Genomic DNA, 54,357 nt, shown 5'->3' with positions numbered 1-54,357 from the left:
GAGGGGTTATTTACATGGAAATGCACAAATATTACAGAGCGTCATTTCTGCGCTGTTCTTTTCTAATCATTCTTAAGCAGGATAACAGGATCATCTGGCCGTCTGTTGTCACCGGGAAAAAATTAAATACATTTGATAAACATAAAATTTTAACTAAGACCCATCCACCGCCATCTCCTTCTATCCAAATACCGAACGAAAATAAAATCGCAGGTGCAGAAGCAGCAATGATTAAATTTTGCCAGTCATTCTGATTATTCTCATAGCGGACGATTGGCGTTAAAAATCGATCGAGTTTCACTGTCGGTCGCCGTCGAAACACCCATGCGAACAATAAATGGATCATTTCGTGTATCGCTACGACAATGAAAATCAGAAGAATATAGCTGATAAGATGCAGAACTGTCTCAGCTGTCATGACGCGCTAACGTTCGCCGCTTCTGTAAGAAGACACCAAACAATGTGAATAAAACGATAAATACCAAATAGAGAACAAGCGCTTGAAGTGTCAATGCGAAGTGTGTATTCAATTCTTCTTTTGTCATTACCGTTGTAATTTTTAATCCTGTCATCGTCGTCACGACACTCGTTTCATTGATTTGAAACAATTCATATATATAATCGACTAAAAAAATAATTGCCCACAAAACAGTACCAACACCAATTAATTTCGTGATTTTCATTTTGCCACCTCGTATTCTTTCTTTAAGATGAGATATAAAACACCAAGTAAGATCGCTAATGTCGGATACAATGCCCCATCGATACTGACGAGTACAGACAGTAAGACAATCAAAATGATCGTCAACACGGATGCAATCGTCTCATTGATATTACTTTGAGATTTCGGAAATAAAAATCCTGCAATTGTAGCCGCGAAAAAGATATTGATTCCATACATATATGGATTCAGACTGTTTGTCTCAATGATACCGACATATAGTGCAGGTGCCATCAAGATGATGGCGACAGCAAGGAGTGACATGAGTTCCATCAAGGGATGGATCCGGTACAGTCCGTACAACTTTCTAACTGCTAATGTTGCGTCTGCATATGTAATCGTCACTACTCCAAGTATCGGCAATAAGAACAACCAGAGTTGAAAAGTCCCCCCCCACCCGACTTGGTACCATGCTCCGATTGACATCACACCAAGTAATGCCCAAAAGTACAGAAAGTTTTTACTTCGGATGATTGCAGGCATAGTAGTCGCTAAACCAATATTGAAAGCAGGCAATCCTAACTTGAAGTAATTCTGCCGGACATACAAATGGTTTCGAGCAAAGAAAACTGCATGAAGAGTATAGGCAATCGTGCCAACGACAAGACTCGTCATCAACATAACTAGCGTGATCGTTAAAATCGAATACGGTAACGTACTAACCCATACATCAACCTGAAATCGTGTTTTTAATAAATGAAGTGTCACGAGACCCACTAATACTAGATCAAGAATGAAACTGAAAATAGTACGCTTCATACCTGATAAACGATGCAATACTGCTGCATGGAGACAATCCAATAACCAAAAGCTACTGATGAATACAGTATGGAGTGTTAGTAAAACAAGCAGTGCCGTTCCCAAGCGCATAGGAATTAGTTTCAGTGCTGGTGCAACAATGATCATCAGTAATTCGAAAAAGACTAGGGCAACAGAGAGTTTAAATAATCGCTGGCTGATATTGACTTCTCTTTCTGAGAATGGAAGTGTCTTCGCAAAAAATAAAGAGTTCCGATTCAATGAGACGGTTCCATTAATTAAAACGAACATAAAGGTACCTAAAATAAAGACGACATTAAAATAACTGCTGAGCGTCATCTTCCCTGCCAGCAATCGTGTTGTCTCATCTGCTTCCACTGCATTATTCGATAGGGTGGAGAGCTGAACCATGTTTAGATAAAAGTATCCAAGATAGAGACCCATTAGAAGAATACCTAACACGTACCGATTCATCCGACTTTTAAAAAAAGGACGATTGAAAAGTCCATGAAACGTATCATTAAAGAAGAATTTCAGTAGACATAAAATGTTTGCTGACGATGTCGAGCTTTTCACGTAAGACCTCCTCTTGTTTAATAACATCCGTCAATTCCTCTGGAGTTCCTTCAAAATTGACAAGTGAACCTTGTCTCATAAGTCGTATATCTTCGGGAAAACGATCAATCGTATTTCGTTCATGAGAGACGATAATCACTTTTTTCGTCGTGCTGACTGTTGCAAACAGTTCCTGAACGAGCAAAGACGTATCAAAATCAAGTCCGCCGAAAATTTCATCAGCAATTATATAGTCAGTATTGGCAGCAATGGCTGCGACAATTTGAATTTTTTTCTTCATACCAAAGGAATACGACTCAATGGTTTTATTTTGACCGTCCGCCAAATCGAGTAAGTCCATTAAAAGAGGAGCTTTATCCTCTTCACTTGTCTCATATCGACTTAAAACGAACTGTACATATTCCTTACCAGTCATGTAGCCTGGTAAATAAAAGTCAGAAGGAAGATAGAAAAATTTAGATTTGTATGCCTGACTACCAGGTGGAATACCATCAATTCGAATGCCGCCACCGTCAGCTTCTAGCAAATTCGTCAACATATTCAATAGTGTCGTCTTTCCACTGCCATTTGTTCCAACTATGACAGAGACACCCGTTGAAGAAAATGATGCTGATAACGCATCGATAACGCGATTCTTTTTAAATGATTTTGTCAAATCATCGATTTCAATCATGTTTCTACCTCCTGAAAGAAGCGGGAGCTCTACGAGCCCCCGCCAGTTAAGTACGTTACGAGGCTTTACAGCCAATTCCCATTTGCCAGAACTTTGGCCAGTTTAATTTCACGTTTCCATTAAAGCTGTAACCTCGACTTGTGCAATAGAACGCATATGCAAATACTCCTACTAAAATGACAAGAGCGAAAACCATCCAGAACCATTTGTTTTCGATCATGTTGAAGAACTTTTCTTCCAAAGATAATTGATACGACACGAACATAGCAGACATCCGAACTCCTCCTTTCTCTGTCAAGATAGAAAGTCATTCACTCTGATGAAACATGGCATTAGTTCTTGAAAGAGAAAATTAAAACTTTCTTCCACTTGATCGTAACAAATATTCCAAAATCAGGAACCCGCCCTATAGACTCAAATCAATCATGTTGTATTCATGACTTTCTTATCAAGGGATTTCTCAATACTAGTACTTTATTGACTTGTTTTATTGATATCTGATAAAAACCGCCCAAAAAATTTAAGGATTTTTCACAGTTGATGGAATAAATATAATAAAAGATTTTTCTAATGATCACTTACTGTACAACTTATTTATTTCCAGACAATTTGAGCGCAAAAAAAGGATCGACCATAATGTCGAACCTTTTTTCTGGCGATTAAGACGAAACAACCTCTCCGCCTGTCAAATTGATATGTCCTTCACCCCATGCACACATCGCGTCAAGAATCGGCTTCAGCGACCAGCCGTACTCGGATAACGAGTAGACGACTTTTGGTGGGACTTGTTCAAAGACCGTCCGGATGATGACACCGTCTTCTTCTAACTCCCGTAATTGTTGCGTCAGCATCTTTTGCGTGATCGTCGGCATCAGCTTACGAAGCTCATTCGTCCGGCGCTCGCCTTTGATTAAATGACACATGATGACGACCTTCCACTTTCCACCGATGACTTCTAGTGTTGCTTCGACCGGGATATTGTATGGCATGTGCGATCCATCCTTTCGAGATTCCGTTGAGAACATAGGCACTTTTTAGTGCCTATCGTACTTGAAAGTGCGTACTTCCCAAGCGGATTGGCTGGCTATATGATAGCAATTGTCAACGGAAAGTACAATCTCCTTTTAGACCTTGCATCCAAAAGAACGAGTAGGGTACTTTTTAGTGCCTATCGCACTTTAAAGTACGTACTTTCCGAAAGGAACAACCCCCGTTATGCTGGGGTCATGTCAAGCGGATCATGTTTAGTCGGGCCCACCGGACACGATCCCTACTGAAATCATTTTAGGAGGAATCCCCATGAATCAATTAAATCAACAGGTACAGGAGGAACAGGCTCCAAGAAACGGCGGACTTGCCCTACTTGCCTTAGCAATCAGCGCCTTTGGGATCGGTACGACGGAATTCGTTCCTGTCGGACTGCTCGCAGCAATCGCTGGTGACTTGAATATCGGTATCACACTCGCTGGTCTCATCATCTCTGGTTACGCAATCGGTGTCGCCGTCGGAGCACCGATTTTGACGGCACTAACGAACCGGATGAACCGGAAAACGTTACTGATGGCGTTGATGGTCGTCTTCATCGCCGGTAACCTGATCTCCGCCATCTCACCGACGTTTGAATTGTTGATCGTCGCCCGTTTCATCACGGCGTTCTCGCACGGTGTCTTCTTCTCGATTGGTGCGACGATTGCTGTCCAGCTCGTACCGGAGCATAAAAAAGCAAGTGCCATCGCCTTGATGTTTACCGGTCTGACGGTCGCGACCGTCACGGGTGTCCCGCTTGGTACATTCATTGGTCAATCGTTCGGCTGGCGCGCGACGTTCTTTGCGGTTGCTGCACTCGGAATCATCGCGATCATCGCAAGCTTCTTCTTGATTCCAAAAGACTTGAAACAATCACCACCTGCGAAGTTCTCCGACATGTTCAAACTGTTGACGAACGGACGCTTGATGCTCGGCTTCTTAATCACTGCTCTTGGTTACGGTGGGACGTTCGTTGCCTTTACGTATTTAACGCCGATCATGCAGGACGTCACGAAAATTAGTCCAAGCTTACTCAGTATCATTCTGCTCGTCTACGGGATTGCGGTTGCGATCGGGAACACGGTCGGCGGAAAACTTGCAAACGGTAACCCGATTAAAGCATTGTTTTATATGTTCATCATCCATGCCATTGTCATGATTGCGCTCTCGTTCATGATTCCGTTCAAGGTCGCTGGCATCATCGGTATCATCTTAATGGGGCTTCTTGCCTTCATGAACGTCCCTGGACTCCAGCTCTATATCGTCCAATTGGCTGAAAAATATGTCCCAGCAGCAGTCGATGTCGCCTCTGCCTTAAATATCGCAGCCTTCAACATCGGCATCGCACTCGGCGCAACGATCGGTGGTCTTGTCACCGATACGATCGGACTTGTCCACACGCCATGGGTCGGCGCTATCATGGTCATTCTTGCCGTCATCTTGACTGGTGTCTCACGTCGTCTCGAACAGCAGTAAAAGAAGATTTTCATGTTTAACGATCGCATGAGTGTACGATAAGATCTGCTACAATCATCGATACGCTCGCTCTGTATGTTGAACTGCATTCTCTACCACTCACGTAATCCGCCAAAGGCACTGTTCGCATGAGCAGTGCCTTTGGCGGATTTTGTTCACAATTTCAAAAAAGAGCACACTTACCCCTTTACTTTCGAGTTCTTATGAACTTATAATAAATTCAAGAAAACAAATTACTTTAAAGGAGGAAGCGCTGTTGACACTACTCATTGCTTTTCTAGCCATCGTTTTCATCATGCTCGCCCTTGACCTTGGAGTCTTTCATCGCAAGGCACATGAAGTTTCGCTTCGGGAGGCGTGGACGTGGACGTTCGTTTGGATCGCGATCGCTGTCGCCTTCGGAGGCTGGCTCTATATTGATCAAGGTAGCGCCGCTGCTGTCGAATATACGAGTGTGTACTTCATCGAGAAGGCTCTCGCGATTGATAACGTCTTCGTCTTCTCACTCGTCTTCGCGTACTTCGCAATTCCATTGAAGTACCAGCACAAAGTCTTGTTCTGGGGTATTCTCGGTGCAATCTTCTTCCGCGTCATCTTCATCGTCGCTGGTGTCTCGCTACTTGAGAACTTCGCTTGGGTGTACTACATCTTCGGAGCGTTCCTCGTCTACACAGGCTGGATGATGTACAAGAACATCGGTCAAGAGACGTCGCTCGAAGACAACAAAACGATTCGTTGGTTAGAGAAACGTTTACCGATCACACAAGACATCTCGTCTGGTAAGTTCGCAAAACGAATTGATGGGAAGTTGTTCTTCACGCCTCTCTTGATCACCCTACTCTTCATCGAAGTATCAGATATCGTCTTCGCCGTCGACTCAGTCGCTGCAAGCTTCGCGTACTCACGTGATCCGTTCATCATCTTCTATGCGAACATCATGGCAATCCTTGGACTTCGTAGTCTCTACTTCGTCCTCGCGAACTTGATTGATCGTTTCTACTACTTGAAACACGGTTTAAGCTTCATGCTCGTCTTCATCGGAGCGAAGATGATTTTCAGTGACGTCTACAAAATGCCAATCTGGATGTCGCTCGGTACGATCGTCCTCGTCATCCTGATCAGTGTCTTCTACAGCTTCTATAAGACGAAGCCGGGAAAATAATCTATCGTACAGCAACAGGGAGTGGATCCGTTGATCCACTCCCTGTTTATGTTAGCCGACCTGTTCAATCCGACCTTGATTGATGCGGTAGACGGAGTCGCAAAGCGCATCGATGTCTTGTTGATTATGACTCGTCAAGATGATCGTCTTCCCTTCTTTTTTGAAGGACAATAATAGTTCTCGCAGACGCAGGACACTATCGTGATCGAGCCCATTGAATGCCTCATCCAAAATCAAGATGTCCTGCTTTTCCATAATGGCTTGGGCAATCGCGAGCTTTTGTTTCATCCCGAGCGAATACTGTTTGACCTTCTGCCGATTACCGGGCTGTAAGCCGACGGTCCGCATCGCCTGTTCAATCTCGGCATCGGTGACCACTTTCCGGATTGCTGCGAGTTGTTTTAAGTTCTCAAATCCTGATTTATGGGCGATATAGCCCGGTCGATCGATGATGACACCGACGTTTTCCGGAAAGCGTCGCGTCTGACCGAGCTGTTCATTTCGAACTGTGATCGTTCCCGCGTCCGGATGAATGAAGCCGCAAATCATCTTGAACAAGACCGATTTCCCTGAACCGTTTGGTCCAGTGATGCCGACGATATCTCCTTTTTGAATCGTCAAATCGATATCTTCGAACAAGGGGTTGCCTTGATACCCTTTCGTGACCTGCTCTAGTTTAATCATTTCCACGAAACGTCCTCCTTATATACGAATGCTTTTTTGAAACAGAAAGTATAACCAGACAAGTGAAAGCCCAAGATAGATCAGCAAGACGAACAATAGATGTGTCAGACTGAACGACTGAAGCTGAGCGAATCCGTTCAGTCCGGACGGAAAGATTCCGTATTGATTGAAGTTTGGCAACAAGAAGACGGATAAGACACCAAACAACCCGAGCATCGCGTAACCGTCCGGAAATTGCCACAGTAAGATGAAGCTCAAAAGCGAATAAAGCATCAGTTGAAGCATCGAGATACCGATCAGTTGTAGAAGCAATTGCATCGACGAAATCGATAAGAGACTAGTCGAAAGTGACAACGATAACCCTTGCAATATTCCGATACCTGTTGTTCCGATGATTAGAAACGCGAGGGCAAGTAGATAGAAACGTCCTTCCCTTACGAAGACGTGAAACGCCCATTTCTCGAGCCGTTGGTAACGCATCCACGTGTATGGTCCGATTGCCGTCATTTGATTTTGCAGACGCAATTGACTTAAATAAGCAAGTCCGAAAAAAAGAATCAGATACGACATGAGTTGAAGAAACGAACTGTCCATTGCATTGACACCGTAAAATGCGACGACGAAGAGATCACCGATCGTTTGTAGCTCAGTCGACGCTCGGTTACTACTGAGGAAGATATACAGACTGGCAATCATCGCATAGGTGAGATACGGTACGAACTCCTTTCGTGAAGTCAGTAGCTGACGAAGCGGTCGCATCCATTGGACCGATAGATAGATCAGCGCAATCGCAATACTGAGGACGATGAGTGCCATCCAAGGATGCATTCTATTGGATACAGCCCCGACAGAGAAATACGCGGCGGCTGAAAAGAACTCTCCTACTCCAAACGATGATTTAAAACTGAAGATACACCAAATCACTACCACTGTCGCCTGTAGCAACAAGCCCTTATGCTTTTCATGCAATAGAAACGCAAGACACATGAACCCATGTAACATAATGCTCGCAAGCAACCAAAGAATCGGTTGTAAAAAAATCACTGACAGTGGTGAGCGAAAAGTCGCGCTGAGATGATGACTTATGTTGCCACTAGTCGAGATTTGACTGTATGTACTCCATTGCAACGTAAACGATTGATCGCTGGCACTAAGAAGACTCAGTAGCAAGACGCATCCGAACAAGGGTAGGACGGCACGTAAATACCATTTTGTCGAGTAGTATAGCCAGTTCCGAAATGAGCCGACCCGAATCAAAATCGACGGTTCATATTGCTGTTCAATCATTCGAAACGAGAGGAACAAGAGTAACGGCATCAGGAAAAAGAGTAACAGGTACATATCATTTTGAATCGCAAACGTGATGTCCCACGCGTTGACGTTTCTGCCGAACTCCTGCGCCTTCGTCAATACTTCTTGCCGTCTATACCATGCGACGTAACTGATCACGAGGATGAATAAACTCTTCAGTACAATCAAAATATTCCGTGTCTTCATCATGACTGAAAGATCCACTCCGGTTTCGGTCGAATCATCGTCAGGTAGAGCGTGAAGTTAACAACGATTAAAACAGTAAACGGTACGAACACTGTCCAAAGCGGCTGCTCCGTGATGTTAAACGGAAAGACCGTACTGATAGGTGAGAATTGTGGAGCTTGCATCATACCAGCGACGAAGTTAAAGATATGGTAGGCGAAGAACGGTAATGAAATTGCGAGATAGACTTGTTCGAGCGATAAGATCAACAGGTAAGCAAGTGTCGCGTACACTGCTCCGTTGAGTCCAATCCAAGCGGCGTAAAGAACGGCATAGAGTAACGGGTGAATGTCCACCAAGAATGAAAATGCATTCGTTACGTCATGCGTCTTTTCGCTTAGCGGCGCGTAATTGACTAGACCGAAAAACGGTTCGACATAACGAATGAGGACGAACGTGACGATTGTCATTAAAAAGAACACAAATCCTGTCAGCATCACATTGACGAAACCGACCGCAAATAGATAATCCTTTAGACTGGCACGCGTTCGAACGTATGTCAGATAGTTATCCTTGTATTCAGCGATGAAGATCGGCAAGAAAATCAAGACTGCAAGTATCGGAAACAGCATCGGGATCGTTCCTGATAGCGTCTCTTCGAATACTTCTGTCGGTAGGAAGAACTGGTAACTCTTATAAATGAAACTGAACTGAAGAGTTGGTAAACCGAGGATGATCAAAAGATAGAGTACACATTGCTTCACCGTGAATGCTTGTGACCAAATCAGCTTAATTTGTTGCGACATATGACCCCTCCTATTTTCGTAATGCCCAAAACCAATAACCCAGTACATTAAAGAATACGACTGAGACGATACTTAATAGATGCAATCGTCCTGCATGATAAAGCTTGATGACGCTCCAAATGATTGATGTCACGAGATAAATCGTCAAGCCGACTAGCGCAAGCACAGCACCGAATTTCGTAACATCGAAACTTTCCGTCGTTGTCAGGTGCTGTTCGTCAATCAGATACATGCCATGCGAAGTGAACAGCTCCGGTAACCAAATCGATCGGTGAACCGTGAAGTCACGCGAGGACGAAACGTCTTGTCCGGAAATCGATATTAGTAACAGATGCTCTTCTAAAATGCGTTCGTAAGATTCAATCGAACGTTCATTGCCATAAAAGGCATCCGCATAGGCGAGCGACTGATGCTGGCTCAACATCATCGTGCCGATAAAAAACACTATCGTTGCAGCGGCGATGCTGATTCCGATGCGGAGCAACCACGAAGCGAACGTCCGCTCTTTTCGATAGACCCACGTCAAGAGCTGATCGACATGCTCCTTACTACCGTAACGATACATGGCAAGCTTCGTCGCTTCTTCTTCCGAATAACCTTGAATCATCAAGTCTCGCACCGATTGTTCAAGATGACTTCGCGTCTCTTCCATGACGTCGATGATTTCCGGATCCGTCACATCCGCATCTTGATACAAGTCATGGACAAAATGATCGAGTTTATTCAAGCGCGCCGTCTCCCTCTTCAAGAAACTTCGGGAGTAGCTGCTTTAGAAAACGCCATTCAAGTCGTTTTTTCGCAAGAAGGATTTTTCCTTCAGTCGTCAGCGCATAATATTTACGTCGTCCGCCGCCCGCTGCTTCGTCACTCCAATAGGATATGACGAATCCTTTTTTCTCAAGGCGTTTGAGTGACAAATAGAGTGTCGCCTCTTTCAGTTCGAACTGCTCGTCTGACGTTTGCCGGATCGTCTTCGCGATTTCATACCCGTATCGGTCTTGTTCGTTCAGCAACGACAAGATGATCGTGTCGACGTGCCCCTTTAATAATTCTTTATCGATTTCCATCTCGTACAACCCCTTCCTTATTCTGGATGTCTCAGTTCCTTAACGATAAACTGAATTACTCTGTAATGCAAAGTACTTTTTAAAACTTATGGGAATGAATCAACAAAAAAGCACACTCCTTTTCAAGAGCGTGCTCGGTCGGTTCAGTTCAATAAGTCGCTTACTTTCTTCGAATCTTCGATAAAAGGCTTCGTGAACGCCTTCAGTGCTTTCTCATTATCGTACGTCGTAAAGTCTTTTCCATACCAATCGCGCAGCTGTTGTTTCTTAAAGTGATACGAAGCATCCTCGATCGTCATGTTGACACGGTCGACATTCGGAATCAATGTGAACAGTGCTGTTGCATTGTAGATTGCCGTACGATTGCTTTTTTGTTCGACCTGTCCTTCTTCGTATCCAGCATAACGTAACGTTAGTTGATACGGCTTTTCTTTCGTCGCAAGTTCCATTTTCTTTAACTGATCGCCATGTGGTAACTGTTGAACGATGTCTCGTACGCTACTGTTATCTCCTAGATATGTACCTTGTTGCTTAAATAAATCGGTTTGTGTCGCTGCTGTTCCACAACCACCGAGTATTAGCATGCCGCTCGCTAAAATGATTGCACCAACTGTCTTTTTCATTTTTATTTCCCCCAATACGTTGACTCGTTCTCATCCTAATAAACGAATCAAGCAAAGAAAAGTTTCAAAATAAAGGAAATCAACGCTTTGATAAACTCGATGCCCTTTGTTTTAAGTAGAGTAGGCTGTACCCAGTACCTCCACCTGTAGCAATCAAAAGCTTTATAATTTTAAAACGAGTGAACCCTTCAATGACGTACCCTTTTATCTTTTGAGTCAAAGTTGCTTCGGGAATCCAATCGATCGTATATCCGATGCTAAAGGATAAAAGCAAACTGAGGAATAAATAAGTGATGACAAAACTAAGAATAAATCTTTTGATGATCATGTTATTCCCTCTTTTTTTAAATGTAATAAAATAACTTATTTTTATATAATAAGTAAATATATTAAGAAATATCTAAAACAACAACCTATTTACCTATATTTTGTTAATTACTATGTTACTCTATTACTATTCGAAAAGTTCGAAAATCTATCTGTACCTATTTATGGAGGTCTTAGATGCTACAACTGTCTAACTTACTCATTCTGCTTCTTTTATTCGTTTTACTGACAACCGGACTCGTTTTTTCTTTATTTTGGATCATCAAAAAAATCAAATCTTAATCACGACAACCCGGTCTCTCAAAGGAGAGAAGCCGGGTTGTTGTTCGTTTCATAGAGTTGTTGGATACGATGCACGATGTCGTTCGCCGTTCCCGGTACAGGTGGCATCCAAAGCCCAGTCACTGGACCGTAGACGACGGGATTGATTGCCACTTCGTAACCCCCATACGGATGTTCTTCCGCAGTTGGCAAATAACCGATGTAACCGTTCGTATAGCCCCCGAAAAAAGCGAGTTCCGTTTGACGGATTTGCTTTATCTGTAGCGCTGTCTCACAGAACGGCTCCATCGGAATGCCTGAGAACGACCCTTCGTTTAGTTCAAACAATTGAACTTCGAGCGGGATGGTGAGTGTTGCTCCCGATCGTTCCTGAACGTATGCCAACCAGCGTGCTGCACTGACGCCCCATGTCTGTTCAGCGTAATCCGCCATGTCTCGTAATACGTTCATAGCCGGTACTTCTGTTAAGCGCATCGGATGAATGCATGACTGAATCCGGTGGTGCGTTAACGGTTGAAACGACACAGCTGGAATCGTCGTCAAGACATGACCACTTAAAGTAAACGCCATTTTTTGAAGACTCTCTATGTCACCACGATATTTCGCATTGATGTTCCCCGTCGCGCCTTGAACAATCACGACCGGGCAGCCGAGTGCCTGTTCGAGTATCGTTCGAGTGACTCCCGGATAATCACCGGATAAGACGACACTGTCTGATTTCAAGACGTTCGGATGCGCCGTACAAAAGACAAAAGCTCCGACGAGACCCGCATCACCGGTCCGACGAATTAACAATGTTCCAATTCGGTCATCCGCCACCCCAGACGGATCCGTTCCCATCACCGCTTGTCCATTTATTTTCTCCCGTCGGTTGACGCCGAGTTTTCCGGTCGTCACACCCCAACCAATCTCGACCAACTGCATCACTTCGCTTGCTTTGACCGCAGATACAATCGCTTGTTGCGTCAAAATCGTTTTATAGGCGACGGTCAACGGTTCGTTTCCTGCTGTCGCTGGTCCCGAATGCGTATGCGTGTAAACGACTGTGATCTGTTCCTTCGACACGTCTAGCTGACCCGCGATTCCTTCACGGATGACATCCGTATCGGCGACGAGCATGCCGATGTTATCGATGCTGACGAAGACCGATGTCGTCTGCTCGCTTTCAAAGATACTCGCTGTGACATATAGCGGATCGTGTATGCTTGCAATACCGACTTCTCGGTGATAACCGATGAAGGCAGTACCGAGCGGCGGATTGATTACTTCCCGATGCATTCCAAAACGACTCATGTCTGACGTCCCCCCTTTGAACAACATACCATTTATTCCATATAATAACATTAACTGCAGTAGAGGAGGACATGAAGATGTCGATTCGTTGGAAGGAAGAGATGCTTCAGTTCGAGACATTCCGTGAAGCCGAAGTCTGGGCGGAGTCGATCACGAATGAGATCCATGGTCGTTCAATCACCGGTTATTGCCCCCCTGACTTTAAAGTCGCATCAATTCTTGCTTTTTATCTAGCGGAAAACTTAGATTATCGTGTACGTTCGGCAACGGTCCACCTCGATCAAGAGATCTATTATCAAGTCTGGGTCGAGATAATTGATTCACTCTGACTTCATGAATTGTTCCAAGACGATTTCCTGAAACGCTCGCGCTACAGGTGAACCCCACTTTGACTGTTTCGTGAGCAGATGGGCATACATCGGACAGGATTTAAAACGAATGGAACAACAACAGAAACCTGTGACCTGATTTGCCGATAGTCCGCTGTTAAATGGTCGACATGCTAAACAATTTAGCCATGTCCAATGCTTAATCGGAATCGAAAGAGATGGTGCAACCGTTGAGACGAGTGCCGTCTTACAAATCTTTAAAGATACTGATACGCACCATGTCCGAATCAAATGTGACGGCAACCGCGAGTAATTTACGTTACATGTATCGACATGGAGTAACATACAAAAACGGGAAAGAGGTTATGTCATGAAAAGAATCGTTTTGTTATGCGCTCTCTCAATTATAACTGTATGGCCGTTAGCTGCTTGTAGTAATGAAGTGAAAATGCAACATACAAGTGAAAAACCGACAGCACTAGACGTATTAGGAGAAGATTCTACTGCTGACATTTTTCAACTAAATGATACGATCTACAAATCAGATGTAAAATGGGCAGAGAAAACAGAAGTCACTAAGAGTAAAAAAGTCGGAGAAATCAAGAAAATGAGTTCTGATCAATACGATTTTGATAACGGAACTGCTACGAAGCTCTCAAAGGGTACCGTCATATACTCTACGAAAGAAAGGAATGAAATTCTTTTGGTGAGTTTTAAAGGGAAATTAAAAAAATACGTTGCTTTAGGAGAAGGTTAAATGGATTACAACTTGTAGAAACCCCTTATTTCAATCACGAAACGAGGGTTGTCTATAAGAAAAGGCATCCTCAACTGGGATGCCTTTTCTTATTAAGATAATAGCGAATCTGATCAGCCGTTAACGACTTTTTCTGCTACTTCCTCATTCATCGATTGACGATTAATCGAGAGGTGTTCGCCTTCTTTCAACCGTTTTCGATATTCAGCTGTCGCAGTGAACAAGACATCTGTCGACGAGTTTAATGCTGTCTCAAACGAATCTTGTAACACACCGATGACAAATCCGACAGCAACGACTTGCATCGCAACGTCATTCGGAATCCCGAATAAGCTACACGCGAGTGGAATCAAGAGAAGCGATCCCCCAGCAACACCAGAGGCACCACACGCACAGACGGCAGCGAGGACACTTAAGATGATGGCTGTTGGAAGATCAACTTGAATACCGAGTGTGTTTACCGCAGCAAGCGTCAAGACGGAAATCGTGATTGCAGCCCCTGCCATGTTAATTGTTGCACCAAGCGGAATTGAGATGCCGTACGTCTCTTTATCAAGTCCAAGCTTTTTCGATAGTTCCATGTTGACCGGAATGTTCGCAGCCGAACTACGAGTAAAGAATGCCGTGATGCCGCTTTCGCGTAAACATTTGAAAACGAGCGGATACGGATTTTGACGGACGTTGATATAGACGATCAATGGATTAACGATCAGTGCAACGACAAGCATCGTACCGATCAGTAACCCTAGCAGGCTCACGTAGTCAAGAAGAGACGAGAGACCGTTCTCCGTAATCGAACCGATGACAAGTCCCATAATGCCGAGTGGCGCAAGCTTGATAATCCATCCAACCATTTTCGCAAGTGCATCGGAGAAGTTCGAGATGAACGTTTTCGTTGAATCCGACGCATTTTTAAGCGCTAATCCTAAGATGATCGCCCATGTCAGAATGCCGATGTAGTTCGCTTGGACTAATGCATTGACGGGGTTATCAACCATGTTCAAGACAAGCGTCTTCAGGACTTCGATGGCATTCCCAGGAGCTGTCAGCTTTTCTGTGCTCTCTGTCAATGTTATCGAAACCGGGAACAAGAAACTGACGATGACCGCAATCGCACCTGCTAAAAAAGTACCGAGCAGGTATAAGAAGATGATTGATTTCATGTTTGTTTGCTGTCCCTTTTTATGTTGCACAATCGAAGCCATGACTAGGAAAAAGACCAAAATCGGCGCGACTGCCTTTAGTGAGGAGACAAATAATGTTCCAAAGATGGTCAATGAACTCGCTACTTCAGGAATCGTGACGGCTAAAATAATACCAATGACTAAGCCGATCGCGATTTGTTTCACTAAACTGATTTGGTTCCACATCTTCAACAATTTCATACATTCCCCTCCAGGCTTTCAAAAAATAAGATATTAGAATTCGAAAAATGAGGACTTCTCTCTCTCATTCCAAAACGATGAATGATCTGGTCGCTCACTTTTCAAAAAATTCTCTCAGTTTATTGTTTTCTATTTTTACATAAATCCTAAGAAATAAAAACTAGTTTTTCGCAAGAAATATAATTCCTTTTCCTGGATGTTAAATAAGAATACGAATGCAATCGATTGCATAATTACAAAAAAAGTAGGAAACGGATCATACTGTCTCCTACTTCATTATGTTAACTAAATCTTTATGTATGAGTGTTAACTGACCTTCCTTTACTACTTAAAAGACCATTATTTTTTTGCATTTGGCAATCAAAAGAACAACAAGTAATAAAATCTCAAGAATCAAAAATATCTCCACAAAGGAATAAACACCAAATGTGTTTCGCGCTTGCGTAATGATGATGACGAGTGCACCAATCGCCCAGACAAGTAAGATCAGTTCTAAAATATATTAATCATTTGGTATGACATCCATATGTTTCTTACAATAGACTGACTAAAATGATTTAAGTGATGCCTATATTTTACAGCATCCTGAAGTCTTCCAGTTTTCCGAAAGTTGAGCAAATGAGTTTTTAAAGATCTAAGTCATCCGGATAGTCCTTTATTTTCCTAACCCGAATACTTTCCTCCTGACCGATTTGATCGGTTTCTTTCAATCGGTGCTGTACGACTAGAAGAACCAATACAATTGCTGATATCACACAGATCGTCGCATAATACGGTTGAGCAAATCGTTCCAACTCAATCGCAGATAACACCTGTAAAATCGTCAATCCAGCAAGCATCCCGTGGAAATACCGTTGATAGCTGCGCGGCATTCCGGCTTGTCCAAACGTCTCATACCAGACGAATAAGCCGAGTCCGAACGCGAGTCCGTTTAGGATCGGTGAAGGCAGGAGAAACAGGAGGATTCCGAGACCAAGCATCCACCAGGCATAACGAATAGCTGGCTTAAAGAAAGCAGGATCGAGCGTCGGTTCTTCTTCCTCGATGACAGGCGTTGCTTTTTCCTCTTCGGTCAACAGTCTAAAACCAAGTGCTTCTTTCTCTTCTGCTAACTCGAGCATCCGCTTTTTCATTCCGAAATAGAACGGAAAACGTTCTTTGACAACCTCCCCTTCATCCGTTTGACCATCCGCTTGTTCTTGCACGGATACCTGATACAGCGTGCGCCCCATCCGGTAACTGACCCAGTAGTCGGTCGTTTGACCATTATTACGCTTGAGTTCAATCACCTTCGTTTGTTGATTCGTCATGATATGTGATTCCTTTCGTCGCAAGTTCCTGTAATTGTTCTGACGCATACAACAGGAGAATGAATCCTGAGATGAGACAGACTGCTCCGTTAATCGAGAGATTGATCGGTGATAAATAGTGTTTCGATGAGCCGGCTAATGCGAACATGAAAAGTGCTCCTGACCATCGATACATGCGAACATGCGCGGATTTCCCTTCGAGATGCATCGGCCAGAAAAGCATCAGAACGACGAGTGTTATGTATCCCGGAATCGGTAAGATATCGGTCAGCGTCAGTAATCCACTCAATAGGACGAGTAAAGCGCTTAAAATGCGCAACTTTATGATCCGTCGATCTGAACGAAAATCCATCACTTCAGACAGAGCAAAAGGTGATCGCATGTATCCATCGTCTAATTTTTCACGTACCCATGCTTTTTTCTGACGATACGCGCGCAAGGGACTTTTGAAGACGATCCGCTTCGTCGCGGACTCCTCATTCGTTTCCATCATGTCCTCGCTATCAATCGCCTGCTCTTTTCGGGCAATTCCTTCCCGGCAGAATAAAGTACGCCCTTCTTGGTGAAAGACGATGTGATACACATGATCGTCGACTTGTTTGACTAATTGAATCATGATTTGAGCTCCCATTAACTTGCTTTCTAACTTCTTTTAGGTCTCACCAATCTGCACTGACGGCGTATAAAATGAACAGACCACCTAAGACACAAACGTAACCGTAATGTCTGACGGTCAACGAACAAAATAGGATAACACCAATCGACAAAATAATACTGAGTACGAATGAATCCACCGTGTCGACGCTATCTCCGTGTCCTGCTAAAGGCGTCTTCAACGCATGCTTCGACCGAATGAAATAGATGCCTAACGTTAATAAAAAGAATCCGATACCAAGGCCAAGGAAAGCTAATACCATAGATGTTCCCTCCGGCAAATGTATTTGTTTCGTTTAGTAAGTCAGTATGTTTTCATAAAAGTTATTATACAACTAATATATACGATATTTTCCTTTACTAAGTTTCAATCACTAACTTTTCTATTAAATGGATAATGTATTTTCGGTTTCATATGTATCTTTTTGCCTAAAATAATAAATTAGTCAGATGACTACCATATAAAATTGAAAACTATCTCTTTAGTGATAAGATGAAGGATTTTGTTTCAACATGACGTCAAGTTTGTAGAAATAAACAAAAAATCTATTCCTAATTTTATGGAATAGATTTTCTGCATACATTCATAGGTTTCTTAGGATTATTTACATCAAAAAGAAAGAGTGGTTCTTAAAAGAATATAGATTACTGCCTTCTTACTTTTCCTGTTCGAGTAATATAGTTTTCTTCAGTGATACTAGCAATATGACTGCTTGCTTTAAGCGAATAAAACAATCCGATAAAGATACACAATATACCGAATAGCTGTAGCCACCTTAGATACACATTTCCGAAAAAAACGTCTAATAAAATAGCCACTGTAGGGTCGACAAAAACCATAGAAGAGACAACTGTCGTTGATAAATGACGAATGCTATTGAAAAACAGAAAATAAACTATACCTGTATGAATAACTCCGGTTACAGTGACGTACATCCACTGAGAAGTATCAATTGCTTGATAGTTATTAAAATGAATGAATGGAAGTAACACAATCAGACCGATCACCATTTGAATAAAAGTGGTCGCATATACACTAGTTTTTGTAATACTCTTTCCTAATAGCATTGTTGCTGCATAGAAACATGCTGCGATGATGCTGTACACGATCCCCCTCCAGCTTTCTGAAGCAAACCGCACACCATCGGTACCTATAATACTCAATGTTCCAATAAAACAAACTAACATAGATACATACATGAGTTTCGTCTTTTTTTCTTTAAAGAAAAGACTACCCATCACAAGAACAATAATAGGAGCTAAGTGATATAAGGTTATGGCAATTGTAATGGACGTTCTTTCAAATGCTTTAAAAAGAAACACCCAATTACAAACATTCGTCATACCACAACAAGCAATGTATATGAGTTCTTTCCTATTCCATTTTTCCCTTTTAAAGCGTCCAGATACGATCCATGCCATTATAAGAAATACAGCAGCACAAATACATCGAACCCACACTAATTCAATTGCCGGAAGACCTGTAAAAGTTGAAAAAAAGCCAATTGATCCAAAGATAGTCATAGCTATACTTAGTTGAAACAAAGCATTCTTGTTCACGTCTATCTCCCCTTTTTGCTTACACATTTATTCATCGTTGTGCAGGCAATCCATCACGCGTAAGAATATTTTTCCACATTTCATCCGGAATGGAGAGCGTTTGTTGATCATCGTGTGACAAGGTCGTACGAATTTCTTCTTCTCTTCCTGCTATTAGTTTTCGAACCCAATCTGGTTCCATTAATAACTCTCTTCCTAATCCGAATAATGGAATTCCTTTTTCTAATACGTTCAAGGCATCATCTGGTGTGTGTATAGAACCGAGTGACAGAAAACTTGTTCTATCCGCAATCACATCCCGAAAAATCTCTGATCTTGTTTTTGTTTGATTTGAACCACTTCGAGGCATGGACCAAACGTTTTTGACTGAAAGATGGAGGTACGACAAGCCTTGATTAGACAATCGATCTACAAAGGCGATTGTTTCCTCCATGTTCAAACCATTCTTTTCTGGTTCTTCTGGTGAGAAGCGATAACCAATAATAAAATTATTGTTCGCATATTGATCTCGGACTCGTTTTACTTCTTCAATAACAGCTAATGGAAAGGACATCCGTTTTTCTAGTGTTCCTCCCCACATATCTGTTCGAAGATTTGAATATCTCGAAAAAAATTGTTGAATCAGATATCCGTTGGCTCCATGAATTTCCACACCATCAAACCCTGCACGTATAGCTATCTCTGTTGCTCGTCCAAAATCCTGAATAGTAGATAGAATTTCTTCGTGTTCTAACGCACGTGGAACGTAATCATCACTTGAATCCTTGTAAAGGCTCGCCACGATACCACTCGGGCTAACCATTCGCCTTTCACTTATGTATCCGATTAGACTCTCGCTACCTCCATGATGAAGCTGAAGGATTGCTCTTGCTCCCTTTTCTTTTATTTTATTAGCCAACTGCGAAAGACCTGGTATATTGTGTTCTCCATATGCTTTCATTTGACGAGGAAAACTAGTCCCGAGTGATGAAATGGTCGCAGCCGCGGTAATAAACATAGCTGGTCCTTGTGCTCTTCTGCTATAGTAATCCAACTCTCCGGAAGAGACGCTTCCATCTATATTTCCTGAATAGGTGGTCATCGGTGCAACAACGACTCGATTCGCCAAAGTTACTCCATTCGACAAGGTATAAGGTGAAAGGATTTTTTCATACTTCTGATTCATCAATACATCCACTCTCCAATTCTTTTATTTTTTGATTCAATCTGTCTGTTTTTAGTGTATTTGTAAAAATAAAATAAGTAAAATGAATGTTTTTCATTCTAATCATTTGTATCTCTCATGTATAATACAGAAAAGGATGTGAAGTACATTGAATTTATTTCAATTAGAAGTGCTTTTAAACGTAGTGGAAAGTGGTAGTTTTACGAAAGCAGGTCAAAAGATTGGACTGACACAATCTGGAGTAAGTCATAACATTACAACACTGGAATCTGAACTAGGAGTAACACTTTTGAATCGAGGACGAGGTGGGACATCGTTAACTACTGCAGGGGAATATATTATTCCACACATACGCAATATTGTGACAAACATGGCTCATATAGAGCAAAAAGTTTCTTCTTTGCAAGGATTAGAATTAGGAAAGATTGCTGTTGGGAGTTTCCCAAGTTTTACAGCTACCTTTATACCGATTTTGTTTTCTATATTCAAAGAACGTTTCCAGAATGTTGAATTGGTATTGTATGAGGGTAGCTATGATGATATTGAAAAGTGGGTGGAAGAAGGTACGGTGGATCTCGGTTTTACAGCATTACCAGTTAAAGGTTTCGAGAGTATAGCACTGACGCAAGATCCTTTATCTGTTGTCGTATATGATGGACACCCTTTTATAGAAAAAGATGTTGTTACGATAGCTGATTTCGAAGAGGAATCATTCATCATGTTACGATCTGGATGTGAAGTCCTTATCGAGGAGGAATGTCGTAAAGCTGGTCTTTCATTACGTACCTCATATAATAGTAAGGAGAATGAAACTGTACTGTCTATGGTGAAAGGAAAATTAGGTATTAGTATTATGCCAAACTTGGCAGTTCCTAAACGGGAGACTCATGTTCATCTATTACCCTTACATCCTCCTGTGGTTAGACATCTCGGATTAATTGTCAAGTCCTCAGACAAAATGACGCCTCTTTCCAAAGAATTTCTCAAGATCGTGAAAGCACATTTCGATAGTCATGAAATCTAATTATTGATATTAGGATAGTGCGTACAGATACATTCACTTACGGATAGCACAGATTCAGGAACAAGCGCTTTGTCCATGTACTCCTTTCGAAGAGTCGGTAAGATAAGATAACATTCTGCAGATAGGTAGCACACGATTCGCCTCCTTATCACGCAGTGAGTATATATAGTGGATTTGATACGCTATATCGAGTAGAGACATAGTTGATCTATCTCCACATACACGTTGCTTAGAGGTGGAGGATTCGTGAGTTTTCCAACCTATGGGCGGAGTAGCAGCAGGGGCATATAAAGATGCGGTTGTTCTATATATGGATTCGAATTTCGATAAGGATGCTTTAGCTTATACGGTTGCGCATGAATACCATCATTTGATTCTCCATGACAGAAATAAATATCAGATGAACAAATTACTCGATTCGGTCATTATCGAGGGAAAAGCGGATGCTTTTGCTGATCGAGTCCTTAAAGATGTGAAGGCCCCATGGGATACTCCAATGGATGAAAAGACGAAAAAACATGTCGCAAAATTGATTCAATCTGGTGAAGCTACATACGAGGACCTTGTGGGCGGTAGTCCCCAAAAAGACATTCCCCGCTGGAGTAACTATAATTTAGGACACGATATCCTCGACCATTATTTTAAATTACATCCAGATTCTAAAATAGAGGAATGGTCCTTTAAAGGTGAAGCTGATCTTTTGAAAGGATACAGATACCAAAAGTTACTTCACTGAGAGAATTATATCTTTGTTGCATTCCATAAAAAAACAGACAGATGGATTACAATAACCGTTTACGTGTTGTAGGGAGATTTTCTCTATCAAACTCAATGACATCTTGAAATAAACCAATACATATGACAAAAACAGATCAAGGTACAAATACTTTAAACAAATCCATACCTTTTTTTATATTCTGTAATCGATACGTGGCGTCGTTTAGATGCATATTCTATTGTCGGAAACGAGTAGAATAAAAGATCATCGCCTTCCCAAAAATGGTCAAAATAAAAATGAATGAGTATGTTTACTTCAATTTGACCATGATTTAATCCACTTTTTTAATCTAATCGTACTCATCCACGATATTTAAAAGCCGAATTTCAGCACTTCAAAGAATATTCGTTCAGGGTTTCCGCTCTCAATCCTATGTACTAAAACCTTAATATGTATTACAATGTATTACAAAGGAGCTGATAATCATGAGTACTATTTCCGTACGTCTGGATGATCAGGATACACGACTTATCAAGGAATATGCGAAGGCAAAGAACATCACGATTTCTACACTCGTTCGCGATGCCGTCCTCGACCGTATCGAAGACGAAATCGATTTGCAACTCTATCATGATTCCATGGCAGCACACCGTAAAAAATCAGAAGCGATATCTTTCGACGACATGATGAAGGAACTTGATTTAGAATGACAGCTTATAATGTAGAATTCGAGCGCGGGGCTCAAAAATCTCTCAAGAAGATGGACCCACAACAAGCGCGGATCATCATGTCCTGGATCAAGAAGAACCTTGTCGGGACGGATGATCCGCGTCGTCATGGGAAAGGACTCGTCTCGAATCGCTCTGGCGAATGGCGGTATCGCATCGGCGACTATCGTCTGATTGCTGACATCCAGGATGAGAAAGTCGTGATATTGATTCTTGAGATTGGACATCGTCGGGATATCTATAAATAAAGCATCTAAAACTCATATCTTAGGAAGTACATGATAATCAATCAAAAGCCTTCTCTTTTGACGATATGATGAAAAAGCTAGAATTAGAATGACAACACATACAGTTATTTTTTTAGGTGTGGATTCAAACCTCCCTTCAGAGGGTGGATTACTAAAATAAAGATCATGATGTCCTAGTTAAGGCAAACTCTGACTAGAACTGATGATTCGCGTTTTATGTAAAATAGATAGAACGTGTCATGAATCGTTGGATGAATGACGACACAGCAATAGTGAAGGTTTCCGAATCACTAACATTTAATAAGAATTGGATACACAAAAAAGATTGTATACATTTCGACGTCGAAATGTATACAATCCATTTTCAGCGAGTACTTACTCATTGAGTTCTCTTGTCCGAACCCAAACTCTGATGCTTAATCCATATATTTTTTCAAGACGATGGCGGCGTTATGACCACCGAATCCGAAAGAATTGGATAGTCCGTACTGCATCTCCAGCGAACGAGCCCCTCCTGCTACATAATCCAGGTCACACGTTGGATCATCGACTTCAAGATTAATCGTCGGTGGAATGATTCCTTCCTGTAAACATTTCGCAAGCGCGATCGCTTCCGCTCCACCGGCAGCACCGAGCATGTGACCTAGCATTGATTTGTTCGCCGTCACCGGTAGTATGTTCGCATGTTCTGCAAACAATTTTTTAATCGCACGTGTCTCGGACTGATCGCCGACGATCGTACTCGTCGCATGGGCACTGATCACATCGATGTCATTCGTCTCAATCCCTGCCTGTTGAACGGCCCGCTTCATAGCGAGGTATGCTCCCTGACCTTCTGGATGAGTCGCTACTATATGATAGGCATCGGAACTTGCTCCGTATCCGACGACTTCCGCATAGATGGACGCACCTCGTTGCTTTGCGTGCGATAACGATTCCAGTATCAAGATGCCTGCTCCCTCCGACATCACGAAACCATCGCGTGTCGCGTCAAAAGGACGACTCGCTTTAGCGGGTGATTCGTTTCTTGTAGACAATGCCGTCGCATTACCGAAGCTTGCTATAGACAATTCAGTGATACCCGCTTCTGTTCCACCAGCGAATGCAGCATCAGCCTCTCCCATTCGAATGAGTCGATATGCTTCACCAATAGCCGTGTTTCCGATTGCACAAGCGGATACAGGTGACATGGAAGGTCCCATCGCTTGCCACTTGATGCTAATTTGAGCGGCTGCTGCGTTAGACATCATGGAAGGTACGAGACTTGGACTGACCCTTCTCGGACCTTTTTGGTGTAAAGCATGAACACCGTCAATTAACGTTTCAATCCCTCCTACACCTGAACCCACATATACAGCAAGTCTTTCCCGATCCAGATCAGATTCTCCTAGCTTAGAATCGTTCCAGGCTTGATCAGCAGCCGCTAATGCGAACTGGACGAAGCGATCCAGGTTACGAGAGGCTTTTTTACCAATCGCCTTTTCCGCATCAAAGTTTTTTACACTCCCTGCAATCTTTACTTTGAAATCAGTCGTATCAAACGTATCGATTTCCGTGATGCCTGAATTTCCAGCAATCATATTATTCCAAAAGGACTCCACATCGTTTCCGATTGGTGAGACGACACCCATTCCTGTAATCACTACACGCTCCATTTTTCTTCACTCCTTGTAATAGTATGAGATAATCATACGTGTCATATATCCTATTACAAGTGTTCATTTATCCTATTATAATTGATACTTGGATGGATAGAAATCAGGAGGAACGTATATGGACGACTCGAATCGATTAGAAGCTCTATCCTATTTTTTGAAGACGAAAAGAGCACAGCTCAAACCGGAATCAGTGGGGCTACCGCCTGGATCAAGAAGGAGAACGCCTGGCTTGAGAAGAGAGGAAGTTGCTCAATTAGCAGGAGTCAGTACGACATGGTACACCTGGTTAGAACAAGGACGGGATATTAAGGTATCTAGAAGCGTCTTAGACTGTATCGCCCAGGCGTTATGTCTGAACAGGGATGAACACGAATATTTGAACGATTTAGCATTAGGGACGCAGGTCGTCAGTATGAAAATTCAAGCTTCCCCTATGACTATCAGTCCGTCACTCGAAAAAATTCTCTCTGCCTTGACGACGTGTCCGACGATCATTACGGATCGTTACTGCCATATCGTCGGCTGGAATCCTGCAGCGGCCCATGTGTTCGTAGATTTTGCGACCATTCCAGAATCACAACGTAACCTCATTCGCCTCTTGTTCTCACAGAAAGAATTTAAAGTACTTGCCGGGAATTGGGAACACTTCGCCAAAGGATTCTTGTCCATTTTCCGTACATACTACGGTCAATACTCTGGTGATGAATGGTATACGTCCTTCATACAGGAGATGAGTAATACGTATCCTGAATTCAAATCACTCTGGATGGAGAGTCAGGTCAGTAAGGCTCCGGAAATCCTGATTGAATTCCGTCATGGAAAAGTTGGCAAGATGCTATTCGACCTGACCTCTCTTCAAGTGCAGGGAGAAGACGACTTGCGATGTAGCATCTATACACCTGTCGAGGAATCCGGTACAGAAGAAAAACTGAAACGATTGATTTTAGTTCGATGAATTCAAATGAAGTGAAAAACTGCTAAAAATATGGAAGCAATCGATGAGACGCTTTCCATGTCAGGATTGTTCCGTTCAAATCAGTCAGGATTGTCCGACTTTCGGATTGACAAGTAATCATGGTCATAAATAAATAAACATAGTCTAAATATGATAATTTGACTATGTTTATATGTGTTTGAACGACTTTAAATACATTATAATGAGTTTAAATATAGTCAAATAATGTAAAAATGAGTATATTTAATCTAAAGTGATCTATTTTGCGAAGTGAGTTCGACGAATGCGCGACTATACATATACCTATCTCAAAGAGCTCGCCCTGCCGATGGAGACCGTCCGCTTGATTGGACGGATCAATGAGTATAAAGGCAAACAGGATCTCTATAAACAGCAAGCGCCTCAAATCCTTAACACCTTACGCGATGTCGCCGTCATCCAGTCGACGAAAGCCTCGAATGCGATCGAAGGAATCATCGTCACGGAAAGTCGTCTTCAGACCATCATGTCAAAGTCAGCCGACCCTGCCGACCGTTTAGAAGCAGAGATTGCTGGTTACCGCGACGTACTTAACCTGATCAACGCTTCAGCCGAGGACATCCCGGTCAATGCGAATATTCTGTTGCAACTCCACAAGGAACTCTATAAGTTCGTCCCCGTCGAAGGTGGGCGGTGGAAGAACGTCGACAACGAGATTAGTGAGACGTTCCCGGATGGCACGCGCCGGACTCGCTTCATCCCCGTCCCTGCGTTCGGACACCGGCAGCGATGCAGGCGTTATGCGACAGCCTACGAGAGCGTCGGCAACAAGAGGACGTCGACCCGCTCATCCTGACGAGCTTGTTCGTCCTCGATTTCCTATCCATTCATCCGTTCAATGACGGGAATGGTCGAATGGCACGATTGTTGACCCTCTTGCTGCTCTATCAGTATGGCTTCGAGGTCGGACGCTACATCAGTCTTGAGAAGATCGTCGAATCGCGGAAGGAAGATTATTATGAGTCACTCCGTCTCTCTTCCGTGCGTTGGCACCAAAACCAACAAGATCCGTTTCCATGGATCAACTACTTGCTGAGCACGATTCTTGCTGCTTATAAGGAGCTTGAAGATCGCGTCGGATTGGTCACGACGGGTAGTCAGAACAAGAACAATCGGATTCGTCGTTTCGTTGAAGGACGAATCACACCGTTCACGAAAGCAGACGTAAGGAAGGCTTGTCCCGACATCAGTGAGGCGACAATCAATCGCGTATTGCGTGACTTACGTGACGAGGGGATCATTGCCCCATCCGGTCTTGGTCGGAGTGCGAAATGGACGAAACAATAACACTACATGGTATCAAGAACATCCGTGAAGAATAAATAACTTATCAATCGAGCAGAAAACGTCAATTTCTACTTGACGTCGACAACTCATTGTCGCGAAATGTTGAAATCATCTCATTCATGCTGATTTAAGATATTTTAGATAGCATTTATCTGATATTAATTATCTATAGTAATTATTATTTTTGTGAAATCATTCTAAAGCCTAAATTAATATTTTATTTGTAATCGTACACTTTGTATTATCAACCTGATTGTCAAGTGGGAGAATACAGTCTAAATAATAGCAGATATAAACAAGCTCCAATGATAGCAAAAAGGAGAATGATAGTGAAGATACCAAGCGGGGCGATCCATCCTGATGCGTAGATAGCGAGAGGTGCTAGCGTCTTACCAAGTGTGTTTTGAAGACTATCAGCAGCTAGATACTGACCTCTTGCCTCCTCTGGAGCATAATGACCGATGAAACTCTGCGTGACTGGTGTACGCATGATCTCACCTAACGTGAAGATGAGCGTACAACCAAACAAAAACCAGATGTTGTTATTCCATCCGACTAAAAATGTACCTCCTCCTGCAAGTAAGGTCGAAACGACGAAGAGACGTCTTTCTGACCAATTTTTAAGTCGATTCGTTACGGGAAGGATCAAGATGACAAACAAAAGACCATTAAAGCTTACCAGATAGCCAAAAATGGATTGGCTCGTGAGCTGAAAAGAATCCAGCAAGTGCGGTACGAGAGGTTGTTTAGGCACATTGTCTATCACGTAAACTGGTAAGTAGAGATCGAGTTGCATCACTGGGAAGAGTGAACAGGTTCCCGCAATTACGTATAGCAGAAAAATACGATCTTTGAGAATAAGTCGATAGCCAGACCACTTAGACTGAAACGCATATTTAAGTGGGGTCGTTACATCTTTTTGCTTGGATTGGACAGGTAAGGTTTCACTAACAATAAAATAGATCGTTATGAAGTAAAGAAAGAGAACTATTGCACAGGTCCACAATAACAGTTGACGATGTTGAAAAAAGAAGACTGCTCCAATGATCGGTCCTAAAACGGCACCAATATTGTTCACGGTCATAAATGTCGCATACACTTGTCGCAATTCATCTTTTGGAACTGTGTCCGCTATCATCGCTGAACTAGCAGGACGATAAAATGCTGCGCCTATATTAATTCCGATAAAGGCAACATAATTAATCCAAGGAGAAGAAGAGACAGCAAATAGAATAAACATGGTCATTTGCAAAAATGTTCCGATCAGCATCACAGGACGTCTCCCTAACGTATCCGCAAAGCTTCCTCCGGTTAAACTTCCGACAATACTTATTAAGGGGGGCAGTGCCATTATTAATCCAGCAGTCTGTAACCCTAGTCCTTTACCAAAATAGACCGTTAGAAAAGGAAAGTACATCCAAAATAGCAGATTGAAAAGACCTTCTCCTATCAGTCTGACTTTCACATTAGGATTCCATGTAGTTTTGTTCATAATAACTCCTCTCATAGTTAACGAATAGCGTCTTCTTTTCGTAGCTTTACTATAGAGAAGATAGTTATCAAGATATAGACTTATATTTTGATATGGATTATACTAATATTATGAAAATTAAGTAAGGACACTTTTATTTAAATTGTCACATAAAACGAACGTATGTTTGTTTTGAAACGAAGTGACATATCTTTCTGTCTTACTTTTTTCTATCTCTTAAGAATTTTAGAATTACCGACGATATAATGGTTTGATAAGAAGCAGTTCCTGTCTCTACATGACAGGAACTGCTTCTTATCGTTTAAGTTCATAGACTTTTACTTTATCGAGAAGGAGTAATAACGGACCAACTAAAAAATAAAAATTTCTTATTTTTAACAGAATTATTTACTACAAGAAGAAATTGCGATTTATTGATGTCGTTTGTAATAAATTTAAGTCTGTAAATTAGATTTCACGGATACTTTACTTTCATTCTTCTTTTGGGATTCGTTCATCAACGATCATTTAATGTGGTGGACTGAAGGGAGTCGATGAATAAGGAATAGGCATGGTCGATTACATGAGAAATAGCATATCCACCCATATAACTATGTGATGCATACGTTGAATGCGTCATCTTATCAAATTGGAAATGACTTTCCTCACTCTAATCTGAGTGGTTGATTTCTATAATTTGAAAATTCATTTGTCAGTCTTTTGATTTGCTACTGTGCTTTTGCAAGTGCAATTGAGAGGATAAAAAAAACAAGCTACCTCTATAGATAGCTTGTTTTATCATCATGATTTGCGAAATACCCAATAAGACTGACCTAGATAATTTAACCCCGTATAGATAATCATCCCGATCAGAATCGCTCCAGTCTCTTGTAGATTTGGCAATACGTAATGCACTCCCCATAAACTAAGACGATAAGCGATGAGATAACTAATCGAAACGACGATCAAAAAACGTATCCAATAGGGCCATCCTCCAGCCTCTTGACGAAAGGTGAAGCGACGATTTAGCATATAGCTGACCCAAACACCACATGCATTCCCGATCGCCGTCGCTCCCCAATAACCAGTATGCAAGACATGAAAACAAATCAGTGTCAGCGTCAGACCAACCAGCGTATTAAGAACTCCTACTAATAAGAAACGAAGAAAGGTCATCATTCTCGTTTTTTCTCGACGACATAACGAGGACGTCGTTTGACTTCCTGATATATTTTACCGATGTATTCTCCTATCAGTCCAATACCTAGTAATTGAAGCCCGCCGATGAACCAGATCGACATCATTAAAGACGTCCACCCATCCATCGCTTCTCCTTCATATCTACGATAAAGAGCATATCCGACAAAACCGATCGAGACGATGAGCATGAATAGTGAGACTAAAAATAACAACTTAATCGGACGAACACTAAACGAGGTCACCCCATCCCATGCGAGTGCCATCATCTTTCGTAATGGATATTTTGATTCGCCTGCTGGACGTGATTGACGTGTATAGGTCACTTCTGCTGTTTGAAAACCAAGCGAAGGTACCATCCCCCGCAAAAAGAGATTGCGTTCCGGATGTGCACAAAGTGTTTCGACAGCTCGTTTGCTCATGAGACGATAGTCTGCATGATTGAAGATAGTCTCTACACCCAACCAGTCGATGAAGCGATAAAAGCCTTGAGCAGTCGACCGTTTAAACCAGCTATCGGTCTGACGATCTTCTCTTACCCCATAGACGATATCATTCCCTTTCGCAAATTCACTTAAAAACTGTTCAATCACTTTTACGTCATCCTGAAGGTCCGCATCCATTGACACAACACAATCCGCATCGGTGTGTCCTTCGACAAGACCTGCGAACAAAGCATTTTGATGTCCTACGTTATGTGCTAATTTTAATCCTCTAAACCGACCATCTTGTGCGTGTACATCTTCAATTTGGGACCAGGTATCATCCTGACTTCCATCATCTACGAACAAGACAAAGGAGTCCTCAGAAATGAGGTGTCGTTCTCGCCACTCTGTTAAGAAACGGTGCATCGTATGGACCGTCAAGCGTAATACTTCCGTCTCGTTATAACACGGAATAATTACGCCTAGCGTAGGGATTGTCGTCATCGTCATACCATTACTCCTCCTTAAATGAACTTACTTCGTATTCTCTGTAGTAGCTTGGATACGGTATAACCTAATCTTCCAAGCAGAATGTTGATCTTCAAACGTTTTTTCGTACTGCAATCCAATGGCTGCAGCATTTTTGATTGGTACAGCAGACAAAAGATATGTCGCACCGATTTGCTTCAACTGTGCTGTATTGATAGATAAATGTCGAACCGGTACTTGATGCTCCTTTGTGTACTCGTATTCCTTACCGAGTTCAGATGAAAACACATAGACTCGATTTCCCCACGTATCAAAATAACGTTGTAATAGCTTACTTTTATCCAATTCTCCAGCAATCACCTTTCGGAAAGATGCTTTATAGCGTAATGGATAAAAGTTCACATAACCATCCACGGTTTGCATACCATTGTATTGTGCGATCGCAGGGTGCAATCCGAGAGAAGCGACCTGATAGTCTTTCGTTGGTTGGTTGATAAAGCGTTTAATGTCAGAAAACTGAGAAGTCGCATAAAACGCTTCATAGGATGGATGATGACGATAGAGGAACTCGGGATTCCATGCAAGCAAGACAAGGGTTTGGGCTACGAGCAAACAAGTCACCCATTTTCGTTTAGCAGTTCGCCATAGCCAGTCGAGCATCAAGTAAAACAATGCATACCACAACATCGGTTGAAGGAAGTGGAATCGTGAGAAATTGAAAGTTCTAATGAGAGAGACATGTTGCTTTAACGGATTCCACCCCTCATAAAACCAAAACGCATACCACAGCGATAGTCCAAATAGAAACCACATCAAAGTTCGAATTCGTCTTGCTGCATGATCTTTTTGACGAAATACTAGAAATCCAACAATCAGAAGTGTTAGGAGGATGATGGGCGATTGTACTGCGCGATCATGTGTATGACCAAACACCAAATTCTTAAAAAATAAACGAATACTTACCCAAAATCCGTTATTCCCTGTTTCGAAGTCATTTCGACTCGTAGGCTCTTCTTCCCACAGCATCGAGAAGACCAGTCGATATTCAATTAATAAGTATAAAAGGACCTGAAGGCCATAGGCGATCCAAAAACGGCTATGAAAACTACGTGCGCGTATCTCCTTCACCATATGGTAAATGGCAAGCGTTGCTAAAAAGAAAACGATTCCTAGCACGAAGCTCGAATAGAACGGAACCACTAACAATACGAATGCACTCGATTTTATTTTCCGTCCATGCCAGATATTCCAATAAGCCCACAATAAGAGTGGCATCCCAAGCGTGCTGAGCATGCCCGATGGCCAGAATGGTGTCCAAGAAAATAGAACTGCTACCCACAGCGCATATGATTTAGGAATAACCCCTTTCGCATAATCACGTAGTAATAAGTACATTCCTAAGAAAGCAAAGATTCGGACCAACGTTTGACTGATCACGTATGCCGTAAATGGTGGGAACCATTGATATAACCACACGATACCTGTAAACTCACTGACGAAAGCATTTCTCGAGACGACCCCATTCAATAAGTCAGGAACATTTGCATGAAGGCTTGAGTAAATACTATTGGTATCGACCAATGTTTTATACCACGTGATGTTTGAGTCTAGATTATCATGAATACGGACATGTGCATGTTCCCCCAGTAAGACCATCGGTAAAATATAGAGGCAAGCTAGTAGCAGCCCTATTAATATGCGAGTTTTTTCTCTCATCATACCTCTCCTTCATCTACTTTAAGATTTAATTCTTTTGTTAGTAGTTTCAAGAAATCAATTGCCTGTTCTTTTCCTCTTATAACTTTCTTTATGGTATATACTCCCTAAGAAACTATTTCCAATGATACCTTATATCACAATAGGATAGGTGACATTTATTAAATTTACTTTTCAGAATTAAAGTTAATTCAATTAATAAATTAGTTAAATGGAGATTAGAAGAATTAATCAATCTTGACCAGACCTCTTCTTCTTTTTCTACTTTTCCCTTTTATGAATGACTAACTATAGATTTTTTTAATTCTATCGAGGAACTACAAAGAAGCATCGTACCATTTCTGTTAAGAAAAGATACGATGCTTTTGGGTTCTTAAATTTACTTCATCAGCCTTCGAAAAGGAGAACAAGATTTGGAGACTTTGTTTTTTATATGACGAAGTTCCATAGGTACGTGTAAATTTAAAAATGATTTTAATATCGAACTAGAAAGTAACCTGGATTACGCTATTCTCCTAAAAAGCACAAAATAATTAATTACTCAAATGGAGTGCGTTAAAATGCATATTCAAACTATAGATGCTTCAAAAAAGATTTATTATGATGAACTTGGCTGGTTAAGTGCATCTGACTGGTTGCATTGGTTAGATATGCATTTACAGTGCCATTTAAGAAAAAGATAGGCACTACATTACTCCTTATTTACAAAACTAATTATTTTTCATGATCGACTACATTTTTTCTCTATAAAAAAGCATCCATATCGGACGCTCTTTTTGTAGATTGAATATTTACTCTTTATTTTGAAAGATTTCTGTGTTCTCAATACGAATCGCATCTACGATACCGCAATCCATACAAAACGAAAATACTTTTTGAGCACTATGAAATGACCCTTTAGATGGCTTTAGTGGAATATAATCTGTTGCCTCTTGAAAATTAGTACTTCCGCATGATGAGCAAATTTTATTTTCCATTTAAAGTACCCCCAATAAATATTGTCTATAAAGTAATTTACATCTAATTCAATCTTATTTTATCATTCATGATATTCTGAACAAACCAATCTACCTGCCTTGAATGTAGCGATCGAACCAGCACGAGCTGCTGAGCAAGAAAAAGGATTTTCCATTGTCGCCTCTGATGTCAAGAATCCCTCTATGCATGTCGCTGAAAACGAAGGTGAAAATCCAGATTGAAGAGTAACGTCTTTTTGCGATAAAGCATCCCTTCTGTAGAGTAAATCTACATAAGAGATGCTTTTTGTGACCTCAAGTTTATTAAACAAAAAATTATCAACTGTACAAGATTAATTACGTTTTCTTATAAAAAAAGTTGATTCTGTTCGCAATCAGATTGGCTTATCAAAGTTTGGTTTTTTATCCATGCCCCACGTAAAGATCTGTGCCCGTGTATGGCGATTCGGATCGTACAGAGGATCACCCTCGATTTCAGTGTAGGTCCGTGCATGATATACAATGACATCTTGTCCCTGTTCATCTACTGTAAAGCTATTGTGCCCTGGTCCATATTGACCAACCTCTTCATTCGTCGCAAATACGGGTGACGATGATTTTTCCCAAGCATCCGGATTCAATAGGTCTGCGTCTTCTGAGGCACTCAACATACCCATGCAATAATTCTCATCCGTTGCACTAGCGGAATACGTAATGAAGATTTGTCCATGACGCTTCAGGACTGCCGGTCCTTCGTTCACCAGAAAACCCTTTGTCTCCCAATCAAGCTCTGGCTTCGTCAACATGACTTGTGGCTTTTGAATGGTCCATGGATTCTTTAAAGTTGCAATATATAAGTTCGAGTTTCCTTCAATGGAAGGATCTTTTTGTGCCCACACTAAGTAATGAACGTCTTGATGTTCGAAGACGGTCGCGTCAAGAGCAAATGAATCCCACTGCGTTTTTATTTGTCCGCGTTCTAACCATTCGCCTTCTAGAGGATTATCCGAACTATTCTCTAAAACGAACATCCGATGATCAAAGAGTCCGTTTACAATCTCGCGTGACTTCGCAGCCGCAAAATAAAGATACCATTTCCCATGAATACGATGTAATTCGGGTGCCCAAATCAGATCGCTCATAGGGCCAGTTTCTGGTTTAATCCATGCTGTCACCGCTTCTGCATCCCTTAGTTCATGGAGAGATCTAGCACGACGCAATTCGATTCGATCGTATTCAGGAACAGACGCTGTAAAATAATAATAACCGTCAGAATGCAGATACATCCATGGATCTGCCCGTTGCTCTAAAACAAGATTTCGATCCTCTGTCTGGTTCATCGTGTGACCTCCTCGTTGACCATCCTGTTTTCAAAAACAGGCACATCTCCCTGCCAAGAAAATGGTCGTACATACGTATGACGATTCGGATCCCATAATGGATCCCCTTCGATTTCTCTATAGTTCCGTGCATGATAAACAATCATATCGGTCCCATCTGCGAGTGTCGTAAAACTGTTATGACCTGGTCCGTATTCACGGATTGACTCATTCGTCGTAAGAACGGGTTGCGGGTATTTTTCCCAATGAGTAGCATCTAACACATCCTCTTTTTCATTGATACGAAGAAAACCTACACAATAATTATGATCCGTCGCGCTTGCTGAAAACGTGACATATATATAGCCATTTCGCTTTAAGACAGCAGGTCCTTCGTTTACAAGAAAGCCGACTTTTTCCCAAGCATATTCCGGTGTCGCAATCATCGTTTGCGGTCCTGTCAATGTCCAAGGATTCTCCATTTCAGAAATATAGAGATTCGAGTTTCCTTCAATTTTTGGATCTTTCTGAGCCCAGATGTAATATAACCGGTTTTCATGCTCGAACGTTGTCGCATCGAGGGCGAATGATTCTTGCCATGTCTCGATTTGTCCTTTTTCCGTCCATTGACCTTCCAGCGGATTGGCTGAACTATTTTCGAGAACGTACATGCGATGATCAAAAATAGCATCTTCACGTGCCGCCGCGAAATAAAGGTACCATTTCCCTTGAATGTGATGTAATTCTGGTGCCCAAATGTTAGCGCTCATGATTCCGGTCGAGCGCTTCTGCCATACGACTTTCTCTTCTGCTTTAGTCAACTCTCCGATTGTCTGAGCACGACGCAGCGGAATACCGCTAAAGTCAGGTAAGGACGCCGTAAAGTAGTAATAGCCATCTGTATGCCGCATGATCCATGGATCCGCGCGTTGTTCTACGATTGGATTTACGATTGTCTCTGTCATAATGAACGCTCCTCTGTTTCAAAGTGGGTCGTCTGTAAGCTCATCTGTTTTAACAACGTGTGTCTCTCTCGAAGACGATATGCTTCTCTCTTGCTACTCGCTAGGAGAAGGGTTGAAATACCGATTTCCTCTGGCTGAAGAGGTGCTTGTAACGAATTAAAAATGGACTCCAACTTCTGCCTTGTTGGCATTTGAGTGACCCAATCACCTAGCTCCTTTGGTACATCAGGTTGTTCTTGGATCATCGCTCTATAAGTATCGATAAGTTCCATCGTCGCAATCGCTACTTTTGTACCGTGTAAGACGGATGGACGGTCATGCGTTAAGAAATCCATCTCCCAATAATGAGAGAGGTGGTGTTCTCCACCAGATGCAGGATGTGAATGCCCAAAAATCAACATCGCAATTCCTGATAAGATCAATGAATCCATCAGTTGATCCAAACCTTCCGCTTTTTCTGCATAGATATCTGGTAGAGCTTTTACACAATCGGATAAAGCAATTTCTGTCAATCGAGCAACTACAGGGCAAAAGGGTTCTTGTCCATCAAGAGCACCAAAACGCCAATCCAGTAAGGAAGTGTACTTCCCAAGCATGTCCCCGACACCTGCTGCTATTAACGCACGAGGTGCATCACGGATAATGTCACTTGGGATGAATACGGCAATTGGTGAGACGAGCTGATAGGTGATTTTTTTCCCTCTTATAATTAAGGGAGCTCCTTTCGAAGTAAAACCATCCACCGAAGGAGCGGTCGGAACAGACAGAAATGGGATTTTTGCTTTCGCAGCACAAAACCGCGTCACATCATGAATTGTCCCTGCTCCGAGTGCAATCAACGCATCAACACTATCGTCCAACTCAAGCATTACTTGTACAACTGATAGTTCATCAGCTAAAACGTCCCCTTGCCTGTTCGGCGAGAGCGTGACTATTGATACGTCAATTCCTACTGTCATTAATGCTTTCTTCAGAGAAGAATAACCGACCATCTGCGTATTGACATCACCAATGACGAGGAGGTGCCGCCACTCCTTTTGCTGCACAAACTCGACCACTGATTGCCATACTTTTTCAGAGGCACTGATTTGTTCAATCGTAATGGGATAATGTAGATTTCCACACGAACAAGTAGCAACCTGCTTTTGTATCTGTTCGAGGTTCATCGACTGACTCCTTTCCCAACGCGATATTCCGTTTCCCAATGATACGTCTCTCCTGCTAATAATCGAATGGATGAAAAATTACTGTGATGAACGGCGTCCGGAAGATGTTGCGGCTCGAGACAAACACCATAATATTTTCGAGAGCTTCCCTCACGTAAGATCGTTTCTTCATTCATCTGGTTTCCTGAATAGAGCACAAGAGCTGGTGCAGTCGTAGACAACATCAAGGAACGCTTACTTTCAGGATCGTACAGCGTCGCTTTTCGTTGGTCGTCGAATAAAAATGGATGATCATAACCATTGACGAGTTGATTTTGTGGATGGCTTGAAGCTGGACCATCTCCTAGCATTCGTCCTGATTGGAAGTCAAAAGGGGTCTGATCGACATCCAATAGGCGTCCTGTAGGAATCAAATCATCTCGCAGCTCAGCAAATTGATTAGCCGGTAACGTCAATTCATGTCCTAAAATATCACGACTTCCACTACTTAGATTAAAGTACGTATGATTTGTCATATCGCATACCGTATCCGTGTCACTGATTGCCTCATACGTAATTTTGACACCGTCAGCTAACAATTCAAACGATGCTCTGACATCGAGTGTACCCTTATAGCCATTCTCACCATCAGGACTTACATACCGAAGAACGAGATGAGTATTGGATACGTCTTCCATTTTCCAGAATTGACAGTGGAGACCGTCTCCCCCGTGAAGATGATGCTTCCCTTCGTTTTGAGGCAGATGGTACGTTGCACCGTCCATATCGAATGTCCCGTCCTCGATTCGACCAGCGACACGTCCGACAGTCGCTCCCAAGTAATACGTGTCTGTCTTGTATTCTTCAACCGTATCGTATGACAAAATGAGATTTTTCCATCCCTCATCTTGAATCGAAAACTCTTGCAGGGTTGCTCCATATGTCAAAATGCGTAAACGACACATATCGTTCTCGAGCGTAAACGCCGTCTGATCTACTACTTCTTGTCGCTCCATCTCAAGTCACTCCTTTTTCACCAAACCTTCACCGGGCAATGCTTTGTTGCAAGGCGTGCCCGGTAAGAGACATAGCACCCGCACTTCAAACAGGTATCGTCCTGATAAAACGGACAGACTGCACATTGACGAAGACGTTCCTGATACTCAGCGTCCGTGACTTGCGGCATGACTTCCGCGTCGATGGTTAATAACCAATCAGTGTCTACTTTTGTCGGTGGACAAGTACGACACCGTCTTGTCTCGACGACTTTCATCTTAGCGAACCGCCACTGTGATGACGCTCATCGCCGGAACATCCATGATGAGCTTTCCGTCTTCTGTCACCTGGACCTCATGATCACGCGGCGCAACCACATCTGGTTGTTCAAACGTGTTATGGGCATTGAGATGATCTGCTGTTAAAATACGTGCCGATACGTTAGAAATCGTCTCCATTCCCCGCAAATCAATTTCTACTTTATCGCTATTTTGATGATCAAGCTGGCAGAGGCTAATGTGCAATACACCATCAGCATCGCGAGAAGCTGTCGCGTTTACAGAAGGAATCGATTCTTCTTTAGCTACATAGTCACGCGTGATGGCTGCTAGCTCGACTCGTTCAGCATCTTGGTGAACGCGATACATCTCAAAGACATGGTACGTTGGCGTAAGAATGAACTGGTCACCCTCCGTTAAGATCATTGCTTGAAGCACATTGACCATTTGTGCGATGTTCGCCATGTGAACGCGGTCATTATGCTTATGGAAGATATTGAAGTGAATCGCTGCGACAAGTGCATCTCGGATTGAGTTTTGTTGATACAAGAAGCCTGGGTTTGTTCCTGGTTCAACGTCGAACCACGTTCCCCATTCATCAACAATGAGACCGACGCGCTTTTCTGGATCATACTGGTCCATGATTTGCCCATGCTTTGTGATCAGTTCATCCATGTAATAAGCACGTTTTAGGGTGATGAACCATTCATCTTCCGTAAAATCTAACGCTGATCCCTTACCTAACCAAAAATCGCCCGGAATCGTATAATAGTGCAGACTAAGACCATCCATCATCGTACCCGCTTCACGCATGAGAACTTCAGTCCATTTGTAATCATCAATGTTTGCACCACCAGCAATCTTATAGAGTTGATTGCCATCATAATTGCGGACATATGTCTGATAGCGACGATATAGATCGGCGTAATACTCCGGACGCATATTCCCACCGCAACCCCAGTTCTCGTTACCAACACCGAAATACGTAAGCGACCACGGCTCTGTACGGCCATTCTCCTGACGCCAGTTCGCCATCGGTGATTCTCCATTGAACGTCATATATTCGACCCATTCAGACATTTCTTGGACGGTCCCACTTCCGACGTTTCCACAAATATAAGGCTCACACTCTAGTAATTCACAAAGGCGCATAAATTCATGGGTTCCGAAATGATTGTTTTCGACGACGCCACCCCAATGTGTATTGACCATCCGCTTTCGGTTTTCATTTGGTCCAATACCATCTTTCCAATGATACTCGTCTGCAAAGCATCCACCCGGCCATCGTAAAACCGGAATGTTCAATTTCTTCAATGCTGTCAATACATCGTTCCGAATGCCATCTGTATTCGGTATGGATGATTCTGGACCAACCCAAAGCCCTTCATAAATACAACGTCCAAGGTGTTCCGCAAAGTGCCCATAGATATGCTTACTGATTTTACCTTTTGGTAAATCCACATTGACGATTAGTTGTGTTGCAGCTTCTTTTGTATTTAGTGTTGATGTGACGAGTTGGTTATTCATAGTATCTCCTCCAAGAAAAGGGACCTAGGAAGGTCCCTATAAATTATGGTCGATAGTACAGTTCATTCCAACGTAACTCATTATTAAACCGAACCGTCTCCGTTTCTTTATCGATGACAGCAATTTCAATGTTCAGAAGTTCTGCGAAGTCGCGTAGTTGTTCAGTCGTCACTTCATAGGAGTAACAAGTATGGTGCGCTCCCCCGGCTTGGATCCAGTTTTCGACAGCTTGAGCCATCGATGGTTCTGTTTTCCATAGAACACGTGCCACAGGAAGATTCGGCATTGCTTCATCCGGTTGGATGCCCTCGACTGTGTTTACCAAGAGACGGAAGCGATGTCCTAAATCAATCAGACTAGCGTTCAATGCCTTGCCATTCTGTCCTTCGAATACCATCCGCGCTGGCGCTTCACGATCTCCGATTCCGAGAGGATGTACCTCGATTCTAGGCTTATCGACCGCAATGGTCGGACAGATTTCGAGCATATGCGCCCCTAAGACCATTTCGTTGCCTGGTTCAAAGTGATAAGTATAATCTTCCATGAAAGATGTCCGTTCGTTGCTCGCCATGATTTTCATAAGACGAACAAGCGCTGCGGTTTTCCAGTCTCCTTCTCCAGCAAACCCGTACCCTTGCTCCATCAATCGTTGAACGGCTAGCCCAGGTAGTTGCTTGATGCCATGTAGGTCTTCGAAGGTTGTCGTGAAGGCAGTGTATCCACCAGCTTCAAGAAAAGCCTTCATGCCGAGTTCGATGCGACCTTGATAGCGAACCGATTCCTGGAATGCTTCTTCTTCCATTCCAGTATTCGTCACTTCATACCGCGTGCGATATTCTTCCATCAAGTCATCTAAATCTGACTCCGATACCGCATTCATGTAGGTGACGAGATCGCCGACACCATACCCATCAACCGTCCAGCCCAGTTGAATCTGAGCTTCGACTTTGTCACCTTCTGTCACTGCTACATTCCGCATGTTGTCACCGAATCGCGCGACTTTTAAGTTCTTACTTTCCGCTAACGCATGTGCTACATTCATCCAAGATGACATCTTTTGACGTGTGAGTTCATCTTCCCAATGACCGACGAGCACTTTTCGCTTCACGTTCATTCGGCTTGTGATAAAACCATGTTCACGATCACCATGCGCCGACTGATTGAGGTTCATGAAATCCATATCGATCGCATCCCACGGGATGTCACGATTGAACTGTGTCCCAAAATGGAGCAATGGTTTTTGTAACACACGCATCCCACTAATCCACATTTTCGATGGTGAGAAGGTATGCATCCATGTGATCACACCGGCACAGGCATCATCAGCATTCGCCTGCAACATCATCTGCCGAATTTCTTCTGCATTTTTGACGACTCCCTTGTAAACAATTCGATCCCGGAAGACGTCCGCTGCATCTAATCCTGAGACCATCTCTTTTGAATGTGTTTCGACTTGACGAATTACCTCCTCACCGTAGAGCATCTGGCTTCCTGTCACGAACCAAAATTCGTGTGTGTTTGCTGTCAACATTTAAAATCCCCCTCATCTAGCTATGTGCACCTATCATTTCTGACCGTAGTAGGCGTTTGCTCCGTGTTTGCGCAAGTAGTGTTTATCTAAGATGCTTTGTTTGATGGGTGCTAATCCTGGATTCAGATTCAAGGCATGAATACCCATCTTGGCTACTTCCTCAAGTACGACTGCATTGTGCACGGCTTCATCCGCATGCTTCCCCCAACAAAAAGGTGCATGATTTGCGACCAGCACACCTGGTACAGCAACAGCTTCCAAGTGTAGTTCGTTCAACGTCTCAATGATGACGTTTCCGGTTTCTAGCTCGTACGCCGTCTCGATCTCTTCATCAGATAGTTCACGTGTACACGGAATTTCTCCATAAAAGTAGTCGGCATGTGTCGTTCCGAATGCAGGAATTGCTCGTTTTGCTTGCGCCCAGCTTGTCGCCCAAGGGGAATGCGTATGGACAATGCCTCCGATCTCAGGCAGAGCACGATACAAAGCCAAATGTGTTGGCGTATCAGAAGATGGACGTAGATCACCCTCGACAACATTGCCTTCTAAATCGACTACGACTAAATCCTCTATCGTCAAAGCGTCATAGGGGACACCGCTCGGTTTGATAACGACTAAACCCGCATTTCGATCAATCCCACTGACGTTTCCCCACGTAAAGGTGACCAAGTCATGCTTTGGCAATGCTAGGTTCGCTTCAAGCACTTCTTCTTTTAATTGACGACTCACCATACAGGTTCTCCCTTCTGACGCGACGCTTCAGCTTTGATTTTCTTTAATCGCTTCATCACATCGTTTTCTCCACGACCGAAATAATCGTATAGTTTCGTATACTCAGCGAACAGCGCCTCATACACTTCAACGTTTTCTGGAATCGGAAGATATGTTTTTTCTTTTACACGTCCCATCTTCGTCGCTGCTTCCGTGATGGTGGCATAACCGCCTCGTTCTGCTCCTGCGGCTACGGCACCGAACATGGCAGATCCTAAAGCGGGGGTTTGAGAAGAGGCTGAAATCTTGATTTCCATGTTTAGAACGTCAGCATAAATCTGCATCATCAAGGCATTCTTCTCCGCAATTCCTCCTGCAGCGTATACTTCGTGGACGGGAACACCGCTTGTGCGGAACGCTTCGACAATCGTTCGCGTGCCATAGGCCGTCGCTTCAATCAATGCGCGGTAGATATCTTCTGGTTTTGTCAGTAATGTTGCACCTAGAAGTACACCCGTCAGATTTGTATCCACTAGTGTAGAACGATTTCCGTTCCACCAATCAAGGGCGATCAATCCATGTTCACCGACGCGTTGCATCGTTGCCTTATCGGTTAATAATTGATGCGTACTAACTCCTTGAAGAGTTGCTTCTTGCAAATAGTCACTTGGTACACAGTTTTCGATGAACCATTCAAAATGATCTCCGACACAGGACTGACCAGCTTCGTACCCCATATACCCTGGTAAGACTCCGTCTTCGACGATCCCGCACATACCGGGTACGACCTGCTCCTCTTCACCAAGCAGGATATGACAAGTAGAGGTTCCCATCACCATCAACAACTTACCGGGTTCCGTGATTCCAACGGCAGGTACTGCAACATGCGCATCAACATTTCCTACTGCAACGGCAGTTCCCGGAAGGAGACCGATTCGTTCTGCAAAGGATATCGTTAATTCTCCTGCTTTGGCCCCGATTGGTGCAATGTCATTGGAAAGCTTCTCTTCAACTACGTTCTCAAGTCGTGGATCTAACGCTTTAAAAAACTCATTTGAAGGATAGCCTTCCTGTTTGTGCCAGATCGCTTTATAGCCAGCCGTACAACTATTGCGTACCACTTTTCCAGTCAATTGAGAAACGACCCAATCCGTCGCCTCTAAAATTTCGTGAGCAGCCTCGTAAATGGAGGGTGCTTCGTTTAGAATTTGCCAGACTTTTGGAATCATCCATTCGGATGAGATTTTCCCGCCGTAACGCTTTAAAAAAGGTTCTTCGCGTTCAGTCGCAATACGGTTCAAAGCGTCTGCCTCGTCTTGAGCTGCATGATGCTTCCACAACTTCACATAGCTATGCGGATTATGTTGATACTCTTCATGGAAGCACAACGGATTTAAATCGGCATCGATCGGTAGAATCGTACAAGCTGTAAAATCGATGCCGAGCCCGATGACTTGTTCTTTCGTGATACCTGCCTCTTTGACAACTGCCGGGATCGTCATTTCCAGGACCTCTAAATAATCACGCGGATGTTGGAGTGCCCAGTCATGTTCAAGCCGTGTTTTTCCATCAGGCAAAAATTGATCCATCACTCCATGTGTGTATGGTTTGACTGCAGTCGCCACTTCGTGACCTGTTTCGACGTCAATCAAGACGGCTCTACCTGATTGCGTGCCATAATCAATTCCGATTGTATATTTCGACATTTCATCACCCTACTCCCAAAAAGAATACGCTTACATTTCAGAAGAAAAAATAAAGTGTGTGGGCACTCTCTTGTTTTCATCCGGACAAATAATCAAAATCCATGCAGAAAATTTAAATAAACAATAAATTTGTACGTATAACTTACACTATGATTGTATCAATTATTTAGGAATATGCAATCATTTTTCAGAAAAATACGCATTTTTTGACGTTTTTTTCTATCTATCAGATGATCAGCCTTCTTTAATACATTCATTTGTCCGTACAAATGATGGGTTCAATGTCTTTTTGCCCAAACTGCTGTTCCATCCTTACTAAGACCTGTCATGATGATCGTTGATTTCCAATTTTCCCAATCCCATGCTGCACCAACCTGTAACTCGTATGTCTCCTGTCCTATGCGTAATTCAAGGATGCTTCCCTTTAGTTGCCATGAACCCTTCTTACCCAAAAGACTGCCATCCATTTGCAACTTTAGCTTTCTTGATTGTTGCTGACCGTCATCAAAGCGCGGGAAAGCAATGATCTCCCATTCTCCAACGATCTGCTCTTTTTGAACATTGATTTTCTTTTCACCTGCGTATCGTTCGGGCGAAACCACTGGCCATCCATCTTTTGTCCAATACACTTTCCTCACCTGCAATTGCGACCAGTAGATATCTTCACTTGGTCGAGCTTGATGAATAATAAAGGTATCTTTTCCATCCTGTAAAAATGCAGAGTGACCGGTCCCCACATAACCGTCGTCTTCTTCAAAACGGTAGGAGCCTACAATTTTTACACCAGTATCAAAAGATTCATTTGAAGTATCACGTAGATCACGACCACGTGAATCAACGTAAGGTCCATTGATTGATTTCGAGCGCCCAATCCTTACATTATACGAATCTTCTAGCCAACCGTACGAAACCATCAAGTAGTAGTAACCTGTCTTTGCGTTGTAAAGAATTTCTGGGCCTTCAATTCCCATCGTCATATCTTTTCGCTTAGCCAGTAACTCCCCTTCTGATGACTTTTTCATCAGCTTTCCTGTATTCGGATTGATTTCCGTCAAGAAGATACCGCCAAAATAGGAACCATACGTCATCCACCATTTCCCCGTTTTATCTTGGAGCACATGAGGATCAATCGCGTTGACCGTTTTTCCATCTCCTTCTTTTGAGGCGATGACGACTCCCTGATCGTGCCATGGACCCTCAATATTTGAAGCGCTCGCCATTCCAATATACGAGGTACGACTCCCGACTTTTGAGACAGAATAGTAAAGGTAGAATGTATCCTTGATCTTCGTAATAGAAGGGGCCCAAAACGTATTTCCTCCTGTCCATTTGAATGCTTCTTGAGAGACTTCGTCAAATACACGTCCTGTAAATTGCCAGTTAATGAGATCGTTTGATTTTCGAATCTGGATGCCCGGTGGCGGTGGACCTCCTACCATATAATCTGTCGAAAACACATAATAGGTATCACCTTCTTTTATGATCGCTCCGTCATGCGCAAAGTTTGTAGTCCATTTCTTTTCCTGATTCAAAATATCAGGTTGTACGTCTGCGACTTCCTTATCGAATGGCGCTTTCGGTAAATCCAAATCTTCGAGAGACGCATTCGTAGACCACCAAAAAAAAGAGCACCCTGCGATGAATAAGACAATGATCCCCATCATCATTTTTTTCATATTGTTTTTTTCCTCCTTTAATCACAAACACCCGCCTTTACTTAAGACGGGTGTTTCATCTTTTCGTTACAGCTCAACCTTTAACGCCAGAAATGGCAATCGATTCGATGATTTGTTTCTGAAAAATCATGAAGACGATTAGCATTGGTAATAAGGCGACAACAGACGCGGCCATGATTAACGGATAATCACTTTGAATAGCATAGGATGCATTAAAATTGGCGATGACCAATTGCAGGGTTTGTTTTTCGGGAGAATTGAGATAAAGAATCGGACCGAGATAATCGTTCCAAATCGCCATGAACCATAAAATCAATTGTGCAGCTACAGCGGGCTTGATCAATGGAAAGACGATTTTATAAAAGATTTGAAAATAGGAACAACCGTCAATTTTAGCCGCTTCGATGATAGAATTCGGAATACTGTTCAAGAATTGACGTAAGAAGAAAATCATGAAGATATTTCCGAACAAACCAGGTACGATCAACGGAAGAAGGGTATCGACCCACCCGATTTCTGAGAACATCATAAACTGCGGAATCATCAGGACAGGATACGGAATCATGACAGATGCGAACAAAAGAAGAAAGATTTTATTTTTTCCTCTGAAATTCAACTTAGCGAACGCGAATGCCGCAAGACTCGAGGTGAACGTTCCAACGATCGTGACAGATAGGGCGACGATCAAACTGTTTGATATACCAGACAACAGCGGACCCATATTCCAAATCTCCATATACTTATTGAACGATATGTCTGTGGGGATCCAAACCGGTGGAAGGGAAAACACTTCATCTTTTGACTTCAGAGAGGTCGATACCATCCACAATAATGGTGCGATCATGACGATTGCACCCATCGTCAGAAAGATGAAGACGAATATATCAGTAATTCGATCTTTTTTCTTTACGGACATCGTCTCTACTTTTTCTTTTTTACGGGTAAGGGCTAACTGCATGGTCATTCTCCTTTCTAAGGTATGAATGTCTCAATCCAAGTCAAATGATGATTTTTCGTTCATACGGAATTGGAACAAGGTAACGATGAAAATGAAAAGACCGAGAACGAGTGCCATCGCTGAAGCATAGCCCAACTGGAAGTTTCCGAAGGACTTTTGCCAAATGTAGAAGACGGCAGACGCAGAGGAATACTCCGGTCCCCCTGTCGGCGTCATGACGTTGATTTCCGTAAAGATTTGCGCCCCACCAATAATATTTGTCACGATGATGAAAAAGGTGACCGGTTTAACCATTGGGAGCGTAATATACCAAAAGCAGTGCCAGGCATTCGCACCATCTAATTTTGCTGCTTCATAATACGAACGCGGTACACTCTGCAAGGCTGCCAAATACAAGAGCATCGTATAGCCAAGACCTTTCCAAATCGCCATAACGATCAATGCCGGCTTAACGGTATTGGCATTTTGGAGCCAGTTCGGACCATCAATACCAATCAAGTCCAAGAACTGATTCACCAAACCATAATCACCGTTATATGCCCACTGCCACAAAATCGAGACAGCCGCGATGGAAGAGATAACGGGAATGTAATAGATGACGCGAAACGTATTAGTACCAAAAATCCCTCGATTCAACGCGAGGGCAAGGAGAAGTGCTAATACGATGCCAATTGGAATTCCGATCATCATGAACAGCGTGTTGTACATGGCTTTATAAAAATACTCATCTTGAAACACATTAATAAAATTTTCTAGTCCGATGAACTTCATTTGTCCGAGTCCGTTCCAGTTCGTGAATGCACCATAAAAGGAATACATTAACGGAATTAACGCAAATAGAAAGAACCCAATCACCGGAGCCGCAACGAATAGATAGGCATACCGTTGCTCCGTACGATATAACTTGGGAATCGGTTTTGTCTTCATTGTCTTCCATCCTTTCTACGCTAGAGATTCAGGTGGCGACTTACGCCACCTAAATCATCATCTCTAGTTAGTTCGCCTGTTTCTCTTGTGCGATGGCATCATCTAGCAACTTTTGCATTTTCGGTTGCTCTTTTTTTACATAGTCTTCAACTGATGTTTTTCCATCGAGTACAGGCTGGATGTTTTTGAAGAACTCGTCATACCATTCAGCAGTATACGTTTTTTCTGCCGGGAGACCACGTCCATAATCATTAATCAAATCAAGGAATTCCTGTTTGTTGGCAGGCTTGATTGATGTGTCCTCCACCCAAGTTTTTGCGATTTCCATGCTGTTTGGTAATTGAACTTGCGCATCCACTAAAGCTTGTTGCCCTTCTTGGTTAGCAGATAAGTACATGGCTAGTTCTGTTGCTTCTTTTTGATGTTGCGTCGTTGATCCTACACCAATCCCGAGTGAGCCGACCCACCCTGCTGGTTTACCTGTTGATCCCGCTGGCCACGGAAGAAGGTCATACTCAAACTTCAATTGATCTTTAAAAGCTGCCATATCCCAAGGACCAACAGGGAAAAACGCAAGTTGTCCTTTCATCCAGCGTTGATAGGTATCGAGTGTTTGTGATTCTCCGATTGATGGAGTTACTTTATACTTTAGTTGCTGGTCTACGAAAAATTGGAGAGCTTCGATGAATTTTGGATCGTCAATCGTTACTTTCGTTCCCTCTTCGTTGATCCAATCTGCTCCGTTGCTCCAAACGAACGGTTGCAATGCCCAGTTCACATTAAATCCTGTACCGTACTGATCCATTTTCCCATCGCCATTCGTATCTTTCGTTAACTTTTTAGCTACTTGAATGAATTCGTCCCATGTGTACGGTTTGTCCTTATCCGGAAGCGGTACCTTCGCTTTCTCGAACATCGTTTTATTATAGCCAAGCGCAAATGGTCCTAAATCTTTGGGTAGACCATATATAGCCCCTTTGCCAAGTACCTTTCCATCATAGCGGTACTTATCGACCCCTTTTTTCCAGATGTCTTCTAACTGGATGTCTTTCGATCCTTCGACGTTCTTTGTAATATCTAGTAGTACACCTGAGTTCACGTAAGCTTTGACTTGAGCCGGATTGTAAAAGAAGACATCTGGCACTTTCCGTCCTGCAATTGCAGATTTTAATTTCGTATCATATTGATCTGGAGCTGTTTGTACCATTGTCACTTTAACGTCTTTATTGGCTTCTTCAAATCGTTTTACTGTTGCTTTGTACGCTTTTAATTCTTCAGGATTCCCGCGAAACATGAATGTGAGTTCGACTTTCCCGTCAGCACTTTTGCCATCTCCCGAACAACCAGCTAATGCTATCGATGTAGTCATCAAGGCAGTCATGGTTAGCGCAAACATTTTCTTTGATTTAATGTTCATTGTGAATTCCTCCATTGATTTAGTTTTCAGTGTCAAAGCGGAATTAAGATGTACGTACATATTTATTTAAGTAAAAACAATGTTTTTTATAGCGAAGCCCACACAACGCTATAAGAGAGACAATTAAAACAAGTTAAATGAACAATGAAAGCGTTTTCTGCACAATTTGAGTCTATTACACACATTCGGACATGTCAATTCGATTTTTTGTCATTTATTTCTTTTTTGTACGTACATTTAATTAGTATATCTATTGATTTTCTCTTAAATCCATAGCAAACCGGACAAATATTTGCTAATATGTAAGTACTATCACATCTTGTACGGATAAGTTTGCTGTTACAAGAGAGAAAGCAGGGACGCCTCATGGCACAACGGACAAAATATAGTATCGTTAAAGATCATATTCTCGATTGGATTAAAGATGGCACAGTACGTCCAGGCGAAAAAATTCCTCCTGAAAGTGAGCTTGTACAATCCTTTAAAGTTAGTCGCCACACGATTCGTCAAGCAGTTGGAGAACTTGTAAATGAAGGATACCTGTACCGCGAACAAGGATCAGGAACTTACTGCTCCCAAGTACTTCCTACACTAGAAGCTGAGATAACTGAACGTGCTAATAATGGAAAAAACATCGGTGTCATTACAACGTATATGTCTGATTACATCTTTCCATCTATCATTCGAGGAATTGAATCGCATTTAGCTTCAAAAGGGTACACGCTGACACTTTCGTGCACAAACAATGATGTAGACAAAGAACGTCAATGCCTCGAAATGATGTTAGATCGTCAAATTGATGGATTAATTGTTGAACCCACGAAAAGTAGTAACTATAATCCGAACATCAAATACTATCTAGAACTTGAGCAGCAAAACATTCCCTATTTGATGATCAACCAATATTACTCTCAACTAATGCCTCCTCATCTTATGATGGATGACGAAAGAGGTGGATTTTTAGCAGCGGAACATCTAATCAACCTTGGTCATGAACGGATCATAGGCTTGTTTAAGACGGATGATTTACAGGGTGTTTATCGAATGCGTGGATTCCTTCGTGCGTTTCGTGAATACAACATTCCTTTAGAGCCAGAATTAATCATTACCTATACAACGGAAGAGTTAATTCCAAGTTTTTATGATTCGATTGGACGTCTCTTTGAAAATGGAAAGCATCGACCAAGTGCTGTGGTTTGTTACAATGATCAATTGGCATTAAGTGTCTTGGATCAGTTACGGAAGCTACATCTATCTGTTCCTCGAGATGTCTCTCTCGTGGGTTATGATGATTCCGTACTTGCAGTGGCAACGGAAGTGAAATTGACTTCGATCATTCACCCGAAACAAGAACTTGGACGCGCTGCAGCAGAACGGATTATTGCAGCGGTGGAAAAAAAAGAAGCCCCTCCATCTCACATTTATGAACCGGAATTAATTATTCGTAACTCAACAGCACCATTCAATCGTCTCGAATCTAAATCTAGTTAATTTTTGAGCAGAACTTCGGGGGAGGTACTTATGAACTTAAGACATGAACAAAACAAACTATTCCAGCTACTTGAATTCACTACTGGACTCGTACAGTTGAACTTCATTTTTTTTATCACCCTTTTACCAGTCATCACGATTTTCCCAGCTCTTTATGCACTAACTGCTGTCACAAGACAGTGGTCAGTTCATCAAGATTACAGTGTTTTTCGAGCCTACATTCGTTTTTTTAAAGAAGCGATGCAGTCCCATTTTAAATTCGGTATTTTGTGGACCTTCATCTTACTGTTTTTACTTTTTGATTTTTTAATCATTCGTCACTTAGAGACAGGACAGACCTTCTTATTTACGAGTCTTTCAATCGTCAGTCTGTTCTTCTTGGCTATTTCCGTTTTCTTATTTCCGATTCTCTCGCATTACGACTTGAAAAAAAGGGATGCCCTTAAGCTAGCCCTTTTTAGTCTAGTACGCTATGGATACATTTTATTGTTTTCATTTCTTCTACTAGCAACATTGAGTGTCTTAACATATCAATCACCTCTTTATTTACTGTTCGGCTTTTCATTTGTTATTTTTCTTACTACCAAACTGTATTTGCATCAATTGGATCGCGTGATGCTTGAATCTTAATCGTTGTTTAACAAGGTATATAAATGAAGACAAGCAATTACTTCGGTATAAATCTCATTTTAATCGTGAGCTTCTTATCGACGAGACGATCCGAGAACGTGTTGAACGGATGCAAATATCGTCACGGTAACGGCATTTAACGTTCCATTGTTTGAGAAACTGAAATGTGTTAAGAGAAAGACCGGATTGCTCTATATAGCGCTTCTTTTCTTCCGAATCTCCCCATAAGATACTCGTATCAGGATAGTGAGTACAGATACATTCACTTACAGATAGAATGGATTCTGGAACAACCGTCCTATCCAAGTACTCTTTTCGGGAGGTTGGCAGAAGGAGAAAATATCCTGCTGAGAGGTAGTTCATGATTTGGCTCCTTACCAGGAAAAATACGTTCCATGAATATATGTAGTGATCTATATACGATAGATTGAGTACAAAAGAAATGAAAATATGGATAAAGAACAAAAGAGTAAAAATCATTCTTCATCAAACGCGTTCAGGAGCGCGTTTTGCATGAATAGTTCACGTCAAAGAGACGGGAGCCCTATTCTGCCTCATATATCCCTTCTCTGAAGTCATACACTTGACTCCATACCTTAATTTTTGTGCCATTGATTGTCACTGTATCCTTCGTCCACTTCACTTCTTTTATTTCGCGACAAGGATATTCCCAGTACATTCTACGCTTTTCTCCGTCCTTGTTCTCCATGATGCCAAGCATAGCAAAATCTACTGTCGCCCCACCATTTGCGCGGTAAAAACGAATCGTATACGCCTGATCGGGCGAAATACTTTTCGAGATATACTCTTCTTTTGGAACCATACTGATATCTTCGACAAATATGAAACGATAGACATACCACGCTACGTATAACGCAAGACATGTACCTAGTATAATTCCTAATATTTTCAGTTTCTTAATCACTTCTTAATCCCTCATTTTTACTTTATTAGCGCGACTCTTCAATCGTTCAATCAATCGCCCCAAAAACAAACCAACGTATTCTGATTGACAGACGCGATGCACATCCGCTTCAACAATTCTAAAAATTGATGTAGTTCCATGATTCGTTTATCTGACTGATGTATCATCCACGGCTCATTCGCATTATGATTCGCTTGATTCATTATCCACGCTTCCTTTGGTATACAATATCGTTGAATAAGCAGCTCGCAAATTCCGATTAACTCGTTCACTTCTCTTGCTGAGAACAACTTATCGCCGTAAGGATCGAGATTAATTAAGAGATCGCAACGATTAGATGTCCTTGCGAAGTCTTCTTTCAAAAAGCGTTGGACGTTACTCGGAAATAGGAGAATCTCCTTTTCGTTTTCTGGCACTTCTTTTAGACTCGTACTAATCCCAAACATGATCGTCCTCCTTTATATCATCCGACCGGATGTCACTCATAGTAATCGATGCCTTCTCCTTTTGGAAGAAACGCTTTTACCTTGTCTTCAGTATCAAAACAAGCTTCATTCGAAAACAGGTAATAGCCCATGAAATCATGCTCCATCGTGATGAATGACATCTCTTTTGTCGCACGAATGACAGGAACGATACGTTCTTTTTTGAAAAACCATCCTTTGACCATTTTCTGCTCAAACGTCAGGAGATTCGTAAACGATATGAAATAAAAATCGTTCACAGCTGCATACCAATACGTTTCGTCCAGCAGATGCTCAAGTTCGCTCGCATCGTTCACTTGAACGCTATAAAAAGGGCTGCTCTTATCTGGTTGAATCTTTGTATATAACAGATTTTCCTTCTGAAAAAATGGTTCTATTTTATCAGTGATAAGATCACCACCGAACGTAACGAATAGCGGAAAGCGATTTAACCGCATCAGAAAGTATTTCAATACTCGATTCGATGCCTCTTGATAACTTCCTGTTTCATCTTCCGGAATACCGTCTATCGAATAGATAAAGTCGATACGTTCTGGTCGATCAACGTACAAGTATCTGTCCTTAAACACTTGTGCGTGATCCATACGATTCTCAAAATAGACATCCAACACGTTCTCTCCTCTCTTAACCTCTCTACTACCGCTCGATTTCATCTTCTGGAAACAGTGCTTCTATTTTTTCTAACGCATCGAAATCTGTTTCATTCGAGAAGATCAAGACATTCTCGAAATCAAACCCGGTTTTAAAAAATGTCGTCGGTTTTGTCATATCGATTACTGGCACTACTCTCTCTTTTTTAATCAACCACCGTCTTACTCTCCTCGTTTCAAACTTCAATACATCAGTGAAAGCAACCAAATAGTAGCCGTTGTTCCTAGCTAATGAAATAGACTTCGCTAGTATTTGCAATAAGTCAGTCGGTTGATTCACTTCGACGGTCATATATCTTTCACGCTTAGTGATTGAGGTCTCTGTATACAGTAATTGTTTGTGCTTAATCGTAGACAGCAAATCTTCTTTTTCTAAATCAGTCAGTTCATGGAATCCAAAAGAGAGATAGATTGGAAAACGATTTAACCGCGAGAAGAATTGGGTTAACACTTTCTCGTATGAGATGACTTCATCTTCCTTTGAATCATCGTTATAATACTCGAATGAAAAAATGGATGTGATTCGATCTTGTCCTTTCACTGTCAGATGATATTCCTTAATCGTCTTCGCATGATTTTGCTTGTCTTCGATGTAAATGTGCACGTTAATCCCCTCACTTTCGCTGGATTGTCACGGTCTCCATCAGGATTCTCTATCAACAGGTGCTACACTACAAGTATGCTCTATCCTAACGTTCGACAACGAGACATACATAACCCAACTTAGAGGTGATTCCAGTGAAAAAATTTATGCCTTGCGCCATCTGTGGCGAACGCCACGATGAACTCCCGACTGAATATGAAACACTCGGACCGGTCTACTACGAACAAATGTCTGAGAAAGAGCAAGAAACGAAAAGCGAGATGCATGATACGTGGTGTGTCTTAAACTGGACGGTCCACATTATTTCGTGAAGGGCATTCTTGAACTCCCGATCGCTGGACAAGACGAACCCTTCTGGTGGATTACATGGGTGAGCCTGAGTCCTGACAACTTCGCTCGCTTCATCGAGAAAAAACGTTCTCGGATTGAGGAGCCGATGTTCGGCTGGTTTTCAAGCGATCTACCCGCTTACCCGGATACCGTCAACTTGAAAGTGATGGTCCATGATGAAGGAACCGGTCAACTTCCTTTCTTTGAACTCGAGCCGACGGATCATCCTTTGTCGATCGAATTCTATTCCGAGATGACGCTTGAACAAGTTCACGCCATCGCAGACATCGTCTATGCACAAGAATGAACCAAATAAACTGAAGCCGCTGTGGATCAGTGGCTTTTTAGTTTTCACTCTGTTTCGTGATTAAAATATGCGTTCTTTCAGGAATCTCAATATCTTCTAACTGATCAAGTGCCAATGATAACGTCATACTTTTCACTTGCGGATCGGACTCTTCCCCAATCCAACAGGTATACAATTCAAACGATTCACCCTCGTCTAAGAAGTCACTCATGAGCGTAAACAAATAACGCAGCTTTTCTTTCGATTCCAGTGCAATTTCGGAATCAAAAGGTTCAACGATCTCGATGCCCCAGTGACTCGAAATTTCATATACATACCATTTATGAAAATGCTTCGTTTTTACTTCATACAGACAGTCTTGATCCGCAAAACAGGGGCCGATATATAAAGGAACGGTTTCACCTTTTTCATCTAAATTGAGATACTGTTCAGGAATTTGTCTCTCCATACAGATATATGATGCTAAGCTCATTATGCTTCCTCCTTCTGTGTGATGTTTACATCATTAATTGAAAGACGTCTTTCCATTGTCTATCTTTCCAAAATGCGCGATTTTTCCATTCGTACAAAAGTGATCGAGCATGCCAAATCGATCCGTTGCATCGCGAGTCACGATGAAGTTGTAGGCCATCAATAACGAGAATTCAGACATGAAGTTCTCAAGCGTTTGCTGCGTGGGACGTGCATCTTTCGAAAATAATCTTGACGTAACTTCCTTTCGATTCAGCAAATGCAATACATGTTCTTCAAACACCGC

The 54,357-nt window shown here is 42.3% G+C and carries 60 protein-coding genes and 1 pseudogene (1 of these 61 only partly in view); 16 read left to right on the top strand and 45 right to left on the bottom strand.

The window, feature by feature from the left end; translation table 11 throughout:
- Window positions 1-31: 31 nt before the first annotated feature.
- From B3S86_RS15400 to B3S86_RS05305, 6 genes are all read right to left on the bottom strand, one after another.
- Window positions 32-346 carry a hypothetical protein gene (locus B3S86_RS15400; RefSeq protein WP_414651177.1) on the bottom strand — a complete coding sequence of 105 codons (315 nt, stop codon included), beginning with the start codon at window positions 344-346 and terminating at the stop codon, window positions 32-34.
- A 61-nt stretch (window positions 347-407) separates the two neighbouring features.
- Complete coding sequence (locus B3S86_RS05325; protein WP_035408250.1) at window positions 408-683, bottom strand: hypothetical protein; 276 nt, start codon at window positions 681-683, stop codon at window positions 408-410.
- On the bottom strand, window positions 680-1,942 hold the full coding sequence (locus B3S86_RS05320; protein WP_290749965.1) for a hypothetical protein: 1,263 nt from the start codon (window positions 1,940-1,942) through the stop codon (window positions 680-682). The genes B3S86_RS05325 and B3S86_RS05320 overlap by 4 nt, the downstream gene beginning before the upstream one ends.
- A 58-nt stretch (window positions 1,943-2,000) precedes the next feature.
- A complete protein-coding gene (locus tag B3S86_RS05315) occupies window positions 2,001-2,729 on the bottom strand; it encodes an ATP-binding cassette domain-containing protein (protein WP_290749962.1) in 729 nt (242 codons plus the stop codon).
- Between the two features lie 55 nt (window positions 2,730-2,784).
- A complete protein-coding gene (locus tag B3S86_RS05310; protein WP_035408256.1) occupies window positions 2,785-3,003 on the bottom strand; it encodes a hypothetical protein in 219 nt (72 codons plus the stop codon).
- A 385-nt stretch (window positions 3,004-3,388) separates the two neighbouring features.
- A complete protein-coding gene (locus B3S86_RS05305; RefSeq protein WP_056061015.1) occupies window positions 3,389-3,718 on the bottom strand; it encodes a winged helix-turn-helix transcriptional regulator in 330 nt (109 codons plus the stop codon).
- A 310-nt stretch (window positions 3,719-4,028) separates the two neighbouring features.
- Here B3S86_RS05305 and B3S86_RS05300 point away from each other — a divergent pair, with 310 nt between their 5' ends.
- Together B3S86_RS05300 and B3S86_RS05295 are read left to right on the top strand one after the other, a co-directional pair.
- On the top strand, window positions 4,029-5,231 hold the full coding sequence (locus B3S86_RS05300; RefSeq protein WP_290749955.1) for an MFS transporter: 1,203 nt from the start codon (window positions 4,029-4,031) through the stop codon (window positions 5,229-5,231).
- Window positions 5,232-5,487: 256 nt separating this feature from the next.
- Window positions 5,488-6,393, top strand: coding sequence for a TerC family protein (locus B3S86_RS05295; RefSeq protein WP_290749952.1), 906 nt, complete (start codon window positions 5,488-5,490; stop codon window positions 6,391-6,393).
- 51 nt (window positions 6,394-6,444) lie between these two features.
- Here the strand turns inward: B3S86_RS05295 and B3S86_RS05290 are convergent, their stop codons facing one another.
- The 8 genes from B3S86_RS05290 to B3S86_RS05255 form a co-directional block, all read right to left on the bottom strand.
- A complete protein-coding gene (locus B3S86_RS05290; protein WP_375092144.1) occupies window positions 6,445-7,077 on the bottom strand; it encodes an ATP-binding cassette domain-containing protein in 633 nt (210 codons plus the stop codon).
- A gap of 18 nt (window positions 7,078-7,095) precedes the next feature.
- Window positions 7,096-8,577 (bottom strand): hypothetical protein, encoded by a 1,482-nt coding sequence (locus B3S86_RS05285; RefSeq protein ID WP_290749945.1) that lies wholly within the window; start codon window positions 8,575-8,577, stop codon window positions 7,096-7,098.
- The gene (locus B3S86_RS05280) at window positions 8,574-9,359 is read right to left on the bottom strand and encodes an ABC transporter permease (RefSeq protein ID WP_290749942.1); all 786 of its coding nucleotides are present in this window, start codon (window positions 9,357-9,359) and stop codon (window positions 8,574-8,576) included. The genes B3S86_RS05285 and B3S86_RS05280 overlap by 4 nt, the downstream gene beginning before the upstream one ends.
- Before the next feature lie 10 nt (window positions 9,360-9,369).
- On the bottom strand, window positions 9,370-10,086 hold the full coding sequence (locus tag B3S86_RS05275; protein ID WP_290749940.1) for a hypothetical protein: 717 nt from the start codon (window positions 10,084-10,086) through the stop codon (window positions 9,370-9,372).
- A complete protein-coding gene (locus B3S86_RS05270; protein ID WP_290749936.1) occupies window positions 10,079-10,426 on the bottom strand; it encodes a PadR family transcriptional regulator in 348 nt (115 codons plus the stop codon). Before B3S86_RS05270 ends, B3S86_RS05275 begins: the two co-directional genes overlap by 8 nt.
- 143 nt (window positions 10,427-10,569) lie before the next feature.
- Window positions 10,570-11,049 (bottom strand): DUF4825 domain-containing protein, encoded by a 480-nt coding sequence (locus B3S86_RS05265; protein ID WP_290749933.1) that lies wholly within the window; start codon window positions 11,047-11,049, stop codon window positions 10,570-10,572.
- Between the two features lie 79 nt (window positions 11,050-11,128).
- On the bottom strand, window positions 11,129-11,377 hold the full coding sequence (locus tag B3S86_RS05260) for a hypothetical protein (protein WP_290749930.1): 249 nt from the start codon (window positions 11,375-11,377) through the stop codon (window positions 11,129-11,131).
- A 299-nt stretch (window positions 11,378-11,676) separates the two neighbouring features.
- Complete coding sequence (locus B3S86_RS05255; protein WP_290749927.1) at window positions 11,677-12,951, bottom strand: alkaline ceramidase; 1,275 nt, start codon at window positions 12,949-12,951, stop codon at window positions 11,677-11,679.
- Window positions 12,952-13,028: 77 nt separating this feature from the next.
- Here B3S86_RS05255 and B3S86_RS05250 point away from each other — a divergent pair, with 77 nt between their 5' ends.
- Window positions 13,029-13,280 (top strand): hypothetical protein, encoded by a 252-nt coding sequence (locus B3S86_RS05250; RefSeq protein WP_414651166.1) that lies wholly within the window; start codon window positions 13,029-13,031, stop codon window positions 13,278-13,280.
- Between the two features lie 370 nt (window positions 13,281-13,650).
- Entirely contained in the window at window positions 13,651-14,037 is a 387-nt protein-coding gene (locus B3S86_RS05245; protein ID WP_290749925.1) for a hypothetical protein, read from the top strand.
- Window positions 14,038-14,150: 113 nt separating this feature from the next.
- Here the strand turns inward: B3S86_RS05245 and sstT are convergent, their stop codons facing one another.
- The 6 genes from sstT to B3S86_RS05215 all read right to left on the bottom strand — a co-directional run bounded on the left by sstT (window position 14,151) and on the right by B3S86_RS05215 (window position 20,111).
- Complete coding sequence (gene sstT / locus B3S86_RS05240; RefSeq protein ID WP_035408270.1) at window positions 14,151-15,422, bottom strand: serine/threonine transporter SstT; 1,272 nt, start codon at window positions 15,420-15,422, stop codon at window positions 14,151-14,153.
- Between the two features lie 626 nt (window positions 15,423-16,048).
- Window positions 16,049-16,732 carry a hypothetical protein gene (locus B3S86_RS05235; RefSeq protein WP_290749920.1) on the bottom strand — a complete coding sequence of 228 codons (684 nt, stop codon included), beginning with the start codon at window positions 16,730-16,732 and terminating at the stop codon, window positions 16,049-16,051.
- Window positions 16,704-17,348 carry a hypothetical protein gene (locus B3S86_RS05230; protein WP_290749915.1) on the bottom strand — a complete coding sequence of 215 codons (645 nt, stop codon included), beginning with the start codon at window positions 17,346-17,348 and terminating at the stop codon, window positions 16,704-16,706. Before B3S86_RS05230 ends, B3S86_RS05235 begins: the two co-directional genes overlap by 29 nt.
- Before the next feature lie 43 nt (window positions 17,349-17,391).
- Window positions 17,392-17,649, bottom strand: a complete 258-nt coding sequence (locus B3S86_RS05225; RefSeq protein ID WP_290749913.1) for a hypothetical protein — start codon at window positions 17,647-17,649, stop codon at window positions 17,392-17,394.
- Window positions 17,650-18,031: 382 nt separating this feature from the next.
- Window positions 18,032-18,973 (bottom strand): DMT family transporter, encoded by a 942-nt coding sequence (locus B3S86_RS05220; protein ID WP_414651165.1) that lies wholly within the window; start codon window positions 18,971-18,973, stop codon window positions 18,032-18,034.
- Window positions 18,974-18,977: 4 nt separating this feature from the next.
- Window positions 18,978-20,111 carry an NADH-dependent flavin oxidoreductase gene (locus tag B3S86_RS05215; protein WP_290749910.1) on the bottom strand — a complete coding sequence of 378 codons (1,134 nt, stop codon included), beginning with the start codon at window positions 20,109-20,111 and terminating at the stop codon, window positions 18,978-18,980.
- 148 nt (window positions 20,112-20,259) lie between these two features.
- Between B3S86_RS05215 and B3S86_RS05210 the strand changes: the two genes are divergently transcribed.
- From B3S86_RS05210 to B3S86_RS05195, 4 genes are all read left to right on the top strand, one after another.
- Window positions 20,260-21,135: a LysR family transcriptional regulator gene (locus B3S86_RS05210; RefSeq protein WP_290749908.1), complete on the top strand. Its 876-nt coding sequence runs from the start codon at window positions 20,260-20,262 to the stop codon at window positions 21,133-21,135.
- Window positions 21,136-21,397: 262 nt separating this feature from the next.
- A complete protein-coding gene (locus tag B3S86_RS05205; RefSeq protein ID WP_290749905.1) occupies window positions 21,398-21,871 on the top strand; it encodes a DUF2268 domain-containing putative Zn-dependent protease in 474 nt (157 codons plus the stop codon).
- A gap of 467 nt (window positions 21,872-22,338) precedes the next feature.
- A complete protein-coding gene (relB, locus tag B3S86_RS05200) occupies window positions 22,339-22,563 on the top strand; it encodes a type II toxin-antitoxin system RelB family antitoxin (protein WP_026829710.1) in 225 nt (74 codons plus the stop codon).
- On the top strand, window positions 22,560-22,829 hold the full coding sequence (locus B3S86_RS05195) for a type II toxin-antitoxin system RelE family toxin (RefSeq protein ID WP_035408288.1): 270 nt from the start codon (window positions 22,560-22,562) through the stop codon (window positions 22,827-22,829). The genes relB and B3S86_RS05195 overlap by 4 nt, the downstream gene beginning before the upstream one ends.
- 416 nt (window positions 22,830-23,245) lie before the next feature.
- Here the strand turns inward: B3S86_RS05195 and fabF are convergent, their stop codons facing one another.
- A complete protein-coding gene (fabF, locus tag B3S86_RS05190) occupies window positions 23,246-24,484 on the bottom strand; it encodes a beta-ketoacyl-ACP synthase II (RefSeq protein WP_290749901.1) in 1,239 nt (412 codons plus the stop codon).
- A gap of 118 nt (window positions 24,485-24,602) precedes the next feature.
- Between fabF and B3S86_RS05185 the strand changes: the two genes are divergently transcribed.
- The 3 genes from B3S86_RS05185 to B3S86_RS05175 all read left to right on the top strand — a co-directional run bounded on the left by B3S86_RS05185 (window position 24,603) and on the right by B3S86_RS05175 (window position 26,768).
- Window positions 24,603-25,442 carry a helix-turn-helix transcriptional regulator gene (locus tag B3S86_RS05185; RefSeq protein ID WP_035408292.1) on the top strand — a complete coding sequence of 280 codons (840 nt, stop codon included), beginning with the start codon at window positions 24,603-24,605 and terminating at the stop codon, window positions 25,440-25,442.
- Between the two features lie 283 nt (window positions 25,443-25,725).
- Entirely contained in the window at window positions 25,726-26,277 is a 552-nt protein-coding gene (locus B3S86_RS05180) for a Fic family protein (RefSeq protein ID WP_290749897.1), read from the top strand.
- Window positions 26,211-26,768, top strand: a complete 558-nt coding sequence (locus B3S86_RS05175; RefSeq protein ID WP_290749894.1) for a Fic family protein — start codon at window positions 26,211-26,213, stop codon at window positions 26,766-26,768. The genes B3S86_RS05180 and B3S86_RS05175 overlap by 67 nt, the downstream gene beginning before the upstream one ends.
- A gap of 256 nt (window positions 26,769-27,024) precedes the next feature.
- Here B3S86_RS05175 and B3S86_RS05170 read toward each other — a convergent pair whose 3' ends face one another.
- The 5 genes from B3S86_RS05170 to B3S86_RS05150 form a co-directional block, all read right to left on the bottom strand.
- The gene (locus B3S86_RS05170) at window positions 27,025-28,260 is read right to left on the bottom strand and encodes an MDR family MFS transporter (RefSeq protein WP_290749891.1); all 1,236 of its coding nucleotides are present in this window, start codon (window positions 28,258-28,260) and stop codon (window positions 27,025-27,027) included.
- 780 nt (window positions 28,261-29,040) lie between these two features.
- Window positions 29,041-29,418, bottom strand: a complete 378-nt coding sequence (locus B3S86_RS05165; protein ID WP_052169496.1) for a GtrA family protein — start codon at window positions 29,416-29,418, stop codon at window positions 29,041-29,043.
- Window positions 29,415-30,371 (bottom strand): glycosyltransferase family 2 protein, encoded by a 957-nt coding sequence (locus B3S86_RS05160; protein ID WP_231496861.1) that lies wholly within the window; start codon window positions 30,369-30,371, stop codon window positions 29,415-29,417. Before B3S86_RS05160 ends, B3S86_RS05165 begins: the two co-directional genes overlap by 4 nt.
- A gap of 24 nt (window positions 30,372-30,395) precedes the next feature.
- The gene (locus B3S86_RS05155; RefSeq protein WP_290749883.1) at window positions 30,396-32,066 is read right to left on the bottom strand and encodes a DUF6044 family protein; all 1,671 of its coding nucleotides are present in this window, start codon (window positions 32,064-32,066) and stop codon (window positions 30,396-30,398) included.
- Window positions 32,067-32,857: 791 nt separating this feature from the next.
- Window positions 32,858-33,043 carry a hypothetical protein gene (locus B3S86_RS05150; protein ID WP_035408297.1) on the bottom strand — a complete coding sequence of 62 codons (186 nt, stop codon included), beginning with the start codon at window positions 33,041-33,043 and terminating at the stop codon, window positions 32,858-32,860.
- An 87-nt stretch (window positions 33,044-33,130) separates the two neighbouring features.
- Between B3S86_RS05150 and B3S86_RS05145 the strand changes: the two are divergent.
- Window positions 33,131-33,265, top strand: a pseudogene (locus B3S86_RS05145) (methyl-accepting chemotaxis protein); the annotation flags it as partial.
- A 152-nt stretch (window positions 33,266-33,417) separates the two neighbouring features.
- Here B3S86_RS05145 and B3S86_RS05140 read toward each other — a convergent pair.
- From B3S86_RS05140 to B3S86_RS05085, 13 genes are all read right to left on the bottom strand, one after another.
- Window positions 33,418-34,362: a family 43 glycosylhydrolase gene (locus B3S86_RS05140; protein ID WP_214769672.1), complete on the bottom strand. Its 945-nt coding sequence runs from the start codon at window positions 34,360-34,362 to the stop codon at window positions 33,418-33,420.
- On the bottom strand, window positions 34,359-35,306 hold the full coding sequence (locus B3S86_RS05135; protein WP_214769668.1) for a family 43 glycosylhydrolase: 948 nt from the start codon (window positions 35,304-35,306) through the stop codon (window positions 34,359-34,361). The genes B3S86_RS05140 and B3S86_RS05135 overlap by 4 nt, the downstream gene beginning before the upstream one ends.
- Window positions 35,303-36,472, bottom strand: coding sequence for a sn-glycerol-1-phosphate dehydrogenase (locus tag B3S86_RS05130; RefSeq protein WP_290749874.1), 1,170 nt, complete (start codon window positions 36,470-36,472; stop codon window positions 35,303-35,305). Before B3S86_RS05130 ends, B3S86_RS05135 begins: the two co-directional genes overlap by 4 nt.
- Window positions 36,469-37,467, bottom strand: a complete 999-nt coding sequence (locus B3S86_RS05125) for an aldose epimerase family protein (protein WP_290749871.1) — start codon at window positions 37,465-37,467, stop codon at window positions 36,469-36,471. Before B3S86_RS05125 ends, B3S86_RS05130 begins: the two co-directional genes overlap by 4 nt.
- Window positions 37,468-37,484: 17 nt before the next feature.
- Complete coding sequence (locus B3S86_RS15395; protein ID WP_414651176.1) at window positions 37,485-37,637, bottom strand: DUF6171 family protein; 153 nt, start codon at window positions 37,635-37,637, stop codon at window positions 37,485-37,487.
- A gap of 88 nt (window positions 37,638-37,725) precedes the next feature.
- Window positions 37,726-39,252, bottom strand: a complete 1,527-nt coding sequence (locus tag B3S86_RS05120) for an alpha-N-arabinofuranosidase (RefSeq protein WP_290749868.1) — start codon at window positions 39,250-39,252, stop codon at window positions 37,726-37,728.
- Window positions 39,253-39,295: 43 nt separating this feature from the next.
- Window positions 39,296-40,783: an L-arabinose isomerase gene (gene araA, locus B3S86_RS05115; protein ID WP_047395662.1), complete on the bottom strand. Its 1,488-nt coding sequence runs from the start codon at window positions 40,781-40,783 to the stop codon at window positions 39,296-39,298.
- A gap of 33 nt (window positions 40,784-40,816) precedes the next feature.
- A complete protein-coding gene (gene araD, locus B3S86_RS05110) occupies window positions 40,817-41,515 on the bottom strand; it encodes an L-ribulose-5-phosphate 4-epimerase (protein WP_035408302.1) in 699 nt (232 codons plus the stop codon).
- Entirely contained in the window at window positions 41,509-43,200 is a 1,692-nt protein-coding gene (gene araB / locus B3S86_RS05105) for a ribulokinase (protein ID WP_056060963.1), read from the bottom strand. The genes araD and araB overlap by 7 nt, the downstream gene beginning before the upstream one ends.
- A gap of 278 nt (window positions 43,201-43,478) precedes the next feature.
- Window positions 43,479-44,876: an arabinan endo-1,5-alpha-L-arabinosidase gene (locus B3S86_RS05100; protein WP_290749863.1), complete on the bottom strand. Its 1,398-nt coding sequence runs from the start codon at window positions 44,874-44,876 to the stop codon at window positions 43,479-43,481.
- 73 nt (window positions 44,877-44,949) lie between these two features.
- On the bottom strand, window positions 44,950-45,792 hold the full coding sequence (locus B3S86_RS05095) for a carbohydrate ABC transporter permease (RefSeq protein WP_082478680.1): 843 nt from the start codon (window positions 45,790-45,792) through the stop codon (window positions 44,950-44,952).
- Between the two features lie 72 nt (window positions 45,793-45,864).
- The gene (locus B3S86_RS05090) at window positions 45,865-46,761 is read right to left on the bottom strand and encodes a carbohydrate ABC transporter permease (RefSeq protein WP_035408306.1); all 897 of its coding nucleotides are present in this window, start codon (window positions 46,759-46,761) and stop codon (window positions 45,865-45,867) included.
- 67 nt (window positions 46,762-46,828) lie between these two features.
- Window positions 46,829-48,172 (bottom strand): ABC transporter substrate-binding protein, encoded by a 1,344-nt coding sequence (locus B3S86_RS05085; protein WP_290753196.1) that lies wholly within the window; start codon window positions 48,170-48,172, stop codon window positions 46,829-46,831.
- 372 nt (window positions 48,173-48,544) lie between these two features.
- Between B3S86_RS05085 and B3S86_RS05080 the strand changes: the two genes are divergently transcribed.
- Complete coding sequence (locus tag B3S86_RS05080; RefSeq protein WP_047395681.1) at window positions 48,545-49,669, top strand: GntR family transcriptional regulator; 1,125 nt, start codon at window positions 48,545-48,547, stop codon at window positions 49,667-49,669.
- Between the two features lie 30 nt (window positions 49,670-49,699).
- Entirely contained in the window at window positions 49,700-50,299 is a 600-nt protein-coding gene (locus B3S86_RS05075) for a DUF624 domain-containing protein (protein WP_035408312.1), read from the top strand.
- 544 nt (window positions 50,300-50,843) lie between these two features.
- Here the strand turns inward: B3S86_RS05075 and B3S86_RS05070 are convergent.
- The 4 genes from B3S86_RS05070 to B3S86_RS05055 form a co-directional block, all read right to left on the bottom strand.
- Window positions 50,844-51,224, bottom strand: coding sequence for a DUF5412 family protein (locus B3S86_RS05070; protein WP_035408315.1), 381 nt, complete (start codon window positions 51,222-51,224; stop codon window positions 50,844-50,846).
- Window positions 51,225-51,274: 50 nt separating this feature from the next.
- A complete protein-coding gene (locus tag B3S86_RS05065) occupies window positions 51,275-51,427 on the bottom strand; it encodes a hypothetical protein (protein WP_214860523.1) in 153 nt (50 codons plus the stop codon).
- Between the two features lie 275 nt (window positions 51,428-51,702).
- The gene (locus tag B3S86_RS05060; RefSeq protein WP_290749854.1) at window positions 51,703-52,317 is read right to left on the bottom strand and encodes a hypothetical protein; all 615 of its coding nucleotides are present in this window, start codon (window positions 52,315-52,317) and stop codon (window positions 51,703-51,705) included.
- A gap of 28 nt (window positions 52,318-52,345) precedes the next feature.
- Window positions 52,346-52,963: a hypothetical protein gene (locus B3S86_RS05055; RefSeq protein WP_290749851.1), complete on the bottom strand. Its 618-nt coding sequence runs from the start codon at window positions 52,961-52,963 to the stop codon at window positions 52,346-52,348.
- A gap of 134 nt (window positions 52,964-53,097) precedes the next feature.
- Between B3S86_RS05055 and B3S86_RS05050 the strand changes: the two genes are divergently transcribed.
- On the top strand, window positions 53,098-53,274 hold the full coding sequence (locus tag B3S86_RS05050; RefSeq protein ID WP_290749848.1) for a DUF2199 domain-containing protein: 177 nt from the start codon (window positions 53,098-53,100) through the stop codon (window positions 53,272-53,274).
- Entirely contained in the window at window positions 53,271-53,600 is a 330-nt protein-coding gene (locus B3S86_RS05045) for a DUF2199 domain-containing protein (protein ID WP_290749843.1), read from the top strand. The genes B3S86_RS05050 and B3S86_RS05045 overlap by 4 nt, the downstream gene beginning before the upstream one ends.
- A gap of 37 nt (window positions 53,601-53,637) precedes the next feature.
- Here the strand turns inward: B3S86_RS05045 and B3S86_RS05040 are convergent, their stop codons facing one another.
- On the bottom strand, window positions 53,638-54,072 hold the full coding sequence (locus B3S86_RS05040; protein WP_035408320.1) for a hypothetical protein: 435 nt from the start codon (window positions 54,070-54,072) through the stop codon (window positions 53,638-53,640).
- Window positions 54,073-54,105: 33 nt separating this feature from the next.
- Window positions 54,106-54,357: the 3' end of a hypothetical protein gene (locus B3S86_RS05035; RefSeq protein ID WP_235513997.1), read on the bottom strand. Its footprint extends 525 nt past the window's final position; 252 of the gene's 777 nt are visible here — the last part of the coding sequence; its start codon lies beyond the right edge, outside the window; the stop codon is at window positions 54,106-54,108.

The organism is Exiguobacterium sp. UBA3968 (assembly GCF_002385115.1).
Taxonomy (GTDB): Bacteria; Bacillota; Bacilli; order Exiguobacteriales; family Exiguobacteriaceae; genus Exiguobacterium_A.
The sequence above is the reverse complement of the archived record's forward strand: the minus strand, read 5'-3'. Positions and strand labels throughout refer to the sequence as shown.

Bases quoted from the DNA above. Each gene is read 5' to 3' on its own strand.
- B3S86_RS15400 (WP_414651177.1), bottom strand. From the start codon at position 346: ATGATCCATTTATTGTTCGCATGGGTGTTTCGACGGCGACCGACAGTG.
- B3S86_RS05325 (WP_035408250.1), bottom strand. From the start codon at position 683: ATGAAAATCACGAAATTAATTGGTGTTGGTACTGTTTTGTGGGCAATT.
- B3S86_RS05315 (WP_290749962.1), bottom strand. From the start codon at position 2,729: ATGATTGAAATCGATGATTTGACAAAATCATTTAAAAAGAATCGCGTT.
- B3S86_RS05310 (WP_035408256.1), bottom strand. From the start codon at position 3,003: ATGTCTGCTATGTTCGTGTCGTATCAATTATCTTTGGAAGAAAAGTTC.
- B3S86_RS05305 (WP_056061015.1), bottom strand. From the start codon at position 3,718: ATGCCATACAATATCCCGGTCGAAGCAACACTAGAAGTCATCGGTGGA.
- B3S86_RS05300 (WP_290749955.1), top strand. From the start codon at position 4,029: ATGAATCAATTAAATCAACAGGTACAGGAGGAACAGGCTCCAAGAAAC.
- B3S86_RS05290 (WP_375092144.1), bottom strand. From the start codon at position 7,077: ATGATTAAACTAGAGCAGGTCACGAAAGGGTATCAAGGCAACCCCTTG.
- B3S86_RS05285 (WP_290749945.1), bottom strand. From the start codon at position 8,577: ATGATGAAGACACGGAATATTTTGATTGTACTGAAGAGTTTATTCATC.
- B3S86_RS05280 (WP_290749942.1), bottom strand. From the start codon at position 9,359: ATGTCGCAACAAATTAAGCTGATTTGGTCACAAGCATTCACGGTGAAG.
- B3S86_RS05270 (WP_290749936.1), bottom strand. From the start codon at position 10,426: ATGGAAATCGATAAAGAATTATTAAAGGGGCACGTCGACACGATCATC.
- B3S86_RS05265 (WP_290749933.1), bottom strand. From the start codon at position 11,049: ATGAAAAAGACAGTTGGTGCAATCATTTTAGCGAGCGGCATGCTAATA.
- B3S86_RS05260 (WP_290749930.1), bottom strand. From the start codon at position 11,377: ATGATCATCAAAAGATTTATTCTTAGTTTTGTCATCACTTATTTATTC.
- B3S86_RS05255 (WP_290749927.1), bottom strand. From the start codon at position 12,951: ATGAGTCGTTTTGGAATGCATCGGGAAGTAATCAATCCGCCGCTCGGT.
- B3S86_RS05250 (WP_414651166.1), top strand. From the start codon at position 13,029: ATGTCGATTCGTTGGAAGGAAGAGATGCTTCAGTTCGAGACATTCCGT.
- B3S86_RS05245 (WP_290749925.1), top strand. From the start codon at position 13,651: ATGAAAAGAATCGTTTTGTTATGCGCTCTCTCAATTATAACTGTATGG.
- sstT (WP_035408270.1), bottom strand. From the start codon at position 15,422: ATGAAATTGTTGAAGATGTGGAACCAAATCAGTTTAGTGAAACAAATC.
- B3S86_RS05235 (WP_290749920.1), bottom strand. From the start codon at position 16,732: ATGACGAATCAACAAACGAAGGTGATTGAACTCAAGCGTAATAATGGT.
- B3S86_RS05230 (WP_290749915.1), bottom strand. From the start codon at position 17,348: ATGATTCAATTAGTCAAACAAGTCGACGATCATGTGTATCACATCGTC.
- B3S86_RS05225 (WP_290749913.1), bottom strand. From the start codon at position 17,649: ATGGTATTAGCTTTCCTTGGCCTTGGTATCGGATTCTTTTTATTAACG.
- B3S86_RS05220 (WP_414651165.1), bottom strand. From the start codon at position 18,973: ATGTGTAAGCAAAAAGGGGAGATAGACGTGAACAAGAATGCTTTGTTT.
- B3S86_RS05215 (WP_290749910.1), bottom strand. From the start codon at position 20,111: ATGAATCAGAAGTATGAAAAAATCCTTTCACCTTATACCTTGTCGAAT.
- B3S86_RS05205 (WP_290749905.1), top strand. From the start codon at position 21,398: ATGGGCGGAGTAGCAGCAGGGGCATATAAAGATGCGGTTGTTCTATAT.
- relB (WP_026829710.1), top strand. From the start codon at position 22,339: ATGAGTACTATTTCCGTACGTCTGGATGATCAGGATACACGACTTATC.
- B3S86_RS05195 (WP_035408288.1), top strand. From the start codon at position 22,560: ATGACAGCTTATAATGTAGAATTCGAGCGCGGGGCTCAAAAATCTCTC.
- fabF (WP_290749901.1), bottom strand. From the start codon at position 24,484: ATGGAGCGTGTAGTGATTACAGGAATGGGTGTCGTCTCACCAATCGGA.
- B3S86_RS05185 (WP_035408292.1), top strand. From the start codon at position 24,603: ATGGACGACTCGAATCGATTAGAAGCTCTATCCTATTTTTTGAAGACG.
- B3S86_RS05180 (WP_290749897.1), top strand. From the start codon at position 25,726: ATGCGCGACTATACATATACCTATCTCAAAGAGCTCGCCCTGCCGATG.
- B3S86_RS05175 (WP_290749894.1), top strand. From the start codon at position 26,211: ATGCAGGCGTTATGCGACAGCCTACGAGAGCGTCGGCAACAAGAGGAC.
- B3S86_RS05170 (WP_290749891.1), bottom strand. From the start codon at position 28,260: ATGAACAAAACTACATGGAATCCTAATGTGAAAGTCAGACTGATAGGA.
- B3S86_RS05165 (WP_052169496.1), bottom strand. From the start codon at position 29,418: ATGATGACCTTTCTTCGTTTCTTATTAGTAGGAGTTCTTAATACGCTG.
- B3S86_RS05160 (WP_231496861.1), bottom strand. From the start codon at position 30,371: ATGACGATGACGACAATCCCTACGCTAGGCGTAATTATTCCGTGTTAT.
- B3S86_RS05155 (WP_290749883.1), bottom strand. From the start codon at position 32,066: ATGAGAGAAAAAACTCGCATATTAATAGGGCTGCTACTAGCTTGCCTC.
- B3S86_RS05150 (WP_035408297.1), bottom strand. From the start codon at position 33,043: ATGGAAAATAAAATTTGCTCATCATGCGGAAGTACTAATTTTCAAGAG.
- B3S86_RS05140 (WP_214769672.1), bottom strand. From the start codon at position 34,362: ATGAACCAGACAGAGGATCGAAATCTTGTTTTAGAGCAACGGGCAGAT.
- B3S86_RS05135 (WP_214769668.1), bottom strand. From the start codon at position 35,306: ATGACAGAGACAATCGTAAATCCAATCGTAGAACAACGCGCGGATCCA.
- B3S86_RS05130 (WP_290749874.1), bottom strand. From the start codon at position 36,472: ATGAACCTCGAACAGATACAAAAGCAGGTTGCTACTTGTTCGTGTGGA.
- B3S86_RS05125 (WP_290749871.1), bottom strand. From the start codon at position 37,467: ATGGAGCGACAAGAAGTAGTAGATCAGACGGCGTTTACGCTCGAGAAC.
- B3S86_RS15395 (WP_414651176.1), bottom strand. From the start codon at position 37,637: ATGCCGCAAGTCACGGACGCTGAGTATCAGGAACGTCTTCGTCAATGT.
- B3S86_RS05120 (WP_290749868.1), bottom strand. From the start codon at position 39,252: ATGAATAACCAACTCGTCACATCAACACTAAATACAAAAGAAGCTGCA.
- araA (WP_047395662.1), bottom strand. From the start codon at position 40,783: ATGTTGACAGCAAACACACACGAATTTTGGTTCGTGACAGGAAGCCAG.
- araD (WP_035408302.1), bottom strand. From the start codon at position 41,515: ATGGTGAGTCGTCAATTAAAAGAAGAAGTGCTTGAAGCGAACCTAGCA.
- araB (WP_056060963.1), bottom strand. From the start codon at position 43,200: ATGTCGAAATATACAATCGGAATTGATTATGGCACGCAATCAGGTAGA.
- B3S86_RS05100 (WP_290749863.1), bottom strand. From the start codon at position 44,876: ATGAAAAAAATGATGATGGGGATCATTGTCTTATTCATCGCAGGGTGC.
- B3S86_RS05095 (WP_082478680.1), bottom strand. From the start codon at position 45,792: ATGTCCGTAAAGAAAAAAGATCGAATTACTGATATATTCGTCTTCATC.
- B3S86_RS05090 (WP_035408306.1), bottom strand. From the start codon at position 46,761: ATGAAGACAAAACCGATTCCCAAGTTATATCGTACGGAGCAACGGTAT.
- B3S86_RS05080 (WP_047395681.1), top strand. From the start codon at position 48,545: ATGGCACAACGGACAAAATATAGTATCGTTAAAGATCATATTCTCGAT.
- B3S86_RS05075 (WP_035408312.1), top strand. From the start codon at position 49,700: ATGAACTTAAGACATGAACAAAACAAACTATTCCAGCTACTTGAATTC.
- B3S86_RS05065 (WP_214860523.1), bottom strand. From the start codon at position 51,427: ATGAATCAAGCGAATCATAATGCGAATGAGCCGTGGATGATACATCAG.
- B3S86_RS05040 (WP_035408320.1), bottom strand. From the start codon at position 54,072: ATGAGCTTAGCATCATATATCTGTATGGAGAGACAAATTCCTGAACAG.